At 45.7% G+C, this 57,671-nt stretch carries 42 protein-coding genes (1 of these 42 only partly in view); 31 read left to right on the top strand and 11 right to left on the bottom strand.

Annotated features, from left to right (window positions below):
- Positions 1-112: the start of a GntR family transcriptional regulator gene (locus tag KTH89_RS04180; protein WP_238720711.1), read on the bottom strand. Its footprint begins 1,313 nt before the window's first position; 112 of the gene's 1,425 nt are visible here — the first part of the coding sequence; its start codon is at positions 110-112; its stop codon lies beyond the left edge, outside the window.
- A gap of 366 nt (positions 113-478) precedes the next feature.
- Here KTH89_RS04180 and KTH89_RS04175 point away from each other — a divergent pair, with 366 nt between their 5' ends.
- Both KTH89_RS04175 and KTH89_RS04170 read left to right on the top strand, forming a co-directional pair.
- The gene (locus KTH89_RS04175; protein WP_158342352.1) at positions 479-3,667 is read left to right on the top strand and encodes a PAS domain-containing hybrid sensor histidine kinase/response regulator; all 3,189 of its coding nucleotides are present in this window, start codon (positions 479-481) and stop codon (positions 3,665-3,667) included.
- A gap of 71 nt (positions 3,668-3,738) precedes the next feature.
- Positions 3,739-5,865, top strand: coding sequence for a sensor domain-containing phosphodiesterase (locus KTH89_RS04170; protein WP_238720710.1), 2,127 nt, complete (start codon positions 3,739-3,741; stop codon positions 5,863-5,865).
- Positions 5,866-5,875: 10 nt separating this feature from the next.
- Here the strand turns inward: KTH89_RS04170 and KTH89_RS04165 are convergent, their stop codons facing one another.
- Together KTH89_RS04165 and KTH89_RS04160 are read right to left on the bottom strand one after the other, a co-directional pair.
- Positions 5,876-6,196 (bottom strand): TfoX/Sxy family protein, encoded by a 321-nt coding sequence (locus tag KTH89_RS04165; protein WP_158342351.1) that lies wholly within the window; start codon positions 6,194-6,196, stop codon positions 5,876-5,878.
- A 36-nt stretch (positions 6,197-6,232) separates the two neighbouring features.
- The gene (locus tag KTH89_RS04160; protein WP_158342350.1) at positions 6,233-6,955 is read right to left on the bottom strand and encodes a DUF5131 family protein; all 723 of its coding nucleotides are present in this window, start codon (positions 6,953-6,955) and stop codon (positions 6,233-6,235) included.
- A 338-nt stretch (positions 6,956-7,293) separates the two neighbouring features.
- Here KTH89_RS04160 and KTH89_RS04155 point away from each other — a divergent pair, with 338 nt between their 5' ends.
- From KTH89_RS04155 to KTH89_RS04115, 9 genes are all read left to right on the top strand, one after another.
- Positions 7,294-12,726 carry a bacterial Ig-like domain-containing protein gene (locus KTH89_RS04155; RefSeq protein ID WP_238720708.1) on the top strand — a complete coding sequence of 1,811 codons (5,433 nt, stop codon included), beginning with the start codon at positions 7,294-7,296 and terminating at the stop codon, positions 12,724-12,726.
- A gap of 94 nt (positions 12,727-12,820) precedes the next feature.
- A complete protein-coding gene (locus KTH89_RS04150) occupies positions 12,821-14,179 on the top strand; it encodes an ABC transporter substrate-binding protein (RefSeq protein WP_158342348.1) in 1,359 nt (452 codons plus the stop codon).
- An 85-nt stretch (positions 14,180-14,264) separates the two neighbouring features.
- On the top strand, positions 14,265-15,125 hold the full coding sequence (locus tag KTH89_RS04145) for a carbohydrate ABC transporter permease (RefSeq protein ID WP_158342347.1): 861 nt from the start codon (positions 14,265-14,267) through the stop codon (positions 15,123-15,125).
- Positions 15,126-15,127: 2 nt separating this feature from the next.
- Positions 15,128-15,964 carry a carbohydrate ABC transporter permease gene (locus KTH89_RS04140; protein ID WP_158342346.1) on the top strand — a complete coding sequence of 279 codons (837 nt, stop codon included), beginning with the start codon at positions 15,128-15,130 and terminating at the stop codon, positions 15,962-15,964.
- A gap of 7 nt (positions 15,965-15,971) precedes the next feature.
- A complete protein-coding gene (locus KTH89_RS04135; RefSeq protein ID WP_158342345.1) occupies positions 15,972-18,062 on the top strand; it encodes a glycoside hydrolase family 36 protein in 2,091 nt (696 codons plus the stop codon).
- A gap of 63 nt (positions 18,063-18,125) precedes the next feature.
- Positions 18,126-19,919 (top strand): sensor histidine kinase, encoded by a 1,794-nt coding sequence (locus KTH89_RS04130; RefSeq protein ID WP_238720706.1) that lies wholly within the window; start codon positions 18,126-18,128, stop codon positions 19,917-19,919.
- Positions 19,904-21,508 (top strand): response regulator transcription factor, encoded by a 1,605-nt coding sequence (locus KTH89_RS04125; protein ID WP_158342343.1) that lies wholly within the window; start codon positions 19,904-19,906, stop codon positions 21,506-21,508. Before KTH89_RS04130 ends, KTH89_RS04125 begins: the two co-directional genes overlap by 16 nt.
- Before the next feature lie 679 nt (positions 21,509-22,187).
- Entirely contained in the window at positions 22,188-23,510 is a 1,323-nt protein-coding gene (locus KTH89_RS04120) for an AAA family ATPase (RefSeq protein ID WP_158342342.1), read from the top strand.
- Positions 23,511-23,514: 4 nt separating this feature from the next.
- Positions 23,515-24,171 (top strand): RloB family protein, encoded by a 657-nt coding sequence (locus tag KTH89_RS04115; RefSeq protein ID WP_158342341.1) that lies wholly within the window; start codon positions 23,515-23,517, stop codon positions 24,169-24,171.
- A 107-nt stretch (positions 24,172-24,278) separates the two neighbouring features.
- Here the strand turns inward: KTH89_RS04115 and KTH89_RS04110 are convergent, their stop codons facing one another.
- From KTH89_RS04110 to KTH89_RS04100, 3 genes are all read right to left on the bottom strand, one after another.
- Complete coding sequence (locus KTH89_RS04110; RefSeq protein ID WP_158342340.1) at positions 24,279-24,725, bottom strand: hypothetical protein; 447 nt, start codon at positions 24,723-24,725, stop codon at positions 24,279-24,281.
- A gap of 14 nt (positions 24,726-24,739) precedes the next feature.
- Positions 24,740-26,269 (bottom strand): Y-family DNA polymerase, encoded by a 1,530-nt coding sequence (locus KTH89_RS04105; protein ID WP_158342339.1) that lies wholly within the window; start codon positions 26,267-26,269, stop codon positions 24,740-24,742.
- Between the two features lie 310 nt (positions 26,270-26,579).
- Positions 26,580-27,119 carry a DUF1697 domain-containing protein gene (locus tag KTH89_RS04100; protein WP_158342338.1) on the bottom strand — a complete coding sequence of 180 codons (540 nt, stop codon included), beginning with the start codon at positions 27,117-27,119 and terminating at the stop codon, positions 26,580-26,582.
- A gap of 415 nt (positions 27,120-27,534) precedes the next feature.
- Here KTH89_RS04100 and KTH89_RS24860 point away from each other — a divergent pair, with 415 nt between their 5' ends.
- The gene (locus KTH89_RS24860; RefSeq protein ID WP_158342337.1) at positions 27,535-28,095 is read left to right on the top strand and encodes a sugar O-acetyltransferase; all 561 of its coding nucleotides are present in this window, start codon (positions 27,535-27,537) and stop codon (positions 28,093-28,095) included.
- A gap of 44 nt (positions 28,096-28,139) precedes the next feature.
- Complete coding sequence (locus KTH89_RS04085) at positions 28,140-29,516, top strand: MATE family efflux transporter (protein ID WP_238720705.1); 1,377 nt, start codon at positions 28,140-28,142, stop codon at positions 29,514-29,516.
- Positions 29,517-29,547: 31 nt separating this feature from the next.
- On the opposite strand, the gene KTH89_RS04080 is transcribed toward KTH89_RS04085, so the two are convergent.
- The gene (locus tag KTH89_RS04080; RefSeq protein WP_158342335.1) at positions 29,548-30,513 is read right to left on the bottom strand and encodes a helix-turn-helix transcriptional regulator; all 966 of its coding nucleotides are present in this window, start codon (positions 30,511-30,513) and stop codon (positions 29,548-29,550) included.
- A gap of 288 nt (positions 30,514-30,801) precedes the next feature.
- On the opposite strand from KTH89_RS04080, the gene KTH89_RS04075 reads away from it, so the two are divergent.
- The 16 genes from KTH89_RS04075 to KTH89_RS04000 all read left to right on the top strand — a co-directional run bounded on the left by KTH89_RS04075 (position 30,802) and on the right by KTH89_RS04000 (position 48,939).
- Complete coding sequence (locus KTH89_RS04075) at positions 30,802-31,854, top strand: substrate-binding domain-containing protein (RefSeq protein ID WP_158342334.1); 1,053 nt, start codon at positions 30,802-30,804, stop codon at positions 31,852-31,854.
- Positions 31,855-32,361: 507 nt separating this feature from the next.
- Positions 32,362-33,252: an isocitrate lyase/PEP mutase family protein gene (locus KTH89_RS04070; RefSeq protein WP_158342333.1), complete on the top strand. Its 891-nt coding sequence runs from the start codon at positions 32,362-32,364 to the stop codon at positions 33,250-33,252.
- A 121-nt stretch (positions 33,253-33,373) separates the two neighbouring features.
- Entirely contained in the window at positions 33,374-34,288 is a 915-nt protein-coding gene (locus tag KTH89_RS04065) for a glycyl-radical enzyme activating protein (RefSeq protein ID WP_158342332.1), read from the top strand.
- Positions 34,289-34,303: 15 nt separating this feature from the next.
- A complete protein-coding gene (locus tag KTH89_RS04060; protein WP_158342331.1) occupies positions 34,304-36,673 on the top strand; it encodes a glycyl radical protein in 2,370 nt (789 codons plus the stop codon).
- Between the two features lie 12 nt (positions 36,674-36,685).
- A complete protein-coding gene (locus KTH89_RS04055) occupies positions 36,686-37,192 on the top strand; it encodes an RpiB/LacA/LacB family sugar-phosphate isomerase (RefSeq protein ID WP_158342330.1) in 507 nt (168 codons plus the stop codon).
- Between the two features lie 13 nt (positions 37,193-37,205).
- Positions 37,206-37,943, top strand: a complete 738-nt coding sequence (locus tag KTH89_RS04050; protein WP_238720704.1) for a M24 family metallopeptidase — start codon at positions 37,206-37,208, stop codon at positions 37,941-37,943.
- A 22-nt stretch (positions 37,944-37,965) separates the two neighbouring features.
- Positions 37,966-39,402 carry an aldehyde dehydrogenase family protein gene (locus KTH89_RS04045; RefSeq protein ID WP_158342328.1) on the top strand — a complete coding sequence of 479 codons (1,437 nt, stop codon included), beginning with the start codon at positions 37,966-37,968 and terminating at the stop codon, positions 39,400-39,402.
- Positions 39,403-39,458: 56 nt separating this feature from the next.
- Positions 39,459-40,529 (top strand): sugar ABC transporter substrate-binding protein, encoded by a 1,071-nt coding sequence (locus KTH89_RS04040; RefSeq protein ID WP_158342327.1) that lies wholly within the window; start codon positions 39,459-39,461, stop codon positions 40,527-40,529.
- Between the two features lie 18 nt (positions 40,530-40,547).
- Positions 40,548-42,056: a sugar ABC transporter ATP-binding protein gene (locus KTH89_RS04035; RefSeq protein ID WP_158342326.1), complete on the top strand. Its 1,509-nt coding sequence runs from the start codon at positions 40,548-40,550 to the stop codon at positions 42,054-42,056.
- A 3-nt stretch (positions 42,057-42,059) separates the two neighbouring features.
- Positions 42,060-43,058, top strand: a complete 999-nt coding sequence (locus tag KTH89_RS04030; protein ID WP_158342325.1) for an ABC transporter permease — start codon at positions 42,060-42,062, stop codon at positions 43,056-43,058.
- On the top strand, positions 43,055-44,545 hold the full coding sequence (locus KTH89_RS04025) for a rhamnulokinase (RefSeq protein ID WP_158342324.1): 1,491 nt from the start codon (positions 43,055-43,057) through the stop codon (positions 44,543-44,545). The genes KTH89_RS04030 and KTH89_RS04025 overlap by 4 nt, the downstream gene beginning before the upstream one ends.
- Positions 44,535-45,827 carry a class II aldolase/adducin family protein gene (locus KTH89_RS04020; RefSeq protein ID WP_158342323.1) on the top strand — a complete coding sequence of 431 codons (1,293 nt, stop codon included), beginning with the start codon at positions 44,535-44,537 and terminating at the stop codon, positions 45,825-45,827. Before KTH89_RS04025 ends, KTH89_RS04020 begins: the two co-directional genes overlap by 11 nt.
- Before the next feature lies 1 nt (position 45,828).
- Positions 45,829-46,848: a dihydroxyacetone kinase subunit DhaK gene (locus tag KTH89_RS04015; protein ID WP_238720702.1), complete on the top strand. Its 1,020-nt coding sequence runs from the start codon at positions 45,829-45,831 to the stop codon at positions 46,846-46,848.
- Between the two features lies 1 nt (position 46,849).
- Positions 46,850-47,491: a dihydroxyacetone kinase subunit DhaL gene (gene dhaL, locus KTH89_RS04010; RefSeq protein WP_158342321.1), complete on the top strand. Its 642-nt coding sequence runs from the start codon at positions 46,850-46,852 to the stop codon at positions 47,489-47,491.
- Positions 47,492-47,533: 42 nt separating this feature from the next.
- Positions 47,534-48,403, top strand: a complete 870-nt coding sequence (locus KTH89_RS04005) for an aldose 1-epimerase family protein (protein ID WP_158342320.1) — start codon at positions 47,534-47,536, stop codon at positions 48,401-48,403.
- A gap of 95 nt (positions 48,404-48,498) precedes the next feature.
- Complete coding sequence (locus KTH89_RS04000) at positions 48,499-48,939, top strand: RpiB/LacA/LacB family sugar-phosphate isomerase (RefSeq protein WP_158342319.1); 441 nt, start codon at positions 48,499-48,501, stop codon at positions 48,937-48,939.
- 23 nt (positions 48,940-48,962) lie between these two features.
- On the opposite strand, the gene KTH89_RS03995 is transcribed toward KTH89_RS04000, so the two are convergent.
- From KTH89_RS03995 to KTH89_RS03980, 4 genes are all read right to left on the bottom strand, one after another.
- On the bottom strand, positions 48,963-49,991 hold the full coding sequence (locus KTH89_RS03995; RefSeq protein WP_158342318.1) for a LacI family DNA-binding transcriptional regulator: 1,029 nt from the start codon (positions 49,989-49,991) through the stop codon (positions 48,963-48,965).
- A 183-nt stretch (positions 49,992-50,174) separates the two neighbouring features.
- The gene (locus KTH89_RS03990) at positions 50,175-51,374 is read right to left on the bottom strand and encodes an amidohydrolase family protein (protein ID WP_158342317.1); all 1,200 of its coding nucleotides are present in this window, start codon (positions 51,372-51,374) and stop codon (positions 50,175-50,177) included.
- Between the two features lie 33 nt (positions 51,375-51,407).
- On the bottom strand, positions 51,408-52,295 hold the full coding sequence (locus tag KTH89_RS03985) for a carbohydrate ABC transporter permease (protein ID WP_158342316.1): 888 nt from the start codon (positions 52,293-52,295) through the stop codon (positions 51,408-51,410).
- Positions 52,296-52,314: 19 nt separating this feature from the next.
- A complete protein-coding gene (locus KTH89_RS03980; RefSeq protein ID WP_158342315.1) occupies positions 52,315-53,265 on the bottom strand; it encodes an ABC transporter permease in 951 nt (316 codons plus the stop codon).
- Between the two features lie 239 nt (positions 53,266-53,504).
- Between KTH89_RS03980 and KTH89_RS03975 the strand changes: the two genes are divergently transcribed.
- Positions 53,505-55,184 (top strand): extracellular solute-binding protein, encoded by a 1,680-nt coding sequence (locus KTH89_RS03975; RefSeq protein WP_238720701.1) that lies wholly within the window; start codon positions 53,505-53,507, stop codon positions 55,182-55,184.
- A gap of 148 nt (positions 55,185-55,332) precedes the next feature.
- Positions 55,333-57,618, top strand: coding sequence for a helix-turn-helix domain-containing protein (locus KTH89_RS03970; protein WP_158342313.1), 2,286 nt, complete (start codon positions 55,333-55,335; stop codon positions 57,616-57,618).
- Positions 57,619-57,671: the final 53 nt, after the last annotated feature.

Here is a 57,671-nt window from a genome sequence, read left to right as displayed (position 1 = left end):
GGCAGATATCGCTGATGGAAGGAAGACGGTCGCCGAACAGATAATAACCGAACAGAATCCGGGATGTAAAGTAATCATAGATAATATCGGCCATACTGTTATTTTGCACCATGCATCCTCCCTCTCTTAAGGTCTTACAAGAAACCTTCTCTTAACGTCTTATAGTTCCCTGAGTTTCCGTCTATACACCGAAATTGAGCCTTTTATTTTCCTGATTTTTAGGAGTTAAGTATAGCACAGATTAAGGCAGAAATCCATAATGCAGGCCGGGAATACGGGATCTTGGGCCGGTATGTAATGGTTATTGCATTTGCTAATCAAACAAGCTATAATAAACTGATAGAGAAATGAGCAAGGTAAAAAGAGGCAAAGCGAAAACAAAAAAGCAAAGCGAAAACAAAGAAGCAAAGCAAAAATAAAAAAAGCATAGAGAATACAAAAAGTATAAAGAATACACCGAAGGAAAGGTTATAGCAAGATGTTGGATAAGAATGAGGAGAATGCTAAGCAGCTGGAAAGGCAGGCGGCGGCCGATTATGAATACAGCACCCTGCTGCGTCTGCTGAATGTCGGCGTCAGTAAGCATCTGCTGGACGGACATTTTACGCTCGTCTGGGCGAACAGCTTTTTTTACGACCTGATAGGCTATCCGCAGACGGAATTTAAGGCCCGGTTCCATAACCGGCCGGACGAATACTTCTATAATAACCCCGAGGGCTTACGGCTCCTGTCGGAGTCCGTAGCGGACGCTATGGCCAAAGGAGAAAAGGGCAATTCCGCCTACCTGCCGCTGATTCATCCCGACGGGAAACCTTACTGGGTCAAGCTGCAGGCAGCCTTTACCGACGAGTATATCGATGGCTGCCAGGTAGCCTACACCACTTTGACCGACGTGACCGAGATGATGCAGGCCAGGCAGGAATTTGAAAAGCTGACCCAAGAACAGGACATGCTTATGAGCGCCTTGAACGTAAGCGTCAGCAAGCACCTCATCGACGAGCATTATACCTGCGTGCGAGCCAACGAGCATTACTACCGTCTCATCGGATACTCAAAAGAAAAATACGAGACCTTGTTTCACAACCATCCCGACGAATTTTACAAAAATAACCCGGAAGGCTGGGAGATGCTGACTCAGAAGGTGAATGAAGTCCTGACGCAGGGCGGCGATCAGTATGAACTGATTGTGCCGATGAAATATGAGGACGGCTCCAGCTACTGGGTCAAGCTGTTCAGCTATTTCACAGACGAATATATTGACGGCTGCCGCACCTCGTACACGGTAATGACCGATGTCACGGAGCTGGTCCAGACGAAAAATGAGCAGGAGATACTGATGCAGGCCATGCGGGTCAGCGTCAGCCGCCATCTGGTGGATGAGCATTTTACGGTGGTCTGGGCCAACGACTTTTATTATGAGCTGATCGGATACTCCAGGGAAGAATATGAGGCCGCCTTTCACAACCACTGCGACGAATATTTCAGGACCAACGAAGACAGCTGGGAGAAAATCCACAATAAGATCAGGGAAATGTACGCGGCGGGAAAAACGAGCTATGAGCTCTTTGTGCCGCTGAAAATTCCAAATGGTTCAACCAGCTGGGTTAAAATGACTGGTTTTTTCACGGACGAGTATATCGACGGAAAAAGGCTGGCCTATACTACCATGGTAGAGGTTACGGATCTGATGCAGATCCAGCAGGAAAAAGCGGTTGCGTATGACAATATCCCGGGCTTTATCGTAAAGCACCGCATTCTCAAGGATAAAATCGTCATGGCCGATGCCAGCGACCGCATCACGGAAATATTTGATGTGGATATGGATAGGCTGGATTCCTTTGATGTCTACGCCGCCCTGGAGCCGGAGAGCAGGGTTATCATCGAAGAAAATCACCCCCGTTTCCGCCGGGGCGAACCCTTTGAAGGGACGATTCACATAAAAGACCGGTATGACCGGGAACGGTGGTTTCGGATTCACTGTACCTGTATTGATTCCATTGCCGACGACCCGGTCTATCTGACGGTCTTCATCGATGTCACCGACATTACCGAGCTGAAGGAAATGCAAAAACAGCTGACGGAACAGAAGACGGCCCTGCAGGACGCGCTTACCGCGGCGGAGCATGCGAACCGGGCCAAGTCGGACTTTTTGTCCCGCATGAGCCATGACCTGCGCACGCCGCTCAATGTCATCCAGGGTATGGCCAGGATTATCGACACGCATATACAAGACCCGGAGCGGATTAAGGATTGCACGGAAAAAATCATGGTCTCCAACAATCTTCTGCTGAGCCTGATTAATGAAGTGCTGGATATGTCCAAAGTGGAAAGCGGCCGGATGCTGCTGGCTGAAGAGAAAGTGAATCTGGCGGAGCTGGTGCAGGACGTGGTGACCATGATACAGCCGCTGCTCCAGGAGAAAGGCCTCCAATTCCAAACCTACGCTGAGCATATCGTCCATGAGACGGTGGTCAGCGATCTGCAGCGCCTTCAGCAGCTGCTGTTGAATCTGCTGTCGAACGCGGTAAAATATACGCCCGAGGGCGGGAGAATTTACCTGGAGCTAAGCGAGACGCCTTCCGGCCGGGCGGACATGGCGCGTTACGAGTTCGTGGTATCGGATAACGGGATCGGTATGAAGCCGGAGTTCTTAAGCCGTGTCTTCGAGCCATTTGAACGGGCGGATGACGTAAAGATCATGTCGGTGCAGGGCACAGGCCTTGGGATGTCCATCTGCAAAAAGATTGCGGAACTGATGGGCGGGACGATCCGGGCGGAGAGCGCCTATGGGAAAGGCAGCAGGTTTACCGTATCGGTCTGTCTCAAAGCAGAGGAAGACGCGGTGGGCGACGATGTATTGGCCGGTTTGCCGGTGCTGGTGGTGGACGACGACGAGATTACCAGCCGCAATACCTGCGAACGGCTTAAAGAGCTGCGCATGATAACGGAAGAGGTCAGAGACGGCCGGACAGCCGTCGCAAAGGTGGAGGAGGCTCATGCCAACGGCCGGGATTATTTCGCGGTTATCCTGGACTACCGGATGCCGGGGCTGGACGGTGTGGAGACAGCCTGGCTCATCCGGGAGAAGGTCGGAGACGGCCTGCCCATCCTCATGCTTTCGGCCTACGATATGTCCGAGCAGATGGATACCGCCAAGCAGGCCGGCGCCAACGGTTTTATTACGAAGCCCTTGTTCCGTTCCCGGCTCGTGTATGAGCTGAAGCGGTTTGTAAGAGGCGCCGTCCCGGAAGAGAAACCGGAAACCAGGCCGTTAATGGGCGGCTCTTACATAGGCAGACGGATTCTTCTGGTAGAAGACAACGCTATGAATCGGGAGATCGCCGTGGAAATTTTGTCGGAGACAGGCGCCGTGATTGACACGGCGGTAAACGGCAGGGAGGCGGTGGAGCGGATAAAGGATTCTCCAGCCGACACTTATGATCTGATATTTATGGACATGCAGATGCCGGTCATGGACGGCTGCACGGCGGCTGAACGAATCCGCGCGCTGCCCCGGGAGGATGTAAAAACACTTCCGATCATCGCCATGACAGCCAACGCCTTCGCGGACGACCGTCAAAAGACAAAAGACGCGGGCATGAACGGGCATCTGGCTAAGCCCCTTGATTTAGACCAGCTTCACCGGCTGCTGGAAAAGTGGCTTTGAGCGCTGTGATCATCCGGGAGGCGCGTTTTTAAGCCGGACCGGACTAAGAAGCAGAAAATCCTGAGAAGGGAATGGTGATTGCGGTGGGAGACGCCTTTTTTGAGCGCTTAATTATCGAACGGCAGGATTTAATCGCATATGCCAGTGACACGGATACCTATGAAATTCTGTATATGACCCAGGCGGCGGCAACGCTGTGCGGTTGCAGGAACGCCGGGGAATGCTATGGGAAAAAGTGCTATGAACTGATTCAGGGCCAGGACGCTCCCTGTCCTTTTTGCACAACCGGAAAATTAGCGGTGAACCAGAACTACCGGTGGGAGCATTTTAATGAAAAACTGCAAAAATGGATGGATATTACAGACACCCTGGTTGCGTATAAAGGGAAAAATGTCCGGCTTGAATTCGCCCGGGATATCACCGAGCAAAAGGTAAAGTTCGACCGGGTTTCCAGCCGCTTGACTGTGGAGGAAACACTGGTAGCCTGCATCCAGACGCTCTCCGGCGAGCCGGACGTCACAGTTGCGGTAAACCGTTTTTTGGAACTGATCGGCCGCTTTTATGCGGCGGACCGGGCGTATATATTTGAATATAGCAAGGACGCCATCTGGAATACGTTTGAGTGGTGCGCGCCCGGCGTATCGCAGGAGATGGAGAACTTGCAGGGAATCCCTATGGATTACATCGCGCAATGGAACGAAAAATTCGAGTCCGTGGGGGAATTTTATCTTACTTCCCTGGACAAAAATTATTCGGTAGATTCTCCGGAATACCGTATTTTAAGTGATCAGGGCATTAAAAGCCTTTTGGCTGCGCCGCTGATGAAAAAAGGGAAAATCATCGGCCTTTTGGGCGTTGACAATCCCACGGGAAATGCGGACGACTTATCCCTGCTGCGCAGTGTATGCAGCTTTGTGCTGGATGAGCTGGAACGGCGCCGGCTGACCCAGGAGCTGGAACGGGCCAGCTATACGGATTTGCTCACCGGTCTGAACAACCGCAACTGCTACATAAAAAAATTAAAGCAGCTTTCCCTTCGGGATTTACACTCCTTTGGCGTGATCTATATCGACATCAACGGCATGAAAAAAATCAACGACAGCTTCGGCCACGAATATGGAGACCGGGTAATCCAAAACGTGGCGGAATTCCTGAAAGCGCATGCGGCGGCGGATGCTTACCGGGTGGGCGGAGATGAATTCGTGGTGCTTTGCGAAGATATTCAGCAGTGGGACTTTCAGATGCTCACGGAGGAACTGCGCCAGGATTTTGAAAAGATGGAGGACTATGACGTATCCATTGGCTGTACCTGGAAGGAGGGGAATATCTCCGTCGGTGATGAAATCATGCGTGCGGATGATCTGATGTATGCGGAGAAACAGGGATATTACCACTATGTCCTGCGGGGCGACGGACGAATCCGTACCGGCAGTGCGACGGAAATTCTGCGGGATATCGGGGAGCACCGGTTCGTTGTTCACTACCAGCCCCAGATCAGTCTGAAAACCGGCCGGATTGTGGGAGCAGAAGCCCTGGTCCGAAAACGGGGGGAATCCGGACGCCTGATTCCGCCGAACTACTTCGTCCCCTATTATGAACGGGAACGGGTTATCAGCCATTTGGATTTGCATGTGTTTCAGACGGTATGCCAAGATTTTCAGAAATGGAAACAGCAGGGCATCGAAACCAGCCTCTCCTCTAACTTTTCCCGGGTTACCCTGATGGCCCCCGATATCGTGGAGCGGCTTCGGCGGATTGCCGGGCTATATGGAGTTCCCGCGGAAAAACTCACGATTGAAGTCACCGAGAGTATCAATAAAATGGAGCCGGTGCAGCTGGCCGCGCTGATGAAACGGCTGTCGGAGGAGGGGTTCTGCGTTGTGTTGGACGACTTTGGCTCTAATTATTCGAATCTGTCCATTCTGACTAAGCTTCGATTCGACAAAATTAAATTTGACAAATCTCTGGTGGAGGAGCTGGACAGCAACGAGCAAAGCCGCATTATCATGAAACATGCGATGCAGATCTGCAAGGAATTGTCCGGAACACAATCGCTGGCGGAAGGAATCGAAACCGTAGAACAGTTAAGGATGCTGCGGCAGTATGAATGTGAATATGGACAGGGGTATTTCTTTGCAAAACCCATGACGGCGGAAGCATTTTTTGAATTACTGCAAAAAGAACAGGAGGACTTTTAATCTCCTGGGTTTATTTCTTCCTTTTCGGCTTTGGCGCGGGCAGCTCGTCACAGGTGGCTTGGATGAACCTCGCCATCAGTTCCTTATCGTCCACACAGTCAATCAAAAAGTGCGGTTTTGCGCCGGCGTAGGGAGCCGCTTCCTGGAAATCCGGATAGAGGGCCGCGCCCGCTTCGGTCTTTTTCACAAAAAACTGGTTGTCGCAAATTACGCCAATCACTTTGCCGTCGCAGTAAATACCGTACTCCCCAAACATTTTCTTATAGGCGATGCTCCCGGCGCCGCCGATCTGATCACAGACATATTCTACAAAGTCCGGACTTGAAGCCATTAATATCACCTGCCTTTTGTCTTTGCGTTTATAAGATCAAAACAGCCGTTTTCCGTCTGAAATATCAATACCAAGCTCTTTCGCCATGCCGGTCTGCTTATATGGATTGATTCTTTCGACAATGCCGTCATGTCTGAACAGTGAACCTGTATTCTTAAACCAAAAGGTCACATTCGCTTTTACACATTGCTCCCGTATATTTAACACCCATTCATAATCACATTCGCGGGCTTCACGCCCCGTTTCGCCCCCGGCGGTGACATGATCCACCCCGTGAAGATAGGGGGTTAAATCGATTGCCTCCAAAAGCGGAGCGCAGGCGATGAACCGCCGCTTCATCGGATAGGACAAAAACAGGGGAAGCCGGTAGTCGGCCAACGCCTGGTTTTCTACCGTGCAGCCAATGTTCACATTATCATAGCCCTCGCCCCAGTCGGCGGGGAGGGACACCAAAAATCGGTCAATCCGCTTTGTCAGGATCAGAAAATCGATATCCGTCCGTTCCCGGATCATAGCCCATGCCTCTTTACGCCATTCGTCTGCTTCCGGCAGGAAAAAGTCGGTGGCAAAGCAGGTGGCGAGAATTTTATTCCCTTTGATGTTGTATTCGCCTTTTTTATTTCTTCTTATGGGCCAGTCGAATTTATCTGTTTTTAGAATCGTATTCTGCCCATAACGTTTTGCATACGGCCCATAAAAATAACAGTTTGCGCAGCCGTCACTTATTCTGTAACAGCCCGTCCATGGTTCCCAGTTCATAGGCAGCCTCCTTTTTTCTAAGTATCCTCTTCTTCCAAAATATTATAGATTAATTTTCCGTTTCCTCATAGTAAAAAAACGACATTAGTGTAGAAGCATTAATGTAGAAGCGTGTCATCGGGATCTGAAAGGGCATAGGACATATTTCTGAATTGCCTGGGAGTCATTCCTATTCCTTTTTATTACCTCCGCAGACGAAACTTCGATTCAACAAAAGCAACCGTTGAGATTTCTAATTAATTAGTTAAATGCCTAATTTTTAATATTTGCCTGAAAGTATCGGACCTTTATAATAATTTATATAGAAACTGATGTACATTCAGATTGGAGGAAGGGAAATGAGGAGGCTTTTAACTATTATTTTGGGCGTGACTTTGCTGCTGGGCACTTTTCCGGCAACTGTGCGGGCTGGAAATAATGACGTTTCATCAGGGACAGAGAAAGAGTTTTATGTATCCCCTGATGGAAATGACAGTAATGCCGGCACAAAGGAAGAACCGTTCAAAACGGTTGAAAGGGCGAGAGTGGAAGTGGCAAAATTTAATCAGAATATGACGGCGGATATAGTCGTATATCTGATGGATGGAGTCTACTATCAGGACAAGTCACTTACGTTTGGAACCGGTGATTCCGGTACAAACGGATACAAGGTGAGGTATGAAGCATACCAAGATGCCAAGCCGGAGATCAGCGGAGGGAAGCAGCTCACAGGAACATGGGAACTGCATGACGCAGAGAAAAACATCTACAAGATACCGGTAGAGGAGGGGCTTAATTTCCGTCAACTCTATGTAAATGGGGAAAAGGGGATCAGAGCCAGGACGGGAGAACCGGGTATATTTGACGGTTCGTCCAGAATTCAGGGCGCCGACAGACTGGATGAAAATGGAAATGTGATACCGGAATGGTGGAGAGATCAGGGAAACGCCGCTGCAAAAGTGCAGGCAGCCGACGGACGGGTGATCGTCCCTGCAGACGGCAGGATCTCGGAAGATATGGACGGCTTGCGCCAGATCGAATTACATATTTTTACTGCTTGGAGCGAAAACATCCTTCGGGTAGATACGCTGGAGAAGATTGACCATTATGACTGCCAGGCGGAAGCACAACATACGGGGAAAGAGGTAGAATGGGACGGCGCCTGTTACAGGCTGAAAATCCAGAATCCGGAAGCGGTAAGGATATTTAACCGTCCGCACCCGGGACTGGACAATTATGCCGGCGGACCCCACTATGCATTCTATTATGAAAATGCATACCAGTATATAGATGAAGACACGGAATGGTATCTGGATACCGATAAAAATATGCTTTATTATAAAGCCCCTGCAGATATGGATATGAGTACCGCATCCGCGGTTGCGCCCGTACTCGATGAAGTTATCGTATTAGAGGGAACTCTGGACAATCCGGTTCACGACATTGTCTTCAAAGGACTGACAGTCGAACATTCCACATGGCTGCAACCCAGCGAAGAAGGGCTGGTGGGCGGACAAGCTTGTCAGTATGTGACATATGGCATATTCGCAAATAACGATATCGGAGTAAAACGAGCAGATGCAGGAATCCGTATCGAAAATGCCGCGCATATCAGATTGGACGGAAATCATATCCGTTTCATGGGCGCTACGGGAATACTGCTGGCTTCCGGAACGAACGAAGTAACGCTGATTAACAATACAGTGGAAGAGACAGCCGGTAATGGAATAGAGGTTGGCAAGTTTGCAGTAGATGAGAATACGGATTACCATACGGCTTATAACCCTGCCGATCTGCGTGAGGTTTGTACAAATGACAGAATCCTGAACAATACGATACATACGATCGGAACCCAATATGAGGGAGCGGTTGGCATCGGAGCCGGTTATGTACAGGGAATCACAATCGGCAATAATACCATATATGACTGCCCCTATTCAGGCATATCGGTTGGCTATGGATGGACATCAACCCCCAATCCTATGAAGCGCAACAATATCTCGCGGAACGAAATCTATCATGTGAATCAGATTGTTTGTGATGGCGGCGCGATCTATACGTTATCGAACCAGGAGCCGGACTCCATGATACTGGAAAATTATATGCATGACAATATGCTTCCGGAGGGTGCGGATTACGGAGCCAACGGTATTTACATGGATGAGCAGACGTCCGGATATACGGTGATGGACAATGTATTGGTATACAGTTATGGCGTCAGCCAGCATATAACAGGCCCTAACAACATGCAGACAAATTACACGTTTTGGGGAAAGGATACCGATAACGGATATGATGCATTTGTAACGGATAAAGTAAAATCGGTCATGGAAAATGCCGGAGTACAGGATCCGTATGATGAAGAAGAATTATTCAAACCGGTCCTTGATGGCGCGGATTATGATCCTTATTATGGGATCCTGAACCTGACCGGCAGGAAATTCGGCAGTGATGCCGGAACGGTGTCAATTGAAACCGAGTCGGGAACGGTCATGTTGACTTCGGACGATATAAAATCCTGGTCCAATGGGGAAATCAGCTTTGTTCCGCCCCAGAATGTGGCCAGTGGAGATATGGTGACGGTTACCACAAAGGATAAGATCACGTCGGCGGCTTATCCCGTAGGGGTGCTTGCGGATAGTGTAACCGAACTGCTGAAGGAAGACTTCGATGGACAGGAGGAAGGGCGGCTGAATGATTCGGATTGGTCGGTCTCTGTAGCGGATAAGGCTTCCATTGTTTCAGGAGAATCCGGAAATTATTTGGAATTAAAAGGCAATGATCCGAATCTGAATGTCAGTAAATTGGATCAAAACGGAACTGTTTTAGCATTTGGCAATAACGTTACACAATTTGATTTTCAATTTCCTCAGGAATTGAGCGGATATACCGGGCTTTATAACACACTCCGGGTAACTGATCAGAAAACGGAGTATACGGCGAATATCCGGCCGGCTTATCAAACGAAGTTAGCCATCGAGCTAAAGGGCCAGGAAGAAGTTAAGGACAATGACAAAGATTTAGAAACAGGAGTATGGTATACCTGCAGAACCATGGTATATGAAAACATGATCTATCTGAGCGTCTTTAAAAAGGGAGACCCGGAACCGGATGGATGGGGCCTGAAAAAGAAGATGGCGGATGAAGTAAAGAAAGATTGCTTATTAAACTTTTCTTTCTATGATCCGTCCGGCAGGAGCGTTTGGATCGATAATATAACAGTATCCAAATATTCCGATGAGAAGAGTAAGCCTGTTATAAGTGGGACGGATTATGATCCCGTTCATCAGATGATTACGATTACGGGACAGGGATTCTCAGATGATACGGGCAGTGTAACCTATAAAACGGCAGATGGCGAAGGCACGGTCGGCGGAGAAAAGATTCTGCTTTGGACGAATACCCGGATCAATTTGATAAAGCCGGAAGATGCCGTAGACGGAGTAGTTTCCGTTACTACCAGCAAAAATATCACGTCCAACCAGGATGTCATTTTGGAATTGCCCGTTCCGGCGGTCTTCTATGAGGAAGATTTCAATGTGCTGACACAGGAACAGTTTGAGGCACAATATGACGTGTCCGTAGCTGAGAAGGCTAACATTGCAGAAGAAACCGGGACGGATGGAAACCGTATGCTCCTGCTCAAGGGTAACGACCCGAATCTGGAGGTCGACCTTCTGAATGATGAATTACAGCATGTTGTATACGGGGAAAATATTACAACTTTTGATTTCCAGTTCCCGCAAGGATCATATTCCTGGTATGGTATGTATAATGTACTAAGGGATACAGGAGCTTCCGTTTTCAGGGTGAATATTAAGCCGGCGCAAAATGTTAAATATTATCTGGATCTCAAAGATATAGGCGAACTGCCGTTAAATGGAAAAGAGATTAAAAACGCGGTCTGGTACACCTGTAAAACAATGGTAAAGGGAAACAGCCTTTATCTGAAAGCCTGGGAAAAATCGGCGCAGGAACCCTCAAACTGGGAACTGGTAAGAGAAATGCCGAATCAGACCGGGAAGGAATGCAGACTGAACTTCTCTTATTATGATCCGGATGGAAGACCTTTGTACATTGATAATATTAAGGTGGAAGTCCTGGATAAGGCGGATGTAGAAAGACGGCTTAACGGTATCGAAATCAAGGCGGAGCCGGATAAGAATATTTATTACATAGACGACGAATTTGACCCTTCCGGACTGAAGGTAAATGCGGTATATAACGATGGCAGCAGCCAGGAACTGGCAGATGGGACTTACACGCTGTCTGGCTTTGAATCCACAGCAGAGGGCGAGAAGGTTATCACGGTGTCCTACCGCGGTTTCACCGCAGAGTTTACGGTTCAGGTTACGCAAAAGCCTGTGATTACGGAAATCAAGATAACACAGCAGCCTTATAAAACGATATATGAACAGGGAGAAGAGCTGGATCTGTCCGGTCTGGTCGTAAAAGCCGTATATGACAATACTACGGAAGAGGTAATATCACTGTCAGACTGCACCGTGGAGGGATTCTCCTCAGACACTGAGGGAACAAAGACGGTTCAGTTAAGCTATCAGGAATTCCATGCGGAATTCACGGTAGAAGTAAAATCCCCCGCAGCGGGTGAAAAAACACTTACGGGTATCAGGATCGATCAGCAGCCGGATAAAACGGAGTACCTGATCGGCGAGGATTTAAATCTCGAAGGTCTTTTGGTAACGGCTATATACGAGGATAATAGTGAAGAACCCTTGGCAGGCGGCACATACTCAGTCACCGGATTTGACTCGGAAACAGAAGGGACGAAGACAGTAACGGTCCGCTATAAGGAACAGACAGCAGATTTTACGGTGCAGGTAAAAGCGGCTGAATTGCCGGAAAAAATCCTTAATATGATCAGGATAGACCAGCTGCCGGAAAAAACAGAGTATTTTATCGGAGAAGAACTGGAAACCGCGGGGCTTTCTGTTACAGCCGTATATGAGGATACCAGTGAGGAGGTCCTGGACCCCGATGCTTATACCTTAACCGGGTTTGATTCTGAGACGGAAGGAACCAAGACAATTACGGTAACTTATCAGGATAAAACTGCGGAGTTCCAGGTAGAAGTCAAAAAGGAAGCGGAACCGACGCCTACGCCGAGTCCGACGCCGACTCCTACGCAAACTCCCACACCTACGCCGAGCCCGACGCCAACCCCTACTCCGACGCCAACCCCGAGCCCTACTCCGACCCCGGATCCCACCCCTGTTCCGGGACAAGCGGTAATCAGTTCGGAAGGAATCAAATACTATATCCTTCAGTCGGTACTGCCGGAAAACAAGAGGAACGAGGCAAACGCCGTACTTGTACAAAATCAGGAATATCAGGGACTGGCCGGACAGTATCCGGATAAAAACAGAATATTTATTGACATATCCGTATTAGATCAGAACGGCGGCCAGATACACGAAACGCAGGGAGCTTTAAAAATCACGGTTCCATATCCTGACCATTCGGACTCCACGAAGGATTTTATCATCTTCCATGTGAAAAACGATGGCCAGGCGGAAAGAATAACCACATTTGAAAAAACGGACAGCGGATTAAGGATTACAGCGGACAGCTTCAGCACTTATGTGATTGGCTGGAAGGATGCCGCCAAACAAGAGAGTCATACGGATAATGGCGGCGGAGAAAGCCATGATTCGGACAACAACGCACAGGGCGCGCAGACAGGCGACAGCGCGGCGCCCGTGATCTGGCTGCTATGCTGCGGAGCGGCGTTAAGCCTGATCCTGATCTTAAGAAAAAGGTCTAGGATCTGATCGGAAGCAGGTTGAAGGTATCAGCCTGGAAAATATTGAGAAATTACAGGCTGATACTTGATCAAATATTTTTTAAAAAACAGGAGGATGTGTAATGAAGAAAAAATTAGTTAGTATGCTGCTATGTATGGCCATGGCGGCCACAATGATTACCGGATGCGGGGATAAGAAGGCCGGGGATGATGCGGCAGATACAGCGGACCAAAGCGTCCAGAGTACCCAGACAGAAACAGCCAAACCCCAGGAGACGGCGGCGAAGGAAGAGAGTTCCGGAGATGATATCACTTTGACTTGGGCCGTATTTGAAACAGACAATTACACGGCGGAAGTGTGGCAGCATATTATCGACGCATTTGAATCCGACAATCCGGGAATCAAGATTGAAAAAGTGTTGATGACCGGGGATTCCAGGCCGCAGTTTTTAAAGACCATGTTATCCGCAGGGAATATGCCCGATATCAATATTGACCCGGTAGATTTGGCTAGCACGGAGGGAGTCTATGCAGAAGTTCCGGAGGAGCTCCTGGCTAAATACGAAGACAGTTCCGTTGTGTCATTTGACGGCAAAAAGACCTTGGTTCCCGCCTACAAAGCTTACCGTACACAGGTCTACTATAACAAAGCGCAGTTTGCGGATGCCGGTATTACAGAGACACCGAAGACCTGGGATGAGTTTACGGCTGTATGTGACAAACTTCAGGCGAAGGGATACACACCGCTGATGGGCGTCGGCGCTTCTGATCTCTGGGCGACTGCTTTCGGATACTGGACCGGTGTTGTTAATTCCGAACTGTATTCTGCATACCCCAACTTCAACCGGGACATTCTGGATGGAAAATTGTCATGGACCGACAAGGTGCTTTCCGATACGTTAAAAAGCTGGCAGTCATTAACCAAATATTACCACAAAGGCTCCATGTCATTCAGCAATACGCAGGCTACTTCCGAGTTTATGAGCGGCAGCGCGGCCATGTTCATGGACGGCGCATGGAGCGCGCCTACCATTGATAATAGTACCGAGTATTCCGCAGACGATTTTGGCACATTTATGATGCCGACTCCTTCCGGAGCGAAAACCTATTGTACCATGCCTCAGTATTGGGGAGTTGCGGAAACCTGTAAGAACAAAGAAGCAGCTTTTAAGTTCTGTGAATATGTACTTGGCGGCAACCCGGATATCTACAAATATTATCTGCAGGCGGACGGCACCTTTTCTGTCACGAAAACACCTGTAACTTATGACATGGGACCGGTACAGACGGAATTTATCAAAAATCTGGAAGGCTACGAGCTGGTGCCTGAGGCAATGAAGTTAGTCGGCGATGATGCATTCCCTACCGGATTCGAAGATTATACGCTGAAATCTCTTCAGAACATCTTCACGGGCGCTGATGTTGACAAGGAATTATCAACATGGGATGCTGAAATGCAGAGGCTTGGGGCGCAAAAGTAATAAGCTAATTTGATAATTCAGAAAGATTTAGAGTACAAAATCGAATATTGAGTTTGTACTCTAAATCATTTTAGGAGAGAAGTATATGAAGAAAAAATCTATTTTATTCACAGTGCCTGCATTTCTGATCTATACGGTCCTGATGATTATTCCCATAGCCGGAGCGTTCTTATTAAGTTTTACGGACTGGAATGGAATCAGTGCGGCATACAACACGGTTGGTTTTAAGAATTACGTGGATATGCTTTCAGATGAACGGCTGAGGAATGCCATTTTTGTGACGTTAAAAATTACGGCAGTGGTGGCTGTGACGGTTAATGTGTTAGGCTTGTTTATAGCCATGCTGCTGAACCGGGCCAAGAGGCTGACCAATGTATTCCGGAGCATTTTCTTTTTGCCCTATGTGCTCAGCACAGTGGCCATCTCTTTTATATGGCTGGCCATCCTGTCTTACACAGGGGTCCTGAACTCCCTGCTGGAAATGTTTGGCATGGGCAATCTGGCGGCGGATTACATAGGAAATGCGAAAAACGCCATTCGAAGTATCTGCGTGATTGAAATATGGAGAATGCTTGGCTTCCACATGGTGCTGTATCTGGCCTCGATACAGACAGTTCCGCGGGAATTATATGAGGCGTGTATCATGGACGGAGGGAACCGCTGGCAGCAGTTCCGCTATATAACGATTCCGATGATCATTCCCGGTATCACGATTTCGGTGATTATGAGTATTATGACGGAAATGAAGCAGTACGACATCGTAAAAGTAATTACGAATGGAGGGCCGGGTTATTCTACAGAAACGGTAACCTATAATATCGTAACCCAGGCGTTTGGAAATAATATGCTGGGATATTCCTCTGCAATCGCCGTATTTTTGTTTCTGATTATCGCCGCCGTCTCTATATTACAGCTCCAATTATCTAAGAAATTGGAGGTATCCTGAAAATGAATATGAAAAACAGGAAGACAAGCGCTTCAAGCATTATTCTGAAAATATTTTTAGTAATACTGGCGGTTATTTTTGCGACTCCTTTATATATCACGCTGATTAATATCTTCAAAAGCACAAAGGAGATTTCCTCCTCTCCCATGTCCTTTCCGCTGCCGCCGATTCTGGATAACATTATAAAGGTAATAAAAAATCCCAACGTCAATCTGGGAGAAATGTACTTTAATTCTCTGTGCATTACAATATTTGGGGCGCTCATCTGCATTCTGGTTTCCGCATTGGCAGGATATTATCTTGCCAGAATGAAATCAAAGTTATCCCAAGGGATTTATATTTATTTTTTACTTGGATTGATGGTGCCCTATGCAATTGTCTACGTCCCGCTGGTTTCCATCTTTAAAGGGATTGGATTGGTCGGCAACCTGCCGGGCCTGATTATGGTATTTGTATCGGGGAGTATCTCTTTTTCCGTATTTATGTACCAGGGGTTTATCAAATCGACGCCGGTAGAATTAGAAGAGGCTGCAATTATTGACGGTGCCGGACAACTGAAAATATTTACAGCCGTTATCTTTCCCTTGGTAAAACCATGCACAACAACAGTGGCCATATTCATCGGCTTATCCATGTGGAACGATTTTCTCACCCCCCTGTTAATCGGACAGATTAAGACGATTACGGTAGGGATCTACACGGCAATCGGTCCGTATGCTTCCGACTGGGGAAGTGTGTTCGCTTATGTTATGTTTGCAACGCTGCCGATCGTGATTGCGTATCTTTTGGCGCAGAGACAGTTTATTGAAGGCTTGACTGCCGGCGCATTGAAAGGTTGATGCTCATATGAATATACTATCAGAATACTGTTTGGGAGATATGATTGTCAGATATGTATTGGATGAAGAAGACCAAGTGGGAATGGAGCTGTATCCGGCGTCTATGAACCAGGCCCTGGCAGCGGGGAAAAGTTACCGGGTGGACCCGCTGGTCCAGTGGAAAAAGGAGGGGGATGCGTACCCCTTTGGATTTGCCAACGGTATGACGATGCGCAACAGTGAATCGGTAAGCCGGATGAAATATAAATCTCAACAAGTTGAAAAAAATGCCGGGGAGATCCATATTACGACTATTCTGGAAGAGGATGAAGGAAACCGGATATTACATACACTGCATTACCGAAATGGAGATCCTGCTTTCTGGATAATCACAGAGTTCAGAAATTTGGGATTAAGACCGCTGACGCTTGAGATGCTGAGCAGCTTTTCGATCGGCGGGATTACTCCGTTTGCGGCGGATGAGGCGCCGAACAGACTGATTATTCATAAAATACGCAGTAAATGGAGCGCGGAGGGGCGAATGGAGACAAGAACAGCAAGCGAGCTGTTATTAGAACCGACCTGGTCACGCCATGGGGTATACAGTGATAAAATCGGCCAGGCCGGTTCCCTTCCGGTCCGTGGGTATTATCCGTTTGAAGCAGTCGAGGATACAAAGAGTAAAGTGGTATGGGCGGCCAGCCTGGCCTGTCCGTCCAGCTGGCAGATGGAACTTTACAGAAGAGACGAAGCTCTTTGTATGTCGGGTGGAATTGCGGATTATGATTTTGGACACTGGTGCAAGGAACTAAAACCGGGAGAGTGTTTTCGGACCGTTCCCGCCTGCCTGACCGTTTGTTGCGGCAATGTGGATAATGCCGGCCAGAGACTGACCAGAATGTGGAAAAAGGAAGATGATGGTAAAGAATTGCCGATCATATTTAATGAGTTCTGCACCACATGGGGAAAGCCATCCTATGAGAACATCAGCCGGATCCTTGAGACGCTGGGGAAGAGGCCTTTTCGGTATTTTGTGATAGACGCCGGCTGGTATGCAGATGCGGTGAAGGGCTGGGAGAGTAATATGGGAGATTGGGAAGTCTCCGAAGAGCTGTTTCCGCAAGGGCTGATGGCTGCAGCAGATAAAATCAGGAACTCCGGATTTATTCCCGGAATCTGGTTTGAACTGGAGATTTGCGGAAAAGACTCAAAAGCATTTTGGCTCGAGGATCATTTATTGAAACGAAAGGGGAAAGTAATTACGGCGGGGGGACGCCGTTTTTGGGATATGCGGGACCCGTGGACAGAGGAATATCTGACGCGCAAGGTGATAGAGTTTCTGGAGGAATACGGATTTGGATATCTGAAGGTGGACTATAATGAAAGCATCGGAATCGGCTGCGATGGAGCGGAAAGTTTAGGGGAGGGGCTGCGGCAGAATATGCAGGCAACCCAGAAATTTTTCAGAAAAATACGGAAAAGACTGCCGGATCTGGTGATCGAGCTATGTGCCTCCGGAGGCCATAGAATGGAGCCGTCCATGATCATGCTGTGCGATATGGTTTCTTTTTCGGATGCCCACGAGGAAAAAGAGATTCCGGTAATTGCGGCAAATGTTCATCGAATGATCCCGCCGGGGCAAAGCCAGATATGGGCAGTGCTGCGGGCATCCGATACGGGGAAAAGGATCGTTTATTCCATGGCGAATACTTTTCTGGGCGTCATGTGCCTGTCCGGGGATGTATATGCGCTATCCGACAGCCAATGGGAACTTGTGGACCGGGGGATAGCGTTCTACAGAGCGGTAAATCATATCATACGGGACGGACACACATGTTTTTATGGAACGGAACAGCAGAGTTGGCGGCGCCTGGAGGGCTGGCAGGGGATTGTCCAGTATTCAGACGACGGACGGGAAGCGTTATGTATCGTTCACAGATTTGAGGGGCAGATGGAGGAGAGGATAAGCCTGCCTGTTGGCGGAGGATACCGGATTGAGATGATATATGAAGAATCGGATCACCGGATCAGCCTTAAAAGAGGGACGCTGATGTTAGAATTTGAACAGGACTATGACGCCGCCGCGGTTTACCTTGTGAAGGAATCCTTCACTCTCTGATTGCCAGCGCGGTGCGCAGGGGATATAATGTTTTAGAGCGGATAAATGCGGGGGTGTGACGATATGCGGATCAGAAGAATAATCGAAAAGCTGAGATATCCGGGCATGTTTCTTAAGATACTGGTACTGTTTGAATGTATTCTGATTATTGTTGTCATCGTTACGTCTTCCTTTATCATTGAGCGTTTTTCTGATACGGTTATAGAAAAGGAAATTATGCTGGGGGACGCGAAGCTGGACAGGCTGGCGGACTACTGTAATGATAAATATAACAGGATATATAGTCTGTACAATTATATACATAGCGGGCCTATCTCTGAAATTGCCGCCAAGGCGGTGCAAAATCCGGAGGATGGATACGAGATCAATAATATAGAGATCACGGGAGTATTTGCAAAAGGCGTTATTTCCGCGGACCCGGATATCAGCGATGTTATCATTAGCTCAGTAAACGGAATTGTGTATTCTTTTTCGGGCGATGGATATATTGCGGTAAAGCCTAGTTTTGATTTTATACATTACCCGGCGATTACAGAATTTCTCAATTCGGAGGAAACGATCTGTATGATCTATGATGATCCGTCGTCCTATACCTTAAAAGACAGAGAGCCGGTTCTCTCCTTTGTCGGTAAAATATTCGATTCTACCATATTCCCCAAAAGAGAATTGGTAGGATTGTTTATCATGAATGTGCCTTTGCAGAAGATTGAGAAACAGGACCCTTCCCTGAACACGTCTATGGATGGGGAATTGACACTTGTAAGCAACAGAGACCAGATCCTATACTCAACGAGTCACGGTAATTGGGGAGAAAAAGCTGTGCCGAAGACCTGGGAGGACGCCGATCAGTATGTAAAGACAAAAGAAGTGGGTACCTCCGGGGCAAAGGCAATGTATACTCTTTCCAACCAGGATTTGATTAAAGAGATACAGCAGATCAAACATCAGATCTATAAGGTTATGGCAGTGGCAATTATTTTTACGATGACGGTATGCCTATTCATTTACCGGATCTTTAACCGTCAGGTTCAGATCTTGATCCGTTCTATGAGACAGCTTCAGACAGGAGATTTCAGTTTATATATTCCGATTAAATCCAAAGATGAAATCGGTATTATCAGTCAGGCATTTAATGAAATGTGTAAAAAGCTGAATGATTACATCTCTGAAGTATATGCGGCGGAGATTCAGCGCAAGAACGCGGAACTTAATGCGCTGCAGACGCAGATAGATCCCCATTTCTTATACAACACGCTGGACAGCATACGGGCCAGAGCGCTGGCGGAACAGGATGAAAAAACGGGAGAAATGATCGTGCTTTTGGGGAAAATGTTCCGCTGGAGCAGCAGAACTACGGATAAGTTTATCACACTGGAAGATGAGCTTGAGTATATAGATACTTACTTAAAACTGCAAAAATACCGATATGAGGAACGGCTGGACGTAGATATCCGGGTGCCGGATGAATGCCTGGATGATGTTATTCCAAAGCTGATCCTGCAGCCGCTGGTGGAAAACGTAATCAAACATGCCCTTGCCGATAAAGAGGATACGGGATTGATCGGTATCGTTGCAAAGGAAAAGGACGGGAAACGGCTGGAGATAACGATCTTCGATAACGGCAAAGGAATTGAGGAACATACCCTGCAGGATATGTATGAAAAATTGAACCAGCAGATCGCTCAGGATGAATTCAAAAGCATCGGACTGCAAAATGTTCAAGCCAGGCTTAAGCTTCTTTTTGGCGATGAATATGGGTTGATGATTAAAAGTATAGTGGGAGTCGGTACGGCTGTGAAGGTTATCATTCCAATTTTGACAAAGAAGGATGTGCAGGACGGATGTATAAATTACTGATCGTAGATGATGAAAAACAGGCCAGAGAGGGGATCAAGAGACTGCTTTCATGGGAGGATTACGGGATTATTATCTGCGGAGAAGCCACGAATGGTCAGGAAGCGCTGAAGATCATGGAAGAACAAAACCCGGATATCCTCTTGCTGGATATTCAAATGCCGGTCATGAGCGGTCTGGAATTGGCAAAAAGAATTCATGACAGTAATCTGGATTGCAAATTTATCGTGTTAAGCGGCTACGATGATTTCGAGCTGGTCCGAAAGGCAATGAAATATGGGGCGGTTGATTATCTTTTAAAGCCTTCCGGTAAGGAAGAAATCATTCGGACTATAGAAGAACTTATTGACAGCCTGGAAGATGGGCTTATTTCGAAACTGGAGAATAACGAACATCTGGCGTTATTAAAAAATAATGTATTGAACCGGTTGATAACCGGGACCATTTCTTCCAGAGAGCTGAAAGATAAGCTGGAGCTGCTGGAGCTGGATCTTTCCTCAGGACCTTTTGGCGCGGTATCCGTAGAAATCGTACAGAATGACGATCCGGCCGCAGATGATGATATCTCCTGGCAGATATTCGGCGTGTGTAATATATGTGATGAAATTATCATGGATTCAGGCAGGGGAATCGCGTTTACAGATTCTTCGGGCCGTGTGAGTATGATCATTAAGGAATTCAAAGGCTGGTCGGCGGATGTCCAGATTAAGAAGCTGCTGATGAGATGCATTTGCGAAGTAAAGAAACATCTGAATCTGGAGATAACGATTACTGTCGGCAATCAGGTGAGCAGCAACCGTAAAATGTATGAATCCTATAAAAATGCCCTGAGCACAATGTCATACCGGTTTATATTTGGAATCGGCAAAGTTCTTTTTTATGATGAGATCAAAGAATATTTTGAAAACGCGCCGGGATCGGTCAGAATTGACGGCGAACATTTCAAAGAGCTTATAAAGAAGGGCGATTTTGATCTGATAGACAGGTATGTGCAGGAACTATTTTTGGACCAGATCCGCCGTGATCCCCTTGCGGAGATTTATGTATTAAAAAATAGCGCTCTGGAATTAAGCGTGCTGGCATTCCAATGCCTGGCGGAGAACGCGTTTATAGACCAGAACGAGATCTATTGTAAAAAAAATCGGGCTTTGGGAAAAATCATGATTCAAACATCTCCGGAAGGAGTACGGAAACAGATACTTGAGTTTTTGAAACAGGTTATTGAGATGATAGAATCAAGCCGGGAAAAAACTCTGAGTAAGCCGGTCTTTGACACGATCCAGTTTATCGAGAGCAATTATACCGATCCGGACCTTTCCCTCCAATATCTGGCCGATGATTTCCATATCAGCACCGCATATCTGGGCAAGCTTTTTAAAAAGGAAACAGGCAGTAATTTTAATGATTATCTGAACACATTTCGTATCCGGAAGGCAGAAAAGCTATTGGTAACTACAAATTATAAAGGAATAGAATTGGCGGAAAGGGTAGGCTTTGCCAGCTATAACTATTTTTATATCGTTTTTAAAAAGGTAACAGGGCAAAAACCTATGGATATCAGAAAAAATGCTTTGGAAAAACTAAAAGAATAACGATGCTATCCCTGTCTTGTGGTATGAAGCCGTTAACTGACAAAAACCGGTCAGCAGCGGCTTCTTTTTATTAAGGGTCGGATAGACCCAGTTGAGTACGTTTCCGTTTCTCAACAGAGAAACGGAAACGTGCGAAATATAAACCACCCGATTTGCGGGTGCGCGACGTTCGTTATACAAAAATCACCTTTCCTTATAATAGAGGCTGTTCAGGCCACTATTAAGAAAGGAAAGGTGAAAACATGGCTAACTTCAGATGGAAAAGGGCTGAGGGAAAAGGTCCGCTAAAATGTAGAAATTTAGAATATTTCGTTGTTCTATGATCTGTGTTGACGTAAGCATTAACGTTATACTTACCATGAACGATACCATAAATTTGAAGGAGAGGCATTTGATGAGAAGAAGATTGGTTAGATATTTTCCCCGAAACAGATGTGGTTCCAGGGAGAGCGGATGATTCGTTTCGGGGACGATTTTTTACCTCCGAATTCGTTAATCCGAAACTTCTGTTATAACAATATATTATAAAAGAGTAAGGACGGTCATCCTACCGGTCTTCAATACATAGTATATTCTGCAAATTAGTTGCAAAATAAAAATACATATTTGACTTTGTGGCATATTATAGCTATAATATAATGAAGATTTTGCAACTAATATGCAGAATGGAGGAAAGACTATGCTGCTGGAATTTAAGACATCCAATTATAAATCATTTAAAGAAGAATTAGTATTCTCACTTGTGCCGGCACCGAAGCAAAAGGGGTTGGATTACAGTGTGTTGGTAGAAACAGTTGGAAAGAAAAAATATAAAGGACTATGCTCAGCGGTTATTTATGGCCCGAATGCATCGGGTAAAACCAATATTATTGGGGCGATGGATACCTTTAAATCCATTGTCCTGCGTGGCAATCTGCGTAACGATGATGATAAGAGTGCTCCCAATGCCGCTGCCAATGCATTAGAATTGATTCCAAACAACTCTGCGGAATGCAGTGAGCCGGTGTGCTTTTCTATCAAATTTGTTGCGGATAGTCTGCTGATCGAATATGGATTTACAGCAGATTTGGGGAGATTCTTAGAGGTAGACTATTCTCGCAAAGTTTTATCAGAAACACTTAGCATAAATGGTTCGGTTATTTTCTCACGGAATGATGGACTGGAATTTGAATCATTAGATACCATTCAAGAATATCAGGTAAATGCCTTCGAACAAAATGCAGAGGGCGCTATCGCTCTGGCCAAATGTAACTTGAACGATGAAGAACTGTTTTTGATGAATGGATTCAAAACAATGTTCAGTTCTAAACTGGTTGCTCTGATCAGCGATTGGCTTGATAACAAGTTTATGGTGATCTACAGAGCAGATTCCATGCACCTCATAAGAAAATTCAGTGATCCCCAAAAAAAATCCGTCTATGTAGAAAAAACTCTAAATGAGGCGGCCACTTGTTTTGGAATCAATTCAAACGCACTCGGATATCTTGTAGAGGGAGAAACAGGCGAAGCAAAGCTATGTTCTGTATTTGGCGCTTCAAAAAAAGGGACTGCAATTGAGGCAGAATTGTTTGAATCCTATGGTACGATTCGCTTCGTGAATATGTTTCCGCTGGTCGTCAACGCTTTGCTTAACGGCGGTACTCTGGTAGTGGATGAATTTGACGCTTCTATTCACCCAATGGCGCTCATGAATATAATCAACATATTTCATAATGATGAGATTAACATACACAATGCGCAGTTAGTTTTTAACACCCACAATCCTATTTTTTTAAATGCAAATCTGTACCGGCGTGATGAAATCAAGTTCGTGGAACGTGATGATATAACACATTTTAGCAGCCATTATGCGCTTTCTGATTTTGGAACCACAGGGAAATCAGGTGTCCGTAAAAACGAGGATTATATGAAAAATTACTTTGTGGATCGATACGGTGCAATTAAGGATATCGACTTCGCACCTATATTTGAGGATTTACTCTCCCATAGGAATGAGGTGTGACCAAATGCATAAAGAAAATCGAACTTACTACTTCTCCGTCGAAGGAGCAACCGAAAAATGGTATCTGGACTGGCTTCAAAATATGATTAATGCAGATCCAGATGCTAAATATACCGTTAAGTTAAACAGTAAAATTCAAAAAGATCCGCTTGCCCACGTGAAAAAAATGACCATTACTGGAAAAACAGAAGTCACTCACATATTTGATTACGAAAGTGAGGAAGCCGTTCATGTGCAGCAATTTAAGACAGCGCTTGATCGGATGAAAGAGGCACAAAACTCTGGGAAAAACATCAAATACCAACTGGGATATAGTAATTTAACATTTGAGCTTTGGATAATCCTGCATAAGGAAGATTGTAATAGACATTTGGCGCATCGTAATCTATATCTTGATCCACTCAATCGTGCCTACGGGGAACACTTCGAAAATTTGAAGCAATACAAACAAGAAGACAACTTCAAACGAATCCTCAAACAGTTAAGTCTGAATCATGTTAAAGCGGCGATACGGCGTTCCAAGGCTATTATGCAACGTAATCAAGAGAATGGCTATGTTTTGCAGCAATATAAGGGATACAAATACTACAGGGAAAATCCGTCTCTTTCCATTTGGAAAGTCGTTGAAAAAATCTTATTTGATTGTGAAATTTTACGATAAGATAGGAATATGGGATGGGAGCAATAATTATCGCATTTATAGCTCTTAAAATCTAAAGCGGAGTTAACCTGCAAAGCTGATGACAAAAGTATATTGCTGCAATGAATCTACGATAACTCCAAAAAGCGAAACAAATTTCCAGCTAGATCAATCACATCATCAAAAGGAATATTAGTTCCATCCGTTAGAGTCAGTACTCCTCCATAATCATCAAACTTTTTTACCCTGCCGTTTTTCACAACGTAAGAACCCCCGCCTTTTTTACTATCCGGCACAAAATAGGTGAGAGTGACTTCCGGCTGCTCTTTTATTCTGGAGATTACCAATAACAGCTTTTCATTTAAAATTTCCTTACTATTCTCATCAAGTTCTATCTTCCGGTCTGTCAGACGCGCTGTTTCCCGGATGGCCGCCTCATGACCGGTTAAGGCCGCAAAGGGAGAAAATTGAGCGGCACGGTCAGAAACCGGCATAGGCGGGTGGGTTTTGGAAACAGGGCGAGGCAGGTCAATGATGTCATCATACCGGTGTGGATGATCGATATTTTTCTGCATCCGTTTCTCCTTTCCTAGGCTTTGTGGCCTCCGATCTGATGGTTGCGTTGGATCGTGGTGGCGCCTTCTTCCAGGTTCGTACCCTTAAGTATAGCGTTTTTTCCAAATTTCTTTTTGATATCCAGCATGGCTTTCTGCAGCCGTTTTTCCCGTTCCAGCTCCTGATTCTCCAGCTCCTTTTGTTTTTGCAGAGCGGAATAGTCGGTAAACAAATCCAATTGTTCAAAGGATTCCTGGTTTTGGATACTTCGTTCATCAACCACCCGGTTGGCAGTTACACTAACTCTGCGGATCAGAAGTTTATCATCGATAATGCGGTCGTATAGAGCCATAACCGCATCCATAATAAGCTTTGTGGAGGAGGTCGGCCGGCTAAGATTTGTTGTTCCGTGGGCGTGTTTCGGAATTCTGCGGCCATACCGGTCGATGGTTACAGGGCCGTGATAGTTTTTGCGTATTTCCGGATCCGACAAGTTTTCTATGTCATATCCCACGGTCAGGACGATCTGATCCGTCACAAGCCCCTTGTCTACTAGATCCAGAACCAGCAGATCCGTCATTTCCCGTACAATCAGTTTGGCTTTATCGGATTCGTAAGGACATTGCAGTACCTGGCCGGAGCCGATGCTGTTTGACGATGGCTTGTAAGCCTTCACATCCGCCAGCGTGCAGGGCTCCCAGCCCCATGCGTGGTCGATGAGAAGTTCCGCGTTGATTCCAAACATCTTATAGAGCAAATCCTCATTATAATAATCCGTCGGCTTGCCCAGGGAACATCTGGCAATATCGCCCATGGTGTAAAGGCCCTGTTCTTCCAATTTTTTTGCATAACCCCTTCCGATACGCCAAAAGTCGGTAAGCGGGCGATAGGTCCAAAGGCTGTGACGATAGGATAATTCGTCCAGTTCTGCAATCCTGACGCCGTTTTCGTCCGGGTCGATACGCTTTGCCATGATGTCCATAGCTATTTTACAAAGGTACAGATTCGAACCGATTCCCGCGGTTGCGGTAATCCCCGTGGTATGGAGTACATCCAGGATTACCTTTTTTGCCAATTCACGGGCTGTAAGGCTGTAGGTGCGCAGGTAGTCGGTAACATCGATGAACACTTCATCAATGGAATATACATGGATATCTTCCGGGGCGAAATAGTTTAAATAGATCTGGTAGATCCTGGCGCTGTATTCCATATAAAGAGCCATGCGTGGCGGTACGATCAGATAATCTATGGCCAGCGAGGGATCTGATTGCAGTTCCAGATCGTCTGTGGAGGAACCGGTAAAACGATGTCCCGGGGAGTTCTGTTTTCGCCGGCTATTTGCTTTTTTTACCAGTTCAACGACTTCGAACAGTCTTGCGCGTCCGGGAATGCCATAAGCCTTTAGGGAAGGTGAAACCGCGAGGCATATGGTTTTTTCCGTCCGGCTTACATCGGCCACGACAAGATTGGTCGTCAGCGGATTCAGCCTCCGTTCGTTGCATTCCACGGAAGCATAGAAGGATTTTGAGTCAATCGCTGCATAGGTTCGGTTTTCCGTTGACATCGCATTTCGGATCCTTTCGTTTTCATATTATCGTTCCAATATACTTTCATGGGCCTGGACGTTGAAAAAACACTCTGCGGCCTCAATGAATTTTTTGGCGGCGGGTGTCAAATTGACGCCGTGGGTTGGAACGCAGAACCAGCTTTACGCCATGATAACATATCAGAACTTCCGAATCAAGGCGGGTTCTGCTTAAATAAAATTAAGGAAAAAGGCTTAAGCAGAGGCGGTGTGCAAAGGGGCGGATGTGACCATGCACTACCAGGTGGCCGAGGAGCACGGTTTTACAGAGATGGCGGATTTTCAGATTTTACATACCCACTATTTTTCTGACGGTATTTGCTGTCCGGATCGTAATCCTGTGACTTATATTTGAACTGGCAGTCCTTGACCACCAATTTGTCTTTTGATAATCCTTACGGCTGAAAGACCAGAACACAGCATTTTTATAATGATATGATTTCTCATATCCCTCTTTAGGACTGCCGATTTGGTCGCAGAACTCCTCATAAGACAAAGGCGGCATAAGGAATATAAGGTTATCATATATTTCTTTGCCATCATTTCCCCACCAATCAGGAGCATGATTTACTATATCCTTAAGCAATTCCTGTGAAATAATAAAAATCGGTATATCCAATTCAAATCTGTCTTTGATCAGCAGCTTGATTTTATTTGTAAGGGCGTTCTTATCATCCATATCGCTTGAAAAAATCACATTGCCACTATTGAGATGGGTAGCAACCTCTGAAAATCCAAGCTCTATCAATCCGGTTTTCAATTCGGACATGGAAATCTTGTTTTTGCCGCTTATATTTATTCCCCGTAGCAATGCAATATACCTTTTCATAATAAAATTTACTCCTTTACAGCTTTTTTCTTTGCCGCTTTCAATGCGGTCTGTTCCTTATCTGTCCAAGGCGTATATGTCCTGGGCAGATGTCTTTATTCTAAGGCTGCGTCTCATTAAAGTCAAACTTAGAGCGGCATAGTGAAGAGCTAACTTGTTACATAGCTGCTTCCCGCCATAAGCTGATCATCTTTGAGACGATCAGTTATTTTTTTGCAATGAATAAAAATTGTTTATTGCATCTCACCTTGTAAGAAAAAACCACTATATATGTTAAATATTAGCGCTGTTTCCATGCTCCTCTTCTTTTATACTAAAGGTTGATAAGAAAAAAGAGTGAGAATATTGAAAAACAAAATAAATTTACAACCACAACGGTTAAAGAAAAATAGACAAAAAAACATGAGGTGATAAAATGACTGAACTAGAAAAAATGGACAACGGAATGGAATACTGCTTTTTTGATGCAGAGGTGGTGGCGCGTAAAGAGATGGCTTTAAAAAGATGTACAAAATTTAATACGATTGACCCTGCGGACTATGAAGCTCAGCTTTTTGCCATCAAAGAGCTATTCGGCTCCACCAAAGAGCAAGTATATATCCAGCCTGACTTTAACTGTGACAACGGAAAAAATATCCATGTGGGTGAAGACTTTCTGACAAATTACAATGTTACAATCCTGGATATTGCTCCGGTGCATATTGGCGACTATTGCATGATTGGGCCGAACACTTTGATAACGACAGTCGGTCATCCACTTAACCCGGAAGGCCGGCGGGAGAAAAAAGCGTACAGCAGGCCTGTCACGATTGGAAATGATGTATGGATAGGCGGGAACTGTACGATATTGCCCGGCGTTACGATTGGCAATAATGTGGTAGTTGCCGCCGGCGCTGTCGTAACAAAAGATGTGCCGGACAATTGTGTCGTAGCGGGAGTACCGGCAAGAGTTATAAAAAGAATCGAAAATGAGTAAGGGAAATTCTTTCTCCCTAACAGTAAATTACGGAAACGAAAGGTATGGCTACAGATATGACAGTAAAATCACCGGGCGTTTCAGATACCACATTTTATCAAAAACTTATGAGACTGGTTCTGCCTATTGCTTTTCAGCAATTTATGCTGGCGGCGGTCAGTGCGTCAGATGCCTTTATGCTGGGCTTTGTGAACCAGGATTCGTTGTCCGCAGCATCGCTGGCCGGGCAGATCACCTTTGTCTTTAATCTGTTTATGGGCGGGCTGACGGTTGGAACCAGCATTCTGGCGGCGCAATATTACGGGAAGGGAGATAAAGCTTCCATAGAAAAGATTTTTGCCTATGTGACAAAAATTTCTTTCCTCATATCCGTGGTATTTTTTATGGCGTCGGTGATGATACCGGAACGGCTGATGCGAATTTTCACTCCGGAACCCCGTCTGATCAGCGGCGGCGTTGTATATTTGCGGATTGTGGCGGCTTCTTATCTTTTTACCGGCATTTCCCAGATATTCCTCTGTATATTGAAGAACACCGGCTCTGCAATGAAAAGCATGCTGGTCGGTTCGACGTCTGTCGTTATCAATATTGTGCTGAATGCTATGCTGATCTTTGGAATCGGGATTTTTCCCGAAATGGGGATTGCCGGCGCGGCCCTGGCTACCACGATTGCAAAGCTGATCGAGATGGCCTGGGCATACGGGGAATCCCTCCGGCCCGGAAATGCCAGGCTGCGGGGAAACTATCTGCTCCATTCCGACCGTCTGCTGCGAAAAGACTATTGGAAATATACGGTTCCCATGCTGGGCGATTATCTGGTCTGGGGCGTCGGTTTTTCCATGTATTCCGTTATAATGGGACATTTGGGCAGCGATGCGGTGGCGGCGAATTCTATCGCCAATATCGTAAAAAACCTGATCGTCTGCTTCTGCACCGGCCTGGGCAATGGCGGAGGAATTATCATAGGCAACGAATTGGGCAGAAACGACCTGGAGCAGGCCAAAAAATACGGCGCCATTCTCTGCAAAATGTCGATTATCAGCGGGATACTATCGGCGGTTGTACTTTTGGCGGTCAGTCCATGGATTATAAATGTGACGGAACTCAGTGCGCAGGCCGCAGATTATCTTAAGTGGATGCTGATATTGTGCGCCTGCTATATGGTTGGAAAATCATTTAATATGACGACGATCGCGGGGATTTTCCCGGCGGGCGGTGACGCCAAGTTTGGCCTCATCTGTGATGCGGTTACCATGTGGGCTTTTGCTGTTCCCGTTGGATTGTTAGCTGCATTCGTATGGCATCTGCCTGTGATCGCTGTATTTCTTATTATTAATCTGGATGAAATCGTAAAGCTTCCGGTTGTAATCTCACGGTACCAAAAGTACGGGTGGCTGAAAAATCTGACAAGGGAAGCCTAGCAGTTGCGAATGAAAAAAGTCGTACAGTTATCTAACAGTAGGACTTGGCGGCCTTTTGTACATACTCCCGGGGAGAAACATGAAAATATTCCCGGAACGCCTTATAAAAGTTGCTGCTGTTACTGTACCCCAACATCTGCGCAATCTCCGTAATAGGCAAAGTGGTTCCTTTTAATAGAATAAGAGCCCGCTCCATACGCTGTTCCAACAAGATCTCGGAGAAAGATTTTCCGATTTCCCGATGCAGCAATGTGGAGATATAGTTTGGATGGTAGGAAAAATGTTTTGCGATATCTTTAAGCGTGACGATATCGGAGTGCTCGCTCATATACTGGACAATTTTATTGGATAATTTATCAGAGACCGGTTCTTTGTAAATAAGGGCGTACTGCCGGGCGATCTGCATCAGAAAGGCCAGAACCAGCGGCTTTAGGACATCCTGCGTATCTTCCTGTTTATAAGCGTATTCAATCATCATCATTTCGAGAAGCGTTCGAATATTACAATCCTCCTCTATTTTGAAATGAATATATTCATCTGAAAAGCTATTCGTGGCCGGGTCCAGAAAAAAGTGGAACAGTTTGGAATTGGCCGATAATAAAGGCAGAAAAACCCGGAAGAAAGTCTCTTTTTGAATCAACACGCCGATGATTATGGTTTCCTGATTGTCATGGACGCAAAGCGCATGCCCGGCAAACGGCTGCCCGGCATAGAGCTCTTTTTCGCGAATCGTAATACGGTTATCATATTTATAGCTTAGGGAATCGTATTCCCCCTTATATGTATAATTAAAGTAAAAGAAATCATGCCGGTGAAACAATTCCTGAACGCCATCGCTTTTGTGTACGCAAATCAGGATTTTTTCATCCGGTATGCCAGGCCAGCGGTACATCTTTTCCGATGGATTGCCTGTCAGCGAATCGTGATACGTCCAATCCAATTCCGGAAATTGATCCTGAAGCTTATTGATTGCGGACTGTAATAAGGTATGACCCATTAAACCCCTCCTGTTTTTCATAAATTATATATTACATTATATCACTTTTTGAAAACAAGTCCATCTTCGCGTATTCTGATGTTCCTGTATTCTGGCTTATATCGAAGGTTTCCAATAGCGTCCGGAGGGTTCATATCCACAATATATTATTATTTGACATACAGGAGGTGAAAATATAGCGCTGATTTTAAAAAGAATGTTTTTTATACTTGATAAAAGACAAAGAGGGGAAAAACAGGGAAACCTGATGATCCAGTATAACCGATTTCGAGATGGAGGTAATATAATATGAAGAAAGAACGAGCAGGGATTTTTATAAGCCTGGCACTTATGGCCGCATTGCTTGCAGGATGCGAATCAGTCGTGGCAGAGGCCCGTGCGTCCGGGGCAGAAAAACAGGCGGCTGACTTCATGGACGTACCAAAGACGGCTGCAATAGGACAAAGGACTGACGGGGACGCAGTGGTTCCCAATGGAAAATTGATTTACATTATAACGCCCGCCGCGGAAGACCTGGCTGTTAAGGCAGAAGCGGATATGGCGGAAACGGAAGCAAAACGCCTGGGGTATAAAACAAAAGCGGTCTCCCATGACGGTGATCCTGCAAAACAGGCGGATTTGATAAACGCGGCAATTACGGAAGGGGCAAGCGCTATAATACTGGATAGCGCGGAGGCAAGCACCGGCACAGATGCGGTAAAGATCGCAATGGGAGCGGGTATTCCCACTTTTTGTATTGGCAGAGAGGGCAGCGCCCAAAGCGCTGCGGTTGCCCATGTCGTATCCAATCATGATCAAGGAGCAAAGCTGGTGGGCGAGTGCTTTGCAGAAGCTATGGGTAGGAAGGGCGAATATGCGGAATTGACCGGAGCGGTATCGGATGCCAATGCCGTTTCCCGATCGGATGCGTATCACGAAGTGCTTGATCCTTATGCTGCGATGACCATGGCTGCTCAGGAATCCGTGAGCGGGGGCCAGCAAGAGGCTTTTGAGAAAACGAAGATCATCCTGCAGAACCATCCGAATATCAAAGGGATTATCTGTGGAAAGGATGCTATGGCGATCGGCGCCGTGACAGCGATTCAAGCTGCCGGGCTAGAAGGAAAAGTGATCGTTGCAGGTTATGGAGGCTCAGACGCCGCCCGCGATCAGGTGATCACCGGAAATATGATCTGCACATGCTTAGAGCCATTTGCCGAGTGCGCAAAAATGGCTGTGCAGCAGGCGGATACCTATATCAGCACAGGCGTCATGGAGTCTGAGGAAAAGCAGATGATCGATTGTACTCTGATTACACCGGAAAATGCAGGCAAATTGTCCGGTATGATAGTAGCAGAATAAAAGCAGAATAAAATTGACAGACGAGAAGGATTTGACCGGAGATATTGCGAATAGTTAAATGCGAAGGGTAAACGATACTCTGCAATATCTCCGAAACGGTAACAAACTCTTACTTATCTTAATCTATAAAGAAAATTCAGGCATTTATTCTATTGCCAATCTATTTGATTTTTTCATTCTTTTTTCAATCCCTTTCCCGAGAACCTATTTTCAAATAAGTTTATATGTATAGCACTAAACAAAACAAAAAAATCTGCAAAATATAATAAACATAAAATGCAAAATAACAAAAAATAATCTTAAAAATCAGTATATGAAAAGAACAAACCAGATTATGTTTAGAAATATTTACAAAAAATCAAGCTAAAAAGTAGCTAATATGACGAATAAATCGTAATAAACAAGAAAATGAGAGATAATGATTGACATTAATCACTAATAATCATATAATAAACATGAAAGAAAAAATAACAAATGTTTAGTAAACAAAAAGGAGAGAGGTAGAAAATGAAAAAACGCATGACAACTGTTTTAAGAGAATTGATGGCTCAGGACAAAATTATTGTCCATCCCGGAATTCACGATGCGATTTCCGCACAGCTGGCTGAGAATGCAGGATTTCCGATGGTTGCATTGGGCGGCACGGCGCTTGGTCTCCAGCTTGGATTTGGTGAGCCCAGACTTTGCCTGGAAGATCTTTTGACTGTCTGCAGATATATCACTGCGGCGATTGACGTCCCGCTGAAAGTTGACGCCGGTCCTGGTTTCGGCGACACGGTACAAATACAGCGGACCATCCGTGAGCTTGAGAGAGCCGGGGTTGCTTCCTGTCATTTAGAAGACTGCGTGTTCCCGCACCGTGCAACCCACTGCATCGGCGTTGACCCGCTTATCGACCCGGATGAGATGTGTGAGAAAATCAAGGTAGCGGCAGCCGCAAGGAATGATAAAGATTTTGTTATCGTTGCCCGTACAAATTCCATGAAAGAATTTGGCTTTGAAGAGGGAGTAAGAAGGATAAATATGTATCTGGATGCAGGCGCAGACGCTGCATATGTATTCCCGAATAATATGGAAGAAGCAGAGAGAGCTCCTAAGCTGGTTAACGGACCCTGCTGTTTCAACAACTCCGAAGGCGGCACTATGCCGAACCTGACGGTTGAGCAGGCTCAGAACTTTGGCTATAAGTTCATTACCTATCCCGGCATGTCCATCACTTTGATGGGTATCGCGCTGAAGAAAGGCTTCGATTATCTTATGGCCAATGGCCAGACTGATTTTGATGTGAACGCGGGCGGCGATATTATTAATCTGATGCGTAAGTTCGGCGGCACACCCGAGATGTGTGACCTGGAGCTTGCGAAGGATGCGCGTGAGGCGGCCCGGAAAAACAAATAATCAGGAACGGTCATATGTAACGAACTAACACGAAAATATAGTATTCATACGCGGCTCAGGCAGACAATTCATAATTGCTGTTATGAGCCGTATGATAAATACGGAATTTTAGGTGAACAGTATGGAAGGAAGCATTACGGGGATCGTATTTGATTTGGAAAAGTTTGCCGTCGTAGACGGGCCCGGAGTCCGCACCGCAATTTTTCTGAAAGGCTGTCCGTTACAATGCATCTGGTGCCATAATCCGGAATCCCAGGAGCCAAAGCCGCAGTCGCTGTATTCTCCCAATCTGTGTATCCGCTGCGGCGCCTGTATCCGTGCCTGCGGCAGGGATGCACTCTCTATGGGGACGGAAGGGATCGTGAAGGATTCCGGCAGATGCAGACATGAATTGTTGTGCGCAGAAGCATGTCCGGCCGGCGCAATGAAACGGTCCGGTAAAACAATGACAGCCGAAGCCGTTTATAGGGAGGCTGCAAAGAATAAAAATTTCTATCGGAATTCCAACGGCGGAGTGACGGCCAGCGGCGGTGAACCACTGATGCAATGGAAATTCGTGAAGGAAATATTCAGATTATGCCGGACCGATGGCATCCATACTGCGCTTGATACCTGCGGTTTTGCAAAGACTTCGCATTTGCAGGAAGTGCTTGCCTACACAGATCTCGTAATGTATGACCTGAAAGCGATGGATTCATCTCTACATAAAAAATTCACCGGCGTACCCAATGAAAAAATACTGGAAAACCTGAAGGTGGTAGCGGAGTCAGGTGTTCCCTATTTGATCCGGATTCCTCTGATTCCACACTATAATGCGACCTTAGCAAATATCACCGCTACGGGTGAATTCCTGAGAGGGCTGCGCAAACCGGTCCATATAGAATTATTGCCATATCACAATATGGCAAAGGCCAAATACGACTGGATAAAAGGATTTTATGATCTGAATGATCTGGAATGTTTGACGGATGAAGAAATCTCTCAATTTGGAACATTATTAGAACATATGGGATTCCCGGTACAAATCGGCGGATAAAGGAGGCCATATAAAATGATTGATATGACAGTAAAAAAAAGGCCCAGAGTGCGGGAAATATATGACAGGCTGCTGGATACAATCCCGACCGTTGATATGGATCGCGCACGAATTGTAACAGATTATTACAAAACCCATGAAAGTGAGCCGGTCGTTATGAAAAGAGGCGGCTCCATGGCGGAAGTATTTAAAAAACTGCCTGCAGTCGTAAGGCCCAACGAATTGATCGTTGGTGCAGAGGGGCGGTTACAGGGGTCGGTTCAGGTTTACCCGGAATATAATACCTTTATTCTGAAGGACGAAATCAATGATCTATCAGAACGATTGAAATACAGTAAATACACGATGGATGAGACGGATAAGAAAGAGTTTCTGGAAGTAATCGAGCCTTACTGGAAAGGCCGTACCATGAATGAACACATTTTTTCGCTCATCCCTATAGAGTCCCAGAAAGCTGCAAATGAGCTGATGTTCACGTATTCCAGCGGAACAATGTTCAATGCGGCGCACACACAACCGAATTATTATGAGGTTATGAGAAGGGGAACGAAGGGGCTTGTACAGGATATTGACAAAAAAATAGACCTGCTGAATCTGGCGGATGCAGAAGACCAGAAAAAATATTTCTGGTATAAAGCGGCAAAAGCGGAGCTGGAAGCTCTGCCTGTCTGGGCCGGGAATTATGCGGATGAAGCAGAGCGCCAGGCAAAGGAGGAGACCGATCAGAAGAGAAAGAAGGAACTGATGGAGATCGCGAGAATCTGCCGAAAAGTACCCGCAGAACCGGCGGAAACTTTCCATGAGGCGCTGCAGGCAGTTTGGTTCTGCCATGTCGCGGTACGTCTGGAAACCTGCGGTATCTCCATTTCAATGGGACGTTTTGATATGGAGCTGGCGCCTTATCTGGAAAAGGACATTGCAGCCGGAAGGCTGACGTGGGATCAGGCGGAAGAGCTGATGGAGTGCATGTGGTTAAAATTCAATGAAAGTAATATCATGCTTCCGGATGCGAAAGAACCGTTCATGTCCCGCCAGGCTTTGACCATCGGAGGGGTAGATGACGAGGGCAGGGATGTAACCAGCGATATGAGTTATCTGATTATAAAGACCCATGAATCCATTCACCTCCACCAGCCTTCCATCTGTATGCGGGTTCACGCAAAGACACCTTACGAACTCCTGAAGGAAGCTTTGAGGGTGAACCGGATGGGCGGCGGCATTCCTTCCTTCTTTAATGATAAGATCCATATCCCGGCATTGATGAACCGGGGGGCAAGCCTTAAGGATGCGCGGAATTATGGAATAGTAGGCTGCGTGGAGCCGGCTCCGGCCTATAGATCCTGGGCGAGCTGCTCTGCCGGAAAATTCAATCTTCCAAAATGCTTTATGCTGTCTCTCCACGACGGCGCAGACACCAAAACGGGCAGACAGATTGGTATAAAGGTTGGAAAAGCAGAGGACTTCCATTCGTTTGAAGAGGTGAAAAAGGCATATGCCGACACCGTGGCTCATTTTGCAAAACTGGAGATTACTGCAGAAAATGCCATTGAAATTGGGCAGGCCGATTGCTGTCCGGTACCTCTCATGTCTTCTCTTCACACAGGATGTATCGACAGCGGAACAGATGTGACGGCCGGAGGGGCAAAATATAACTGGGCGGCGCCTCAGACCACAGGGCAGGCTTCTGTGGGTGACGGGCTGGAAGCCATAAAGATAGCGGTATTCGATGAGAAAAAAATATCCATGGGGGAGCTGTTGGAGATTGTTGATTCGAATTATGCCGGGCACGAGGAATTCAGACAATATTTGCTGAACCTGCCGAAATACGGTAATGACATCGATGAGCCTGATTATCTGGTGCGCTTTGCGCTCAAAGCATTTACAGACCAGATGGGCCGCTATCGGAATGCGCGTGGGGGAATCTTCCATGCCGGCTCTTTTCCGGGCCCCAGTCATGTTACTTTTGGCAATGCTCTCGGAGCGACGCCGGACGGGCGCAGAGCGGGGGAGGCCTTCCCGGCGGGGCTGTCGCCGGTCAGCAACCGCAATACCGCGGCATTCACTTCTATCGTAAATTCCGCCAGCAAGCTGGACTATTACGGCGCCAGCAACGGAACGGTGATTACCGCATGGTTAAGCGATAATATGCTGAGTACGGATAGGGGTATCGATAATGTGGCTGCTGTGATCAAAACCTATTTTGAACGGGATGGTCAGGAGATACAGTTTAATGTGGTTTCAGCAGAAGAATTGAAGGAAGCCCAGGAGAATCCGGAAAAACATCGCGCTCTGGTGATTCGTGTTACAGGTTGGAGTTCATTTTTTGTTGGCCTGGATAAGAGCCTGCAGGATGAGCTGATAGAAAGAGAATTATTAAGAAAATAAAGGAGAATAAGTATGAAGAAACATTTTGAAAACAAAAAATTTGTCATGGCATCTGAACTCTCGGGGTATGGACTAAAGGAGATACTGAAAAAGTATTATAGCGGGAAGGGGTATGAGATTATCGATGTCGGAACTACCGACCCGGAAAACCCGGTAAGCTATTATGACGCGGGGGCGAAAGCGGCGGAAGCGGTTCGCGATGGGGCGGCGGAATTTGGAATCGTAATCTGCGGGACCGGTATGGGCGTATGTATGGCGGCAAACAGAATTCCCGGCATATACTGCTCGATTTGTGAATCGATCCACACGGCGAAGCTTGCCAGACAGATTAATAATGCCAATGTACTGGCACTGGGCGCTAATATAGTTGCGCCGGAACTGGCGAAGGCTATGGCGGATACGTTTATTGAGACGGATTTTCTGGAAGGTTTCCCCGCCAGTGAGCATGACGGCCTGGTGGAAGCAATCGAGCGTCTTGGGGAGATCGAAAGAACTGCATATACCAAATATTATGCATAATCGGAGAGGAAGAATGTTGTTGAGGGAAGTCTACAGACAAGTGACAGCGGACAAACTGGGACAGGAAACGGCGGATGCCATTCTGGAAGGCCTTGCTTATTGCGGCAAAGCATTTGAAGCGATTCGGGAAAACGCGCGTGTCGGTATGAGTGAAATAGAACTGAAAGAGTATATTGATAAAGCGATGACGATGCCTGAAGGCAGGGTGATAGATTATTCCTATGTATTTTCTTCAGGACCGAGAACCGCATTGCCCGATATCCTTCATGAATCTGAGAATAAACTGGAATACGGCCAACCGGTATTCCTGGATATATGGTTCCGATATAACGGACATTGGGTAGATGTTTGCCGGACCTTTTTCATGGGTACTGTAAGCGATACGGCCCGCAGAATGTACGATGCGACCCTGAATGTGATCAGTGAATTGGAAAAAGCGCTGAAACCCGGCATCACCGGAGCCGAACTGTTCGCGTTAGCGGATCAGACATACAGCAGCAGCGGATATGAGGGTTATCTTTGGGGCCATGTGGGCCATCGGATACATACGGACGCTGCGTGTATCGTTCCTGATTTTCGCAAGGATGGAAAGGAAACGGTAGAAGACGGCATGGTACTGGCGCTTGAACCGGGCATTCAGGAAAAGGGAGTGCTGGGGGTTCGGGTAGAAGATAATTATCTGATGACAGAAAAGGGTCTGCTTAATCTGTTCGATTATCCGAAAGATTTAGAATACTTTATCATCAAGTAAACGATTGGAGTGTGGTGCGGATATGTTTAAACAGTATATTAACGGGGAATTGGTTGAAGGACAGGGAAAAGAAATGAAGATCGTATCTCCGGCGACAGATGAAGTGATCGCGGTGATGAATGCAGCTTCCGTGGAACAGACGGAAGAGGCGCTTACGACATCGGCAGAAGCATTTAAAATCTGGTCCGGGATGAGCATCAATGAAAGAAACAGCTGGATCGCAAAGCTGACGGCGGCGTTTGAGGAGGAACATGACAAACTGACGGAGCTGCTCGCAACGGAAGTCGGTCTGACATGGACAGAAGCATATAATGAGGTGGGGTATCTTATTAAAGTAGTTAACTTCTTCGCGGAGGAGGCAAAACGCAAATATGGTCTCGTGCTGCCTGATTACAATGTAAAGCACGGTGATTGTTATCATGTGATCGATCATACCCCTGTGGGGGTGACGGTTGGACATATTCCCTGGAATCATCCGATTTCATTGGGGGGCGCCAAGATCGGACCGGCACTGGCTTCCGGCTGTACGCTGATATTGAAGCCCTCGAGCGCAACTCCGCTGGCGACGTTATATATCGGTGAAATCTGCCACAGGATCGGATTTCCCAAGGGCGTGCTGAATATTGTCGCCGGCCCTGCGGGCACGGTCGGAAAGACCTTAAATGAATCCAGGATTCCGCGGCTGATCGGACTGATTGGCTCCAGCAAGACAGGGTTTGAGGTTTCTGCTCAGAGTTCTACTTCTATCAAACATTTGTCCTTTGAACTGGGGGGCAATGCGCCCTGCATCATTATGCCGGATGCGGATCTGGAATCTGCTCTGAATTACATTGTGACGAGAAAAACCGCTGCATGCGGTCAGGGCTGTTCCAACATCAACAGAATCTTTGTACATGAGGATATTCATGACAAAGTAGTGGCAATGCTGAAGGAGCGGGTGGAAAAGGTTAAAGTCGGTTGGAATTTGGAGAAGGATTCGAACCAGATGGGACCCCTTGTAAGATCAGAACACAGGGAGTTTCTGCTGGGGGTATTCGACGATGCCAGGCAGAAAGGCGCCCGGATCGTCTGCGGAGGCGGTATTCCGGCGGATATGCCCCGGGGAAACTTTATCGAAGCAACTATTATTGACCACTGTACGGATGATATGCGTGTATTTTCTGAGGAAATGTTCGGACCGGTATTTACGATATTTACATTTAAGGATGTAGACGAAGTGATCCGGCGTTCTAACAAAACTACCTACGGATTGGCCGCTTATCTTTACTGCCATGATTCCAGGGTGATCGGCAAATGTTCAGACGAACTGGAATTTGGCATGATCTATGTCAATAATCCGACTTTCGGCGATGTGAATCTGCCGCATGTAGGAATCAAAGACAGCGGCTTGAGCTGCGATCAGTCAAAATGGTCATTGGATGAGTATTACTATTTTAAAAGAATATCAATTCGGCCTTAAGGGACCGGGGGCGATGGAAATCATGTAAATGACAAATTTCTTAGGGGGAAAAAACTATGGAAAAAGCAAAAACTTTAAAAAAAGCATTGTCATGGATGATCGTTGGAACTATGTTATTTGGTCTGGCCGGCTGCGGCAAAGCTGCATCTGAAAACGCAAACCAAACAGAAAAAAATCAGGAGCCGGCAGCGACTGCAGAGAACTCAGCCGGTACAGACGCCAAGGCTCTTCGCATCGCGTACTCCATGGACTCTCTTACGGAGGGGATGGTAGCGCAGATGGAAGGGGTAGACGAGGCAATCGCTGCGTTTAATAACAGCCAGAGCGGATATACGGCGTCCATCGATTACTTCAACGCGGCTTCTGATGTGGAGAAACAAATCAGCGATGTTGAGACGATCATTCAAAACGGTTACGACATTCTGATGTTCTCAAGCGTAGACACCAGCGGATCTCTTCCGGCTATGAAGGCGGCCTATGATGCGGGGCTGACGGTTGTCGACACCCGTAAAATGGACCAACTGGACAGCTGCAGTATTTCTCTTGATTTTTGTAATGAACCCCTTCAGGGAGAGTTTATGAGAAACTGGATGCAGGCTCTTCTGGATGACGGGAAAGCAGAAGCGCTGCATGTAGGGATTGTGTATGGCGCTGCGGCCCAGACTTATCAGCTGGAGCGGGGGGATTTTGTAAAACGCTGGGCAGAGGAAGATCCGGAACATATTATCGTTGAAGCGGATGCATACGGCGATTGGGATGCTGAAAAATCCCAGTCTATCATGGAAGACTGGATTCAGGCCCATCCGGAAATCAATATCGTAGTGACCGGCAATACGGCCGAAGCCCTTGGCGTAGCAAATGCGCTGATAGGTGCGCAGAAGAAAGAAACTACGTGGGTAGTATCTTTTGATATTACCAATGAAGCTCTGATCCGTATTCAAGACGGTACCCTGGATTGCGCCGTTGGATTCAGCCCGAAGGACAATGGCAGGTCTATGACGGAGATGGGACTTAAGGTATTCATGGGTGAGTATGAAGGTGAGAAGGAATACAAGGATGATCATGTACAGTATGTTGATGCGACAAACATTGAAGCATATCTGGCAGAGAACCCCATCGAAAAGTAGCCAAAGCAGGTAAAAAATATGGATAATGAGTTATTACTTAAAATGACGGATATTCAAAAGTCCTTCAATCATGTTCGGGCCGTGCGAAACGGCCAGCTCGAAATATATAAGGGTGAGATACACGGGCTGATTGGAGAGAACGGTGCAGGAAAATCTACCTTGATGAAGATTTTACTCGGTGTCCATCAGAAAGATTCCGGCACGATTCTTTTCCGGGGAAAAGAAATAGCGTATAAAAGTCCGGAAGAGGCTCTGAATAACGGAATTACCATGATCCACCAGGAGATCAATCTGGTCCCGCAGATGAGCGTTATGGAAAATATCTGGCTGGGGCAGGAATACTTATTTAAGAGGGCAGGGATTTTAAACCGGGGTAAAATGCGAAAGCGTACGGCAGAGCTTATGAATCGTCTGGGAATAGAAATTAATCCTGATTCCGTAGTATCCTCTCTTAGCATTGCCCAGATGCAGCTGATCGAGCTGGTTCGGGCGCTTTCCAGAGATGCGACATTGATTATTATGGATGAACCCACATCCTCTCTGGCCCAAAAAGAGATTGCCCTTCTGGTAAAAATTGTCAGGATGCTGTCCGCAGAAGGGGTTTCTATCATTTTTATATCGCATAAATTAGATGAGATTTTAAACGTCTGTGATTCTGTCACTACCATGAAAAATGGTGAGTTCATGGGCAGAAACGCCACCTGCGATATCAATGAGCAGACCTTGCTGAAGTTAATTGTCGGCCGCGAGAATGTCAGCGGTTTTCATAGGGAAGGAATACACGCAACCGATCAGGTCGTTTTGGAAGTGAGGGATTTTTGCAGCGCCGGTGTTTTTGAAGACGTGAATTTCTGCGTACACGCCGGGGAAATCCTGGGGGTGGCAGGCCTGGTCGGCGCCGGCCGGACGGAAATTATGAGAGCTGTCTTTGGGGCGGATAAACACGATTCCGGTGAAATACTTCTGGAAGGGCAGGAACTGAAGATCAGAAATCCCATGGACGCCATCCAAAAAGGGATCTGCATGCTGCAGGAAGACCGGCTTCGCCTGGGAACGGTATACTCTATGAGTGTCTTACAGAATGCCTCCCTTGCGACCCTGGATCAGTTTTGCTCGGCAACGGTTGTGAATAAGAAGAAAGAACGTTCCGCTTTCCATGAAATTATGGAGGATATTCTGCTGAAGTTTCATTCTGAAAATGAATCCATTAAGAATTTAAGCGGAGGCAATCAGCAGAAGGTTCTATTGGGAAGATGGCTGATGGCGCATCCCAAAGTATTGATTCTGGATGAGCCGACCAGAGGTATTGATATAGGGGCAAAATATGAGATTTATCGTCTGATTGAAAAACTGGCGGAACGCGGCATTGCGATCATCATGATTTCCTCAGAGCTTCCCGAGGTATTGTCGCTGAGCGACCGGGTCATGGTTGTCAGAAACGGGAGAATCGCTGCGAAACTGAATCGGGGAGAAGTTATGCAGGAAACAGTCATGGCTCATGCTTTTGGGATTAATAAGGAGGAGTAAGCGATGGCATCACATACGAATAAAAAATTACAGCCAGAGGCAGCAAAACATCTGAGGGAAATCCTGGTCAATAATAAGGTATTTGCGGTAGCATTGCTTTTGATCGTCATTATGTCCTTTCTGTCGGAACGGTTTTTGACAACTACGAATGTGTTTAATATTCTCCGGCAGATCTGTATAACAGGGATTGTTGCATCGGGATTTTCACTCATTATTGCAGCGGGGGAGATCGATCTTTCCGTCGGATCAATCGTGGCATTTGTCGGAATCGTTACGTCTTATCTGATGGTAACCGTGAAGATGCCTATGGTTATCGCCATACTGGCGGGGCTGTTGGTGGGCATGCTCTGCGGTATGCTGAACGCGGTGATTATATCGGCATTGGATCTGCCGCCGTTTATTGTGACATTGGCAACTCAATCTCTGTTCCGGGGCGTTGTGTACATTTGGACCAATATGGTTTCTATTATTGGGCTTCCGCAGGAATTCGTCAATATCGGCCAGGGGTATTTGGGAGTTATTCCCATCCCGGTTATTATCATGGTGGCAACATTCCTGATTGTCTGGTTCGCAACCGTAAAAACATCGTTTGGCAGACACGTAATCGCTATGGGAGGCAATAAGGAAGCGGCCTATCTGTGCGGAGTAAGGATATCGCGCGTTCGCCTTGGAATATATGGAATGGTAGGCTTATGCTGCGCGGTTGCTGCGATCGTCCTTACCGGGCGTACCGCATCCGCTCAGGTAAGCGCCGGTAATGGGATGGAAATGGATTGTATCACAGCCGTAGTTATAGGGGGCACCCCATTCACCGGAGGCAAGGTAAATATTGTCGGGACATTCATCGGCGCATTTATTGTGGGAATTATCAATAACGGTCTGAACCTGCTTGCGGTGGACTCCAATTTCCAGATCATTGCCAAAGGGCTGATGATTCTGATCGCGCTGATCATAGACCGGCTGTCAACCAACTTTCTGAACAAAAAGCGGAGAAAAGAATGAGTGCAGTTTTAACATTCGACATGGGCGCCACAAATTGCAAGGCTGTGATGGCGCGTTTCGATGGCGCCCATATGACATTACATGACGTTTACAGATTTCCGAACAGACCAATCTGGGCAGGCGGCCGCTATTTCTGGGATTTTGATGCGCTGCTGCGGGGCGTAAAGTATGCTCTGACCCGTGCTTATGAGGCGGACAATAGACTGGTAAGCTATGCGTTTGATACCTGGGGATGCTGTTTCGGCTTCCTGGATCAGAACGGCCGTTTGCTGGACCGCCCGGCGCATTATATGGATCCCTTTTTTAAAGGCAGCTTGAAACTCGTAAGCCGGTATGTTAAGCCATATCAATTGTTTCAATTAAATGGAAGCGAACACACGGACAATGCGACGGTAAGCCAGCTGGCTGCGTATAAGGAGCTAATGCCGGAGCTGTTCGGACAGGCGGCGGCCATTCTTCCCACACCGAATCTGTTCCAGTATTTTCTGACCGGTGAAAAAGCATTGGATGAAACACTGGCGGCAATCGGCGGTCTGATGGATCAGGACACCCGAAGATTAAATGAACAAGTTCTCGGACTGCTGGGATTTAAAAAGGAACTGTTCCCTGCTCTGGGAAGGAGCGGGACGGTGCTTGGAAATATCTCGAACGCAGTTGCGAAGGAGCTGGGAATACCGCGATTGCAGGCGGATATGGCTGCCGGACACGATACGGCGGGGGCGGCTTTTGCAATTCTTGGGAAAGACACGGAAGCTGCCTACTTAAGCTGCGGCACATGGTCTTTGATGGGTATCCATACTCCGAACGTGAATGTGTCTGAATACGCATTTGTAAATGCATATTGTAACGAGCTGGATATTGGCGGCGGTAACAGGATTAACAGAGGCGTCTGCGGACTGTTTGTATACCAGCAGTGTCTGAATGAATGGAAGGATGCGGGAGAAGCCTTAGATTATGACGCTTTGAACCGGATGGTTCAGGAAAGCAGACCGTTTATGGCGTATCTTGATCTGGAAGACGGATATTTTTTTGGAGCCGGGAACATGGAACGCAGAATTCTGGATTATCTGCAGAAAACAGGGCAGCCATTGCCGGACAGCCATGGCCAGATGATGCGTATCGTATTGGAGAGCCTGGCAATGAAACACAGGGAACTATTCCTTGGTTTGGAAAAGCTGAAAGGAACATCTATTGAAACTGTGCGTGCGGCCGGCGGCGGAACGAAGAATCATTTTCTCATGCAGGCGACAGCCAATGCTATAGGAAAGCCGGTGCTGCTGTGCAGTTCGGACTGCTCTGCGATTGGAAATGCAGCCGCGCAGCTGGTGGCGAACGAAGAGCTGCACGGCTGGGATGATGCAAGGAACCTGATCGAGGATTCTTTCCCGGCAGAGGTCCTATTACCTGATGATACAGCAATTTGGCAGGAGGAGTATCAGCGTTATCTGCAGGTGGTAAACGCTGAAAAAAGAATATATGAAGAATAGACAGCAAGCAGAAATAGTCGCATCTTATATGCGAAGAACATATGCCCAGGGAATGACAACCAGCAGTGGAGGAAACATCACTTTGCGTGATGAGGATGGAGACCAATGGGTAACTCCCTCGGCAATTGACAAGGCAACGGTCAGTCAGGATCTGATCCTGAAAGTAGATGCGCAAGGAAAGATAGAGGGGAAAAAGCCAATTTCCTCAGAATATCCGTTCCATCGCCGCGTACTGGAAACAAGACCGGATCTGAACGCAGTATATCATGCGCATCCAAAGGCAATTGTGGGGTTTAGCTTTGCCCAGATAGCGCCCGATATGAAGGTTATTCCAAAGTACAGCGATTATGTAGGCAGAATCAACGTGGCGGAATATGCCTGTCCTGGTACGGAGGATCTGGCCGGCAATATCGCAAAAGAATTCGCAGACGGCTGTGATGCTGCGATTCTGTCAAACCATGGTATTGTTACCGGGGCCGGATCTGTGGAGGAAGCATTTGTTAAGACAGAGCTGATCGAGAGAACTGCCCGTATGGAAATTCTGGCTAAAAGCAATGGGCTGGAATGGATATATCCGGATCATCCCGATGCCTACAAAAATGCAGCTCAACAGGTTCATTTGATGGAAGAATATGAACCGGAGAAGCCTTCGGAAAAAGAGCTGGAAGCGAGAACATTGATCTGTAAATGGGCAAACAGGGCGTATAAAAAGAATCTTTGCGGCACGCTGGATGGTTCCTTTGCAATGCGCGTGACAAAGAACAGTTTTGTGATTACCCCCGCGAATGTGGACCGTATGAATATGCAGCCAGATGACTGTGTCTTGATACGGGCAGGAAAAAGGGAAAAAGGGAAGACCCCGGACGATTCGGCCATCCTTTTCCAGACGATTTTCGATACGCATGCCGACTTGAATTATGCACTTATGGCATCCCCGGTCAGCATTATGGTTTTTGCAATTACCGACCGGGACTTCCCGGTAAAAGTAATACCGGAAAGTTACCAGATGCTGAGAGAATTACCAAAGATGGAATTTGGCACATGGCAGAACGATCCCCGGAAAGTTGCCGGTCAGGTGAGAGAGAACAGACCGGTTGTACTGTTTCGAAATGACTGTCTGCTGAGTGTCGGGCGCAGTGAATTTAAGAGCTTTGACCGGTTGGAAGTGGCTGATTACACAGCCCAGTCTATTTTCGATTCTGAGATGATAGGAGCGCTTGTACCGTTGTCTAAACAGGCAATTAAGGATATCGAGGATAAATTTTTTAAAGGAGAAGTGTGATATGCAGAGAATTCTGAACGATCCTGATCGTGTCGTGGATGAAATGCTGAATGGTTTTGTTGCATGTCATTCCGATATTATAAAAAGGGTCATAACAAGTGAAGAGAATGTCCGCGGAATCATAGCGGCAGTGGATGCTCCAAGAAAGGGAAAAGTAGGTGTTGTGACCGGAGGCGGATCGGGCCATAAGCCCGCATTCATCGGATATGTTGGAAAGAATCTGTGTGACGCGGCTGCGGTTGGCGAAATCTGTTCTTCGCCTACTGCGCTCGCTTTTCTCGAAGCGTTCCGTGCGGCAGACGGCGGCGGGGGAGTAGCGTGTCTGTATGGAAACTATTCCGGCGACAATATGAATGTCAAAATGGCGGTTAAAATGGCTAAGAGAGAAGGCATTGCCGTAAAAACCGTTGTCGCCAATGACGACGTAGCAAGCGCTCCCGCAGACCAAAGAGAAAAACGCCGCGGAGTCGCCGGTGAAATCCTTATGTGGAAGTGCGGGGGCGCAAAAGCTGCGCAGGGATATGGTTTGGATGAGGTGGTTGCCGCCGCCCAAAAAGCGATCGACCATACAAGAAGTGTGGGCGTGGGACTGACCCCATGTACACTTCCGGCAGTGGGCCATCCGAATTTTCAGATTGCGGACGGCACGATGGAGCTTGGGATCGGACATCACGGGGAACCGGGCATTGAAGTGTGTAAACTGGGTACCGCAAAAGAAATTGCAGAGCGTATGGTCGATATTGTACTGCCGGATTATCCTTTTACGGCGGGGGATGACGTGGTTGTACTGGTCTCAGGCCTTGGAGCAACACCGCTAATGGAACAGTACATATTCTACGATGAAGTTCGTAAACTCTTAGGTGAGAAACAAATCCATATCCATAGGAGTTATGTGGGCAATTATTTTACATCGCTTGACATGATGGGGATCACTTTGACGGTAATGAAACTGGACGAGGAACTTCGTGAGCTGGTTGATATGGATTGTTATTCGATGGGCTTAAAACAGGTTGGTGAATAATATGAGTACATTTAAGAATGCAGATGGAAGAGGAATCCTGCTTGAAATGATACGGGCGATCCAGACGAATAAAGAATACCTGGGCGAGATTGACGGATTGATCGGTGACGGAGATCATGGAATGAACATGAATAAAGGTTTTACCCTGTATGAAGAATATCTGGGTACGGGGAATACCAGTTTTACGGATGGCTTGGATCAGCTGGGAATGGTGCTTTTTAATAAAATAGGCGGTTCCATGGGTCCGATTTACGGAACCATCCTGACAAGTATGGCGGAAATTGGGGAAGATGCGGAGAATATCGATCTGCCGCTTTTCACAGAGATGTTAAAGAAAGGCTTGGAAGGACTCTACGAAATTGTGGAAGCCAGACCCGGGGATAAAACTTTGGTAGATACCCTGTACCCTGCAATTCAAGCGCTTGATAAAGCGCGGGAGATGGGAAAATCATTCCGGGACGCTTTGGCCGATATGAAGGAAGCAGCGCGGGCGGGAAGGGACAGTACGAAAGATATGGCCGCCAAATATGGCCGCTCGTCGAGGCTTGGAGAACGGTCCAGAGGGGTTCTGGACGCAGGAGCGGCTTCCTGCTTTATCATTTTGAACGCTATGGCGGATGGAATCATACAGGTACTTCAATAGGAATTAGGTACTTCAATAGGAATTGCGAAAGAGGGGGTAAAAATGATTTGTGAAACAATCAGTAACGGATATATCACTTTAAGCGCTACGCAGCAGGGGGCGGAAGTGATTAGTATTGAACAGGATGGAAGAGAGTATTTGTGGCAGAAAACCGCTCCACAGTGGCAGGAACAGGCGCCTATTCTGTTCCCTATCGTAGGCGGGCTTGAAGATGGATTTTATGAGTACGATGGAAAACGCTATGATATGAATACGCACGGTTTTGCCAGGGACATGAAATTTGAAATAGAGGAAAAGACATATACCAGACTCAGCTATGTTCTGAAATATAATGAGGAGACGCTGAAAGTATATCCGTTTCGGTTCGAATTTTACGTGATTTATGAACTGGTTGGCCACACGCTGAAAGTCACCTTTGTGATAAAGAATAAGGGAGAAAACAGACTTGCCGCCGCCGTGGGACATCATCCGGGTTACCGGTGCCCTTTCCTTAACGGAGAAAAGATGGAAGACTATTATCTTGAATTTGAATGCAGCGAGACAATTTCCCGTGTGCTTCGGAAGAACGGATTTGGCATCCGAAAACTACAGGACTACATAATCGATACAAATATTCTGCCGCTCAGTCATGACATGTTCAAAGAAGCAGTCATTTTGAAAGCAAACGGTAAATCCAACTGGGTGAAATTAAAGAGCGATCATAATAATTATGAAATTAAAGTTGACTTTTCGGAATATCCGTACTTGTGTCTGTGGTCCAGCGCTGAGCCGGCGCCTTTTATCTGCATCGAACCCTGGAATGGACTGCCTTCTAATGTAAATGAAGACAAGGACATCATGAAAAAGGAACATATGGTTTATGTGGAGCCGGGAGATCGTTATACGATTTCATACTCGGTTGATTTTAGATAGATCCGGGCCAAGTATGGCAGGAAAAAGTGAAAATGGCTTTGGACGTTTTGAACGATGTTGAACGAGAGATTTGAAATAGAACGGAGGAAGGTATCATGAGAATCGCAATCGGATGTGATCCCAATGCGCGGACAGCAAAAGAAGAGCTGATGAAATTTATCAAAAGCAAAGGCCTGGGGGAGCTGATAGATTTTGGCAGTGAGGATACGGTGTATGCAAATGTTGCGATTAAGGTTGCTGAGGCAGTGGCATCGGGCGAGTGTGACAGAGGCATTCTGATCTGTGGAACGGGTATCGGCGTATGTCTGGCGGCTAATAAGGTAAAGGGGGCTTATGCAGCGCTGCTATCTGATATTTACTCCGCGAAGAGGGCGCGCCTGAGCAATAATGCCAATATTGCCTGTATGGGCGCCTTCACCATTGGAAGCAAGCTACGTGAGGAACTGGCAGAAGCCTTCCTGACCAACGAGTTCGTTCCGGGCTGCCCTTCCGAACCTAAAGTGAACGCTTATATGAACTACGATAAGACCAGATGATGTTTGTGGAGGAAAGGAAAAATTTACTTTGCAAGCGGGCGCAGATCCTTTACGCTTGCTCTCTCAACAATATGCATTCCGATCTGAGTGTGAATATGAGGATAGGCGCTCGTCAGATTCATCTTCAATACGGAGATCATCAAATCGACAACACAATCAATTGGCATACGAAACGTAGTTAGGGGAGGAAGGGAAATAGAACTTACAGCGATATCATCTACACCAATAATAGACACATCATCCGGAATCCTTAACCCAGCCTCATGTAACGCCTGCATTGCACCGAGGGCAATGATATCGTTACCGGCAAATACGGCTTTCGGGATGTGATTTCCCTCGCCGATATATTTTTTCATATCTCTGTATGCGCCGTCAATCGTTGGCGTGAGCTTGATAAATGGCTGAAATTCCAGATTATAAAATTTTAGTGCTTCCAGGAATCCCTTTTTTCGTTCTGACATGGAATAATCAGGCGAAGAACTTGTGATAAAGCCCACATCTCTATGGTTTCGTTCATACAAATAAGTAATTGCGTTAAAAGCCACATTCGCGTTATCGATGGAAAAGTTGTTGATATCCTTGAAAGCAGATCCATTGTCGAAAATCACCATGGGAATACCCTGTAGTTTGAGCGGCGTTAGTATGGTTAGGCATTCGTGGGCAAATTCATGTCCGATGAGAAATAACCCATCGGTAGGATTGTTTAGTATTTCAGTAAAGGTATCGTATACATTATCCTCATTACAGCTGGTGATGATCGTGGTAAACTTTTGCTTATGGCATTCATCGGCTAGAGCATCCATCAATGCACTGAAGAAATCTTCAAATAATTCACGCTCTCCGTTCCGCTGCGCCCGATATTTGATGATACGCAACTTAGCAACCGAACTTTCCTTCCGCGGCTTTAAAGTATAATTATATTGCTTTAAAAGAGAAAGAATTTTCTCTCGTGTCTCATCGCTGACTCCGGGCCGGTCGTTTAATACAACTGAAATAGCGGAGGGAGATACGCCTGCCAGTTTAGCAAGCTCTCTTACTGTAATCTTCCCCATACGGACCACCTCCTGGAAATTTTTATCATGAGATGATTATATCATAAATAATTAAAAAATCAATGAAAATGTTTACTATACAAAAAAATGTTTAGTATACAAATACATTGAGGGGTTTCCCCGGGGGCTTCGTATGCCCGCGGCTTAGGGGTTGGAACCGCGGGCGGCTAGCGCTGGAATACACTAAGTGAAATCGGAAAGCCGGTATAATTTTAAAGCATTTCCCATTAAGATCTGATGAATCAGAAGATCCGAGCGCGTAAAGTCCAAATATCCACTGATGATTTTTTCGTGTAATACTTCGCTTAGTATTTCAGCCAAAGCAATACAGGCACCATAGCTTTCCTCCGGCGTACTTGTGTCGCAACCCCATAATATGTGGTCTGCAGGGGCTATTTCAATTAATTCATGTAATGTACTTTTAGCTTTGGTGGGAGATAAAAGCGGCATCCAGCAGATATCGGCATATACATTGCGGTAATTATGAAGCAGTGCCGGAATATCTCCTGTCCATGGATAGCTGCCATGAAAAAGTACAAAGTTGGTTGCAGGATGCCTTTGTATTAATGAGAGGAGCTCTAGCGCGCGGGTATCTTTCAGACATCCCAGACCAGTATGCCATTGGAGTGGGACATCTAATTGTGCGGCCAGTCTGCAGGCCTGATTTATCATATAGTCTTGAAACGCTTTTACATCCTTTTCTGTATAGTTTTTATTGTCAAACACTTTGGATGCTTCATCAAACGTAGGATTATCCACGATCAGGGGACGGTCGTAAGCAACTGCGCATTTGAGAGCAACACATCCGGAAGCGATTTGATTACGTATCAGATCTTTAAAGAATTCTATGTATTCATGTAAACATGCAAATACTTTGTTGTGCAGAGTCCATGTATTGTGATGATCATGATTTGTAATATTTTTATCATATGCAAAAAGATAAGGATCAATTCTAAAAACGGGAGTGTATAACTGCCGTTTCTGATTATCAGAACCGGGGAGCCAGTAGGCGTCCAGGAGAGAAGTCTTATAGCGGCAACATTTTTTCAGGATTGATTCCTGCATACCCGGGACATTTCCTTCTCTTCTAATTATTGAATCGTAGAGCTCCCAATTTTCTGCTGTTAAAGGGTCATTGATTTTATAAATATCTTGAATCGCACGCATTAGATAAACAAAATATGACCGGCTTCCCTCATTCAGGATATAGAAGGAACGTTCTTCCTGTGTAGACAGTAAAGGCAGCCGGTGCCATGATAAGTAAGAACGCTCTATCAGAAACCGCAGACTTATTTCCTCGCTGACACTTTTAGGTTTAAAGTGTGAATGAGTATTGATCTTTTCTGCGGTGATAATTTTATTAAAGAGTAATTCATTTATCATATTTTTACCTTCTCTCTAATGAAACTAAGTATTTTAGCCCTTAACAGCACCAGTTAAAGCTCCTTTATTAAAATGTTTTGCAACAAAGGGATATACCACCATAAGCGGTACGCTGGATACAACGATAAGGGAATATTTCAGCAAGTCGGCTAACCCTTGCCTTGCCGCCAGCGCGGAAGGATCCATATTTTCGGTAGAATTTAGGATTAAAATTTCTCTTAGGAAAATCTGAAGCGGAAATTTGGATTCGTCGGTCAGGTATAGAAAAGCTTCGAAATAAGAATTCCAATGTACAACCGCATAATAGAGCGCTAATACGGCCAGAATCGATTTGGACAGCGGAAGCACAACGCCGGTTATAAAGCGAAAATAATTACATCCGTCTAACTGGCTGGCTTCGTATAATTCTTCCGGCACATTGTTTTCAAAGAAGTTTTTCGCTATTGTAAAATTAAAAATATTGATGGCAGTCGGCAGAAACATTACCCATCTGGTATTAATTAAAGATAAATTGCTGTTGAGCAGATAGGAGGGAATCAATCCGCCGCTGAAAATCATGGTAAAGGTAAATAAAAATGTGATCACTTTTCTGCCTTTCAAATCTTTTCTGGAAAGCGGATAGGCAGCCAGAACTGTCATAATCAGATTCACGCTGGTACCTGCTAATGTATAAAAAATTGTATTTGCATATCCGGTTAGTATCCCGTCATGTTGAAAGACAGCCTTATACCCTTCCAGTGAGAAATCCACGGGGAATAAAACTACTTTTCCGGTGGAAACTGCGTTAGGCGAACTAAACGAAGAGCTTATGATATAAATAATAGGATAGAGCACCACGATGAGTGCAATCAACAAAAATAAATCGTTAATGAAATAAAATATCTTATCTCTGCTGGAGACGTTAATTTTTTTCGCCTTCATTATATGAAATCCCCCTTTGTTAAAATAGACTTGTGTCGCTGAGCTTTTTGGAAATTTTGTTTACTGTTAGTATCAAAATCAGGTTAATTACGGAATTAAATAATCCAATCGCCGTAGCCATTGAGAAATCTGTAACAGCCGTGGCAAATCCTACATTATAAGTGAAGGTAGATATAATTTCCGAGGTGTCTTTGTTTAATTGGTTTTGAAGAAGAAAAGCTTTTTCAAAACCTATGTTCATGATCTGACCCGCATTTAATATTAACATGATCGACGCGGTTGGCAGTATGCAGCGAAAGTCTATATACCGGACTCTCTGGAATCTCGTAGCCCCATCGATCATGGCAGCCTCGTGCAGAGATTCATCGACGCCGGAAAGGGCGGCCAGATAAACTATGGTTCCCCAACCACAGGACTGCCATATACCGGACCATACATAGATATGAGGAAACATATTGGGATCAGCCATAAAATCTTTCGGGGTTCCCCCAAAAAAACGGATCATTTCATTAATAATACCCATTCTCGGTGACAGAAATTGGATTACGATACTGCACAATACCACCACTGAGATAAAGTAAGGCATATAAGTAAGTGTCTGGACGGTTTTACCAAACTTTTTTTTCCGGGTAGAGTTAAGAGCCAGAGCCAGAATAATGGGAAATGGAAAGCTGGCGATAAGCTGGTAAAAACTGACGGTGAGTGTGTTTCGGATTACTTTGCCAAACATGTAGTTATGAAAAAATTTGTCAAAGTTGGCGAAGCCAACCCAGTCGCTTCCCAGTATACCTTTGCTGATCTCATAATCCTTAAAGGCGATTAGTAATCCATACATCGGCCCGTATTTAAATAGAAGCAGCCAGGCAACGGGCAGCAAAAGCAGAATATAGAGTTGGTAATTTCTTTTGAAATTTTTCTTAAATGGTTCTTTGACTCTTTTTAAAGGTAATGTCTTAGTCTTATTAATCATGCTGATCGCTCTCCTTCTTTTGATGATTTTATGGTAGCATTCATACATACCGGAGGATAGTTTATATTTAATGCCAATGATGGAATTTGATCTTCAACAGGTTGAATTTTCATAACTTCTGTCTGATTTAGGGGATATCACTTTGACAGTCCGTGATCTGAAAATTTATACTTAAGATGTTCAACCGCGGGAACAATGTAACTACTTACGGAACATGAATGACAAAAGGAGAGGGTCAAATGTTGTTAAAAAAATCAATATCCCTGCTGGTGGCAGGTGTTGTGACGCTATCGCTTATAACGGGGTGTGGCACAAAAAACGAGGAAGTCAGTGAACAGAAAGAGGGAACGGCGCAGACAGAGGCGGTTTCTGTGTCGGAACAGGGAGTTTTGCCTATTGTAGATGAACCGATTGAATTGACGGTAATGGTTGCTCAGAATCCTGCAGTGACTGATTATGTAGATAATAAACTTACCAAATATATGGAAGAAAAGACAAACATAAAGATTAACTGGGAAGTCATACCGTCCAATGATATTGGACAGAAAATCAGTCTGCTGCTGGCAAGCGGAAAAGATCTTCCGGACATTTTTTTTGGGTGTATCACGAATGATATGATTACTCAGTACAGCAGTCAGAACGTATTTCTGCCTATGAATCCTTATCTGGATACACAGCTTGGAAATTTTAAAAATTCTCTTTCCAGGCTGAGCTATGCAGAGGATCTTTTGACCGCACCGGACGGGAATATATATGGTTTTCCAACTTTATCTGATTTCCTGCACAGTAAAGTTTCCAATAAAATGTGGGTCAATACCCAATGGCTGGAAGCTGTAGGCCGGGAGGTGCCGACTACCACAGACGAATTCAGGGATATGCTTATTGATTTCAAGGAAAAGGATCCCAATGGTAATCAGCAGGCCGACGAAATTCCTCTGGTTGGATGTATTAATGATTACAACGGAGGAGATGGATGGAACACAGATCCGGAAACGTTTTTGATCAATTCATTTATCCAGTATAATCCGGTATCTCCATATAATATTGATGACGAAGGCAAAGTGATTGCATCTTTTGCCCAGCCTGAATTCCGTGAAGCTTTAAAATATATCAATGGCCTGGTTGATGAAGGACTGATCGATGCTACGAGTTACACCCAAGACAACTCTCAGTTAAAGCAATTGATCGAATCAGACACTGCGGTTGTGGGGGCTTTTCCGGTGGGAGCGATAGCTACCGTTACGATTATGGAGGGAGAAAGGTCGAAAGAATATGACTGCATCGCGCCTTTGACCGGACCGGAAGGAGTTCAACTGGCAGCTTACGGCCCTTATAATGATTTTAAAGGAAAGAATCTGGCCGTAGTAAGTTCCTCTTGTAAGAACCCCGAAGCTGCTTTTAAATGGCTGGATTATTTTTACAGTGAAGATATTTCACTCAGAGCAAGATACGGGGAGGAGAATGTCGATTGGGTCGCTCCGCCGGAGGGGACTCTCGGGCTGAATGGAGAAGAGGCGATAATCCGTCCGATCCTCAAATATGGTGAGCAGCAAAATTGCCACTATCAGAATATACTGTATGATATCAGCGACCTGGTTCCCCGGGTGGAACGCTCCGAGGATCCCAGAGAGTCAGAGCGCTATCTATATGAAAAAAGCATAGAGCTGTATATGCCTTATGTGCCTGAGATTAATAATACAATGCCCCCTTATCTTTACACGGAAGATGATGCGAAAGCGATGAGTACAGTAAACAGTGTACTGAATTCCTATATGAACGAAAGCAGGGTAAAGTTTATTACCGGGGTATTGGATATAGAAGATGATGCAACATGGGAAAACTATCTGTCGGAACTGGAAAAAATCGGTTTGCAGCAGGTAATAGATATTATGCAGGCACGGGTGGACAGCGCCAAATAACAATCTGATATAACCGCACGAGGGTAATTAACAGGAGCACTTTCAAGCGCGCCTGTGATTACCAGCGTGCGGCTTGTCGTCTTAGAGAATGAAAGTTTGATTTTATATATGGAAATTAGTCTATAGTGAAGCGGCTTGGAGGCGGGGTATGAAAAGGCAATTTATTGATCGTAAAATTTTTTTAAAGTTTTTGATGACTTATCTGATTCTGATTACTGTCTTCTTCGGTATTTTCGGCATGTTTTTTAGCAAAAATATTATGGAGGAGGAGAAAAAAGCATTCCAGGAGGCTGATGATACCATCACAAAACAGAAGCAATTTCTTGACGAGCAGATCCTTCAGACCTCGAATATTCTTTACTGGCTTTACAATAGTACGGAAATCAGCCGATTGGAGATTTTGGAAAAACCGTATACGCCAAATGATCTTATTGAAATGGAAAAATGCCGCAGGCAATTCGGGACGCTCACTCACAATCTGACTGCATTTCGGGAATTATCCATATATTTTAAGAATCTGGAATTATTTATAGGAACCAAAAGTGTCGGCGTCAATCCGGAAATTTACTATAATGCAAAGGATATTTCAGCATCGACAAAGTATCAGAAATGGAAAGAAAATATCCGGGAATTAAAGGACCCTGTGCTGATAGCGGATTCGGAAAACGGAAACGCTACCGGGGCCTTTACGCTAATTCAGAAGATTCCTGAAAGTATGATGAAGAATAATGCGTTTCTGATCTCGAAGATTGAAAAGGAAAAAATCTTTGAGTTATTGGAAACAGACCGTTATTATCCAGGCAGTTATGCCTATGTACTGGATCAGCATGGTGAGATTTTGGGCTATGCAGTTTCTGAGGAATTGGGCGGAAAAAAAGTAACAAAAGAGCAGATGACAGAATGGATTGCAAAAGATGACCGCCAGAATGGAAGTCATACATTTAGTACCCAGTCGGATTATCTGGGAATTACTTATTATTGGACCGTGATGGACTCAGTTTTGCTGAAGAATTCTTTGCATGTCAAACAGCTTCTTTTTCTTACGTATGGTATTTTGCTGACGGTTTTCATACTGACTGCATTTTTGTTTACCTATCGGTTGACCAGACCGATTAACCTGCTGGTTGAGCGTATCAGCAACCGAAAATCCAAAGGGGTTACCCGGGATGGCGACCAATATCAATTCCTGGAAGACGTATTTGACAACATGCTTGATGAGAATACGAAGCTGGTTCAGGAGAGGCAGGAATATCAGGATGCATTGATACGGAACTTTTTCGTGAAACTGCTGAACGGAATCTATATATCAGAAGTCGAGATATGCTCCGCCAAGGATCATGTTCCGTTTATATTTGCATCGGAATGCTATATAGTTGCTCTTTTGAGGCTGATGGAGTTCGACATTATAGAGAAGGAAGGGGAATGTAAAAGCGGAGTTCCCTTCTATAGTATGAACAAGGTTTGCGCTGTATTAGATGAGAATATGTATGCGTATAAGACGGACTTTGACAAGTTTGCAGTTATCTTTTGCATGAACACAGAGGAGTGCAGGGATATCGTAGAAGAGAAAATCCGGCAGATCCAGAAGATTATATTGGAGGAGGATCATCTGCAAACTCTGTGTACGGTAGGAAAATCTATGGATATTTGTGACAGGATTTATATTTCTTACCAAAATGCCCTCCATATTATGGAGAATGAAAGTATAGGGGAAATCCAGTGTGAGAGATCGATCGTATGGTATAAAGATGTTCAGGAAAAATATCAGAGTTATTATTATCCAATTGTTGAGGAACAGCGGATTATGAATTTTATTTCTGCGGGAAAGATTGAAGAGAGCAGAGAACTGATTCATCAGCTATTTGAAGAAAATTATGTGCAGCGGCACCTGGAAAAGAGGGAAAAGAAATATTTTATCCGGAGCTTATGTACTACATTTCTGCGTTTCAGCAGACAGGTTTCCTTACAGGAGAACTCCACGGATGAATACGTGGAACGGATGATAGAGCTGATCAATAATACCCAGTTTGATCAAGTGGACGAAATGATGTTTTTCCGGATTATAAACTACTATAGCATCCGCTTTAATAACCGAAAAAATGAAAAACAGGAACAGTTATGTCAAAGTATATTGCAGCGCATTGAAGAAAATTACCATAATCCGGAATTCAGTCTCCAGTTTCTTGCAGATGAGATGAAATTTACGGAGAATTATCTTTCCATCGTATTTAAGCAGGGAACCGGAGAGAATATTTCATTTTATATAGAAAAGATGAGGATGAAAGAGGCGGGGCATCTTTTGGTAAATACGGACATGCTGATCAAAGATATAGCGGACCAGGTGGGATACTATAATCTGAATACTTTTTACAAAGCATATAAACGTATCTACGGGGTGACCCCATCCCAGTACCGGAACCTTCATAAGAATTGATACTGAACTTATGAACCAATGTGTTTGAGCGGTAAGTGAGTGGAATATATAGA

Origin of the sequence: Diplocloster agilis (assembly GCF_019042275.1) — a bacterium.
GTDB classification, from domain to species: Bacteria; Bacillota; Clostridia; order Lachnospirales; family Lachnospiraceae; genus Diplocloster; species Diplocloster agilis.
Note: the sequence above shows the minus strand (reverse complement) of the source record. Positions and strands in the feature narration are given on the sequence as shown.

Bases quoted from the DNA above. Each gene is read 5' to 3' on its own strand.
- KTH89_RS04175 (WP_158342352.1), top strand. From the start codon at position 479: ATGTTGGATAAGAATGAGGAGAATGCTAAGCAGCTGGAAAGGCAGGCG.
- KTH89_RS04170 (WP_238720710.1), top strand. From the start codon at position 3,739: ATGGTGATTGCGGTGGGAGACGCCTTTTTTGAGCGCTTAATTATCGAA.
- KTH89_RS04165 (WP_158342351.1), bottom strand. From the start codon at position 6,196: ATGGCTTCAAGTCCGGACTTTGTAGAATATGTCTGTGATCAGATCGGC.
- KTH89_RS04160 (WP_158342350.1), bottom strand. From the start codon at position 6,955: ATGAACTGGGAACCATGGACGGGCTGTTACAGAATAAGTGACGGCTGC.
- KTH89_RS04155 (WP_238720708.1), top strand. From the start codon at position 7,294: ATGAGGAGGCTTTTAACTATTATTTTGGGCGTGACTTTGCTGCTGGGC.
- KTH89_RS04150 (WP_158342348.1), top strand. From the start codon at position 12,821: ATGAAGAAAAAATTAGTTAGTATGCTGCTATGTATGGCCATGGCGGCC.
- KTH89_RS04145 (WP_158342347.1), top strand. From the start codon at position 14,265: ATGAAGAAAAAATCTATTTTATTCACAGTGCCTGCATTTCTGATCTAT.
- KTH89_RS04140 (WP_158342346.1), top strand. From the start codon at position 15,128: ATGAATATGAAAAACAGGAAGACAAGCGCTTCAAGCATTATTCTGAAA.
- KTH89_RS04135 (WP_158342345.1), top strand. From the start codon at position 15,972: ATGAATATACTATCAGAATACTGTTTGGGAGATATGATTGTCAGATAT.
- KTH89_RS04130 (WP_238720706.1), top strand. From the start codon at position 18,126: ATGCGGATCAGAAGAATAATCGAAAAGCTGAGATATCCGGGCATGTTT.
- KTH89_RS04125 (WP_158342343.1), top strand. From the start codon at position 19,904: ATGTATAAATTACTGATCGTAGATGATGAAAAACAGGCCAGAGAGGGG.
- KTH89_RS04120 (WP_158342342.1), top strand. From the start codon at position 22,188: ATGCTGCTGGAATTTAAGACATCCAATTATAAATCATTTAAAGAAGAA.
- KTH89_RS04115 (WP_158342341.1), top strand. From the start codon at position 23,515: ATGCATAAAGAAAATCGAACTTACTACTTCTCCGTCGAAGGAGCAACC.
- KTH89_RS04110 (WP_158342340.1), bottom strand. From the start codon at position 24,725: ATGCAGAAAAATATCGATCATCCACACCGGTATGATGACATCATTGAC.
- KTH89_RS04105 (WP_158342339.1), bottom strand. From the start codon at position 26,269: ATGTCAACGGAAAACCGAACCTATGCAGCGATTGACTCAAAATCCTTC.
- KTH89_RS04100 (WP_158342338.1), bottom strand. From the start codon at position 27,119: ATGAAAAGGTATATTGCATTGCTACGGGGAATAAATATAAGCGGCAAA.
- KTH89_RS24860 (WP_158342337.1), top strand. From the start codon at position 27,535: ATGACTGAACTAGAAAAAATGGACAACGGAATGGAATACTGCTTTTTT.
- KTH89_RS04085 (WP_238720705.1), top strand. From the start codon at position 28,140: ATGGCTACAGATATGACAGTAAAATCACCGGGCGTTTCAGATACCACA.
- KTH89_RS04080 (WP_158342335.1), bottom strand. From the start codon at position 30,513: ATGGGTCATACCTTATTACAGTCCGCAATCAATAAGCTTCAGGATCAA.
- KTH89_RS04075 (WP_158342334.1), top strand. From the start codon at position 30,802: ATGAAGAAAGAACGAGCAGGGATTTTTATAAGCCTGGCACTTATGGCC.
- KTH89_RS04070 (WP_158342333.1), top strand. From the start codon at position 32,362: ATGAAAAAACGCATGACAACTGTTTTAAGAGAATTGATGGCTCAGGAC.
- KTH89_RS04065 (WP_158342332.1), top strand. From the start codon at position 33,374: ATGGAAGGAAGCATTACGGGGATCGTATTTGATTTGGAAAAGTTTGCC.
- KTH89_RS04060 (WP_158342331.1), top strand. From the start codon at position 34,304: ATGATTGATATGACAGTAAAAAAAAGGCCCAGAGTGCGGGAAATATAT.
- KTH89_RS04055 (WP_158342330.1), top strand. From the start codon at position 36,686: ATGAAGAAACATTTTGAAAACAAAAAATTTGTCATGGCATCTGAACTC.
- KTH89_RS04050 (WP_238720704.1), top strand. From the start codon at position 37,206: ATGTTGTTGAGGGAAGTCTACAGACAAGTGACAGCGGACAAACTGGGA.
- KTH89_RS04045 (WP_158342328.1), top strand. From the start codon at position 37,966: ATGTTTAAACAGTATATTAACGGGGAATTGGTTGAAGGACAGGGAAAA.
- KTH89_RS04040 (WP_158342327.1), top strand. From the start codon at position 39,459: ATGGAAAAAGCAAAAACTTTAAAAAAAGCATTGTCATGGATGATCGTT.
- KTH89_RS04035 (WP_158342326.1), top strand. From the start codon at position 40,548: ATGGATAATGAGTTATTACTTAAAATGACGGATATTCAAAAGTCCTTC.
- KTH89_RS04030 (WP_158342325.1), top strand. From the start codon at position 42,060: ATGGCATCACATACGAATAAAAAATTACAGCCAGAGGCAGCAAAACAT.
- KTH89_RS04025 (WP_158342324.1), top strand. From the start codon at position 43,055: ATGAGTGCAGTTTTAACATTCGACATGGGCGCCACAAATTGCAAGGCT.
- KTH89_RS04020 (WP_158342323.1), top strand. From the start codon at position 44,535: ATGAAGAATAGACAGCAAGCAGAAATAGTCGCATCTTATATGCGAAGA.
- KTH89_RS04015 (WP_238720702.1), top strand. From the start codon at position 45,829: ATGCAGAGAATTCTGAACGATCCTGATCGTGTCGTGGATGAAATGCTG.
- dhaL (WP_158342321.1), top strand. From the start codon at position 46,850: ATGAGTACATTTAAGAATGCAGATGGAAGAGGAATCCTGCTTGAAATG.
- KTH89_RS04005 (WP_158342320.1), top strand. From the start codon at position 47,534: ATGATTTGTGAAACAATCAGTAACGGATATATCACTTTAAGCGCTACG.
- KTH89_RS04000 (WP_158342319.1), top strand. From the start codon at position 48,499: ATGAGAATCGCAATCGGATGTGATCCCAATGCGCGGACAGCAAAAGAA.
- KTH89_RS03995 (WP_158342318.1), bottom strand. From the start codon at position 49,991: ATGGGGAAGATTACAGTAAGAGAGCTTGCTAAACTGGCAGGCGTATCT.
- KTH89_RS03990 (WP_158342317.1), bottom strand. From the start codon at position 51,374: ATGATAAATGAATTACTCTTTAATAAAATTATCACCGCAGAAAAGATC.
- KTH89_RS03985 (WP_158342316.1), bottom strand. From the start codon at position 52,295: ATGAAGGCGAAAAAAATTAACGTCTCCAGCAGAGATAAGATATTTTAT.
- KTH89_RS03980 (WP_158342315.1), bottom strand. From the start codon at position 53,265: ATGATTAATAAGACTAAGACATTACCTTTAAAAAGAGTCAAAGAACCA.
- KTH89_RS03975 (WP_238720701.1), top strand. From the start codon at position 53,505: ATGTTGTTAAAAAAATCAATATCCCTGCTGGTGGCAGGTGTTGTGACG.
- KTH89_RS03970 (WP_158342313.1), top strand. From the start codon at position 55,333: ATGAAAAGGCAATTTATTGATCGTAAAATTTTTTTAAAGTTTTTGATG.